Annotated in this window: 48 protein-coding genes, 6 tRNA genes and 3 rRNA genes (2 of these 57 running past the window's edge); 45 read left to right on the forward strand and 12 right to left on the reverse strand. The window is 57.7% G+C overall.

What is annotated here, in order from left to right; translation table 11 throughout:
• A protein-coding gene (locus tag JFT85_RS18695; RefSeq protein ID WP_201230257.1) for an LPS-assembly protein LptD crosses the window boundary here: on the reverse strand, positions 1-402 show its start. 2,424 nt of this gene lie to the left of the window's left edge; the window shows 402 of its 2,826 coding nt (coding positions 1-402); its start codon is at positions 400-402; its stop codon lies beyond the left edge, outside the window.
• Between the two features lie 130 nt (positions 403-532).
• On the opposite strand from JFT85_RS18695, the gene JFT85_RS18700 reads away from it, so the two are divergent.
• Genes JFT85_RS18700 through JFT85_RS18710 form a run of 3 tightly spaced genes read left to right on the forward strand, consistent with a single transcriptional unit; the run spans position 533 to position 3,001 of the window.
• Positions 533-1,558, forward strand: a complete 1,026-nt coding sequence (locus JFT85_RS18700) for an aminoglycoside phosphotransferase family protein (RefSeq protein ID WP_201230258.1) — start codon at positions 533-535, stop codon at positions 1,556-1,558.
• Entirely contained in the window at positions 1,555-2,232 is a 678-nt protein-coding gene (gene murU / locus JFT85_RS18705) for an N-acetylmuramate alpha-1-phosphate uridylyltransferase MurU (RefSeq protein ID WP_201230260.1), read from the forward strand. Before JFT85_RS18700 ends, murU begins: the two co-directional genes overlap by 4 nt.
• Position 2,233: 1 nt before the next feature.
• The gene (locus JFT85_RS18710; protein ID WP_201230262.1) at positions 2,234-3,001 is read left to right on the forward strand and encodes a TerB family tellurite resistance protein; all 768 of its coding nucleotides are present in this window, start codon (positions 2,234-2,236) and stop codon (positions 2,999-3,001) included.
• Between the two features lie 150 nt (positions 3,002-3,151).
• Here the strand turns inward: JFT85_RS18710 and JFT85_RS18715 are convergent, their stop codons facing one another.
• Positions 3,152-4,120: an alpha/beta hydrolase family protein gene (locus tag JFT85_RS18715; protein WP_053258311.1), complete on the reverse strand. Its 969-nt coding sequence runs from the start codon at positions 4,118-4,120 to the stop codon at positions 3,152-3,154.
• A gap of 77 nt (positions 4,121-4,197) precedes the next feature.
• On the opposite strand from JFT85_RS18715, the gene JFT85_RS18720 reads away from it, so the two are divergent.
• The 10 genes from JFT85_RS18720 (at position 4,198) to trpE (ending at position 15,940) form a co-directional block, all read left to right on the forward strand.
• Positions 4,198-6,192 (forward strand): sensor histidine kinase, encoded by a 1,995-nt coding sequence (locus JFT85_RS18720; RefSeq protein WP_201230264.1) that lies wholly within the window; start codon positions 4,198-4,200, stop codon positions 6,190-6,192.
• A gap of 18 nt (positions 6,193-6,210) precedes the next feature.
• The gene (locus JFT85_RS18725; protein WP_053258309.1) at positions 6,211-6,840 is read left to right on the forward strand and encodes a response regulator; all 630 of its coding nucleotides are present in this window, start codon (positions 6,211-6,213) and stop codon (positions 6,838-6,840) included.
• Between the two features lie 214 nt (positions 6,841-7,054).
• The gene (locus JFT85_RS18730) at positions 7,055-8,167 is read left to right on the forward strand and encodes an ABC transporter ATP-binding protein (RefSeq protein ID WP_053258308.1); all 1,113 of its coding nucleotides are present in this window, start codon (positions 7,055-7,057) and stop codon (positions 8,165-8,167) included.
• Positions 8,168-8,210: 43 nt separating this feature from the next.
• Positions 8,211-9,251, forward strand: coding sequence for an ABC transporter substrate-binding protein (locus JFT85_RS18735; protein WP_053258307.1), 1,041 nt, complete (start codon positions 8,211-8,213; stop codon positions 9,249-9,251).
• A 197-nt stretch (positions 9,252-9,448) separates the two neighbouring features.
• A complete protein-coding gene (locus JFT85_RS18740) occupies positions 9,449-10,681 on the forward strand; it encodes an ABC transporter permease (RefSeq protein WP_053258306.1) in 1,233 nt (410 codons plus the stop codon).
• A gap of 12 nt (positions 10,682-10,693) precedes the next feature.
• Positions 10,694-11,518 carry an ABC transporter permease gene (locus JFT85_RS18745; protein WP_017739612.1) on the forward strand — a complete coding sequence of 275 codons (825 nt, stop codon included), beginning with the start codon at positions 10,694-10,696 and terminating at the stop codon, positions 11,516-11,518.
• A gap of 150 nt (positions 11,519-11,668) precedes the next feature.
• Positions 11,669-12,817: an iron-containing alcohol dehydrogenase gene (locus tag JFT85_RS18750; protein ID WP_053258305.1), complete on the forward strand. Its 1,149-nt coding sequence runs from the start codon at positions 11,669-11,671 to the stop codon at positions 12,815-12,817.
• 83 nt (positions 12,818-12,900) lie between these two features.
• Complete coding sequence (gene rpe, locus JFT85_RS18755; RefSeq protein WP_046035020.1) at positions 12,901-13,575, forward strand: ribulose-phosphate 3-epimerase; 675 nt, start codon at positions 12,901-12,903, stop codon at positions 13,573-13,575.
• Positions 13,572-14,390: a phosphoglycolate phosphatase gene (locus JFT85_RS18760; protein ID WP_053258304.1), complete on the forward strand. Its 819-nt coding sequence runs from the start codon at positions 13,572-13,574 to the stop codon at positions 14,388-14,390. The genes rpe and JFT85_RS18760 overlap by 4 nt, the downstream gene beginning before the upstream one ends.
• Positions 14,391-14,458: 68 nt before the next feature.
• Positions 14,459-15,940: an anthranilate synthase component I gene (gene trpE / locus JFT85_RS18765; protein WP_053258303.1), complete on the forward strand. Its 1,482-nt coding sequence runs from the start codon at positions 14,459-14,461 to the stop codon at positions 15,938-15,940.
• A gap of 135 nt (positions 15,941-16,075) precedes the next feature.
• Here the strand turns inward: trpE and estP are convergent, their stop codons facing one another.
• Positions 16,076-17,998: an esterase EstP gene (gene estP / locus JFT85_RS18770; protein ID WP_069551965.1), complete on the reverse strand. Its 1,923-nt coding sequence runs from the start codon at positions 17,996-17,998 to the stop codon at positions 16,076-16,078.
• Between the two features lie 423 nt (positions 17,999-18,421).
• On the opposite strand from estP, the gene JFT85_RS18775 reads away from it, so the two are divergent.
• Genes JFT85_RS18775 through JFT85_RS18790 form a run of 4 tightly spaced genes read left to right on the forward strand, consistent with a single transcriptional unit; the run spans position 18,422 to position 21,645 of the window.
• Positions 18,422-19,015 (forward strand): aminodeoxychorismate/anthranilate synthase component II, encoded by a 594-nt coding sequence (locus tag JFT85_RS18775; protein ID WP_053258301.1) that lies wholly within the window; start codon positions 18,422-18,424, stop codon positions 19,013-19,015.
• A gap of 9 nt (positions 19,016-19,024) precedes the next feature.
• Positions 19,025-20,074 (forward strand): anthranilate phosphoribosyltransferase, encoded by a 1,050-nt coding sequence (gene trpD / locus JFT85_RS18780; RefSeq protein ID WP_053258300.1) that lies wholly within the window; start codon positions 19,025-19,027, stop codon positions 20,072-20,074.
• A complete protein-coding gene (gene trpC / locus JFT85_RS18785; protein WP_053258299.1) occupies positions 20,071-20,907 on the forward strand; it encodes an indole-3-glycerol phosphate synthase TrpC in 837 nt (278 codons plus the stop codon). Before trpD ends, trpC begins: the two co-directional genes overlap by 4 nt.
• Positions 20,908-20,949: 42 nt before the next feature.
• Positions 20,950-21,645 (forward strand): lipoate--protein ligase family protein, encoded by a 696-nt coding sequence (locus JFT85_RS18790; RefSeq protein ID WP_201230266.1) that lies wholly within the window; start codon positions 20,950-20,952, stop codon positions 21,643-21,645.
• Here JFT85_RS18790 and crp read toward each other — a convergent pair.
• Complete coding sequence (gene crp / locus JFT85_RS18795; protein ID WP_053258297.1) at positions 21,642-22,286, reverse strand: cAMP-activated global transcriptional regulator CRP; 645 nt, start codon at positions 22,284-22,286, stop codon at positions 21,642-21,644. The genes JFT85_RS18790 and crp overlap by 4 nt on opposite strands.
• Positions 22,287-22,535: 249 nt before the next feature.
• On the opposite strand from crp, the gene JFT85_RS18800 reads away from it, so the two are divergent.
• Positions 22,536-22,958 carry an OsmC family protein gene (locus JFT85_RS18800; RefSeq protein ID WP_017138086.1) on the forward strand — a complete coding sequence of 141 codons (423 nt, stop codon included), beginning with the start codon at positions 22,536-22,538 and terminating at the stop codon, positions 22,956-22,958.
• Positions 22,959-23,022: 64 nt separating this feature from the next.
• Here JFT85_RS18800 and coq7 read toward each other — a convergent pair whose 3' ends face one another.
• From coq7 to hemJ, 6 genes are all read right to left on the reverse strand, one after another.
• The gene (gene coq7, locus JFT85_RS18805; protein WP_053258296.1) at positions 23,023-23,670 is read right to left on the reverse strand and encodes a 2-polyprenyl-3-methyl-6-methoxy-1,4-benzoquinone monooxygenase; all 648 of its coding nucleotides are present in this window, start codon (positions 23,668-23,670) and stop codon (positions 23,023-23,025) included.
• Between the two features lie 115 nt (positions 23,671-23,785).
• A complete protein-coding gene (locus JFT85_RS18810) occupies positions 23,786-24,124 on the reverse strand; it encodes a histidine triad nucleotide-binding protein (protein WP_003210943.1) in 339 nt (112 codons plus the stop codon).
• Between the two features lie 45 nt (positions 24,125-24,169).
• Entirely contained in the window at positions 24,170-24,958 is a 789-nt protein-coding gene (locus tag JFT85_RS18815) for an SDR family NAD(P)-dependent oxidoreductase (protein ID WP_069551963.1), read from the reverse strand.
• A 63-nt stretch (positions 24,959-25,021) separates the two neighbouring features.
• Complete coding sequence (locus JFT85_RS18820) at positions 25,022-25,987, reverse strand: DUF805 domain-containing protein (RefSeq protein ID WP_053258294.1); 966 nt, start codon at positions 25,985-25,987, stop codon at positions 25,022-25,024.
• A gap of 65 nt (positions 25,988-26,052) precedes the next feature.
• A complete protein-coding gene (locus JFT85_RS18825; protein WP_053258293.1) occupies positions 26,053-27,015 on the reverse strand; it encodes an NAD(P)H-dependent flavin oxidoreductase in 963 nt (320 codons plus the stop codon).
• Positions 27,016-27,039: 24 nt separating this feature from the next.
• Positions 27,040-27,468: a protoporphyrinogen oxidase HemJ gene (gene hemJ, locus JFT85_RS18830; RefSeq protein WP_069551961.1), complete on the reverse strand. Its 429-nt coding sequence runs from the start codon at positions 27,466-27,468 to the stop codon at positions 27,040-27,042.
• A 136-nt stretch (positions 27,469-27,604) separates the two neighbouring features.
• Here hemJ and argC point away from each other — a divergent pair, with 136 nt between their 5' ends.
• Together argC and erpA are read left to right on the forward strand one after the other, a co-directional pair.
• The gene (gene argC, locus JFT85_RS18835) at positions 27,605-28,639 is read left to right on the forward strand and encodes an N-acetyl-gamma-glutamyl-phosphate reductase (RefSeq protein ID WP_053258291.1); all 1,035 of its coding nucleotides are present in this window, start codon (positions 27,605-27,607) and stop codon (positions 28,637-28,639) included.
• A 164-nt stretch (positions 28,640-28,803) separates the two neighbouring features.
• A complete protein-coding gene (erpA, locus tag JFT85_RS18840) occupies positions 28,804-29,154 on the forward strand; it encodes an iron-sulfur cluster insertion protein ErpA (protein WP_003176443.1) in 351 nt (116 codons plus the stop codon).
• Between the two features lie 77 nt (positions 29,155-29,231).
• Here erpA and JFT85_RS18845 read toward each other — a convergent pair whose 3' ends face one another.
• Positions 29,232-30,323, reverse strand: coding sequence for an anhydro-N-acetylmuramic acid kinase (locus tag JFT85_RS18845; protein WP_053258290.1), 1,092 nt, complete (start codon positions 30,321-30,323; stop codon positions 29,232-29,234).
• 3 nt (positions 30,324-30,326) lie between these two features.
• The gene (locus tag JFT85_RS18850; RefSeq protein WP_169876356.1) at positions 30,327-31,739 is read right to left on the reverse strand and encodes a peptidoglycan DD-metalloendopeptidase family protein; all 1,413 of its coding nucleotides are present in this window, start codon (positions 31,737-31,739) and stop codon (positions 30,327-30,329) included.
• A 209-nt stretch (positions 31,740-31,948) separates the two neighbouring features.
• Here JFT85_RS18850 and tyrS point away from each other — a divergent pair, with 209 nt between their 5' ends.
• From tyrS to tuf, 25 genes are all read left to right on the forward strand, one after another.
• On the forward strand, positions 31,949-33,148 hold the full coding sequence (tyrS, locus tag JFT85_RS18855) for a tyrosine--tRNA ligase (protein ID WP_069551959.1): 1,200 nt from the start codon (positions 31,949-31,951) through the stop codon (positions 33,146-33,148).
• A 552-nt stretch (positions 33,149-33,700) separates the two neighbouring features.
• Positions 33,701-35,237 (forward strand): 16S ribosomal RNA (locus tag JFT85_RS18860).
• Positions 35,238-35,319: 82 nt separating this feature from the next.
• Positions 35,320-35,396, forward strand: a tRNA-Ile gene (locus tag JFT85_RS18865).
• Between the two features lie 30 nt (positions 35,397-35,426).
• Positions 35,427-35,502 (forward strand) — tRNA-Ala (locus JFT85_RS18870).
• Positions 35,503-35,752: 250 nt separating this feature from the next.
• A 23S ribosomal RNA gene (locus tag JFT85_RS18875) occupies positions 35,753-38,644 on the forward strand.
• 171 nt (positions 38,645-38,815) lie between these two features.
• Positions 38,816-38,931: ribosomal RNA gene (gene rrf / locus JFT85_RS18880) — 5S ribosomal RNA — on the forward strand.
• Together the 16S, 23S and 5S rRNA genes with 2 tRNA genes alongside form the textbook arrangement of a ribosomal RNA operon.
• A gap of 167 nt (positions 38,932-39,098) precedes the next feature.
• Positions 39,099-40,058 carry a bifunctional biotin--[acetyl-CoA-carboxylase] ligase/biotin operon repressor BirA gene (gene birA / locus JFT85_RS18885; RefSeq protein WP_069553227.1) on the forward strand — a complete coding sequence of 320 codons (960 nt, stop codon included), beginning with the start codon at positions 39,099-39,101 and terminating at the stop codon, positions 40,056-40,058.
• The gene (locus tag JFT85_RS18890; RefSeq protein ID WP_053258277.1) at positions 40,048-40,797 is read left to right on the forward strand and encodes a pantothenate kinase; all 750 of its coding nucleotides are present in this window, start codon (positions 40,048-40,050) and stop codon (positions 40,795-40,797) included. The genes birA and JFT85_RS18890 overlap by 11 nt, the downstream gene beginning before the upstream one ends.
• 7 nt (positions 40,798-40,804) lie before the next feature.
• On the forward strand, positions 40,805-41,251 hold the full coding sequence (locus tag JFT85_RS18895; RefSeq protein ID WP_053258276.1) for a hypothetical protein: 447 nt from the start codon (positions 40,805-40,807) through the stop codon (positions 41,249-41,251).
• 142 nt (positions 41,252-41,393) lie between these two features.
• A tRNA-Tyr gene (locus tag JFT85_RS18900) sits at positions 41,394-41,478 on the forward strand.
• Positions 41,479-41,502: 24 nt separating this feature from the next.
• Positions 41,503-41,576 (forward strand) — tRNA-Gly (locus JFT85_RS18905).
• Between the two features lie 26 nt (positions 41,577-41,602).
• Positions 41,603-41,678 (forward strand) — tRNA-Thr (locus tag JFT85_RS18910).
• 161 nt (positions 41,679-41,839) lie between these two features.
• Positions 41,840-41,915, forward strand: a tRNA-Trp gene (locus tag JFT85_RS18915).
• A gap of 45 nt (positions 41,916-41,960) precedes the next feature.
• Positions 41,961-42,329, forward strand: coding sequence for a preprotein translocase subunit SecE (secE, locus tag JFT85_RS18920; RefSeq protein WP_003194658.1), 369 nt, complete (start codon positions 41,961-41,963; stop codon positions 42,327-42,329).
• Positions 42,330-42,338: 9 nt separating this feature from the next.
• Positions 42,339-42,872: a transcription termination/antitermination protein NusG gene (gene nusG, locus JFT85_RS18925; RefSeq protein WP_003176436.1), complete on the forward strand. Its 534-nt coding sequence runs from the start codon at positions 42,339-42,341 to the stop codon at positions 42,870-42,872.
• 117 nt (positions 42,873-42,989) lie between these two features.
• Entirely contained in the window at positions 42,990-43,421 is a 432-nt protein-coding gene (gene rplK / locus JFT85_RS18930) for a 50S ribosomal protein L11 (RefSeq protein ID WP_003176435.1), read from the forward strand.
• On the forward strand, positions 43,421-44,116 hold the full coding sequence (gene rplA, locus JFT85_RS18935) for a 50S ribosomal protein L1 (protein ID WP_003232403.1): 696 nt from the start codon (positions 43,421-43,423) through the stop codon (positions 44,114-44,116). Before rplK ends, rplA begins: the two co-directional genes overlap by 1 nt.
• Positions 44,117-44,315: 199 nt before the next feature.
• The gene (rplJ, locus tag JFT85_RS18940) at positions 44,316-44,816 is read left to right on the forward strand and encodes a 50S ribosomal protein L10 (protein WP_010174464.1); all 501 of its coding nucleotides are present in this window, start codon (positions 44,316-44,318) and stop codon (positions 44,814-44,816) included.
• 78 nt (positions 44,817-44,894) lie between these two features.
• The gene (gene rplL / locus JFT85_RS18945) at positions 44,895-45,260 is read left to right on the forward strand and encodes a 50S ribosomal protein L7/L12 (RefSeq protein ID WP_010566858.1); all 366 of its coding nucleotides are present in this window, start codon (positions 44,895-44,897) and stop codon (positions 45,258-45,260) included.
• A 220-nt stretch (positions 45,261-45,480) separates the two neighbouring features.
• A complete protein-coding gene (gene rpoB / locus JFT85_RS18950; protein WP_053258275.1) occupies positions 45,481-49,554 on the forward strand; it encodes a DNA-directed RNA polymerase subunit beta in 4,074 nt (1,357 codons plus the stop codon).
• 64 nt (positions 49,555-49,618) lie between these two features.
• Entirely contained in the window at positions 49,619-53,818 is a 4,200-nt protein-coding gene (rpoC, locus tag JFT85_RS18955) for a DNA-directed RNA polymerase subunit beta' (RefSeq protein ID WP_053258274.1), read from the forward strand.
• A 217-nt stretch (positions 53,819-54,035) separates the two neighbouring features.
• Positions 54,036-54,407 (forward strand): 30S ribosomal protein S12, encoded by a 372-nt coding sequence (gene rpsL, locus JFT85_RS18960; protein WP_002555494.1) that lies wholly within the window; start codon positions 54,036-54,038, stop codon positions 54,405-54,407.
• A gap of 118 nt (positions 54,408-54,525) precedes the next feature.
• The gene (gene rpsG / locus JFT85_RS18965; protein ID WP_002555493.1) at positions 54,526-54,996 is read left to right on the forward strand and encodes a 30S ribosomal protein S7; all 471 of its coding nucleotides are present in this window, start codon (positions 54,526-54,528) and stop codon (positions 54,994-54,996) included.
• A 30-nt stretch (positions 54,997-55,026) separates the two neighbouring features.
• Positions 55,027-57,132, forward strand: coding sequence for an elongation factor G (fusA, locus tag JFT85_RS18970; protein WP_010206921.1), 2,106 nt, complete (start codon positions 55,027-55,029; stop codon positions 57,130-57,132).
• A 30-nt stretch (positions 57,133-57,162) separates the two neighbouring features.
• Positions 57,163-57,671, forward strand: the 5' end (the start) of a protein-coding gene (gene tuf, locus JFT85_RS18975; RefSeq protein WP_003176426.1) for an elongation factor Tu. 685 nt of this gene lie beyond the right edge of the window; the window shows 509 of its 1,194 coding nt (coding positions 1-509); it begins with the start codon at positions 57,163-57,165; its stop codon lies off the right edge, out of view.

A 57,671-nucleotide genomic window follows, 5' to 3' on the forward strand; every position in this document is an offset into this window, starting at 1 on the left:
CGCGCCGGAGCAATACGGACCGGTTTCGGCCAGTTGGGCTGCGGTCAGCTTCTCGCGAGGCACCCAGTCCAGGTGGCTGTAGTCGGCGCTGCGCGAACGCAGGCCACGGCCCTTGGCTTCGGTGACCAGCGCGGTCTTCGGTTCAGCGTCGCCGCTGCCGCCAGCGTCGGCTTGCGCCGTGCTGCCAGCCGGGCTGACGGCTGCGCCGTCATGCACCGGGCGCGGTGGCAATGGGGCTGCGGCGGTTTTCGGCGCGCAATCCCAGGCACCCGAAGCAGAGACTGAGCAGTCATACTGTTCCGCGGCGACCACGAATGAGGTGGCGAAAGGTTGCATGGCCAGCAGACTGCCGGTTACCAGCAACGGAAATTTTCTACGAAACGCGGGGGATTTCAATGCCATCTTATTAGTCCGGGCTTCCTGCGTGCCATCTGCCCGCGGTTTGGGCCGCACGCCTCTCGATGGTCTGAAAAAGATGCGTGATAATAAAGCATGACCCGCTTGACGGCTAGCGCCGTCGGAGACCCTTGTAATGCCCGAGCAAGATCTACGTTTACAACAGCTGAAAGTATGGCTGGATGAGCAGTTGCCAATCCTTTTCAACGCTCAGGATTGGGGGGTCGTACCTCCGGCCACATTGACCGCGGCCAGCAGCGACGCGAGTTTCAGGCGTTACTTTCGTTGGGAAGGCGGCGGTCGAACATTCGTCGTTATGGACGCGCCACCCCCCCAGGAAAACTGCAAACCTTTCGTCGATATCGCTGATTTACTCGCGAAATCGGGAATTAATGTGCCAAAAATTTATGCAGAAGATCTGCTGCGCGGCTTTCTTTTGCTCAATGACCTGGGCAGAAAAACCTATCTGGACGTGATTGACGAGCAAAACGCCGATCAATTGTTTGCCGATGCCATCGACGCGCTGCTGGCTTTTCAGCAGTTGCCGATGGACGCGCCGCTGCCCAGCTATGACGTCGCCTTGTTGCGCCGCGAGCTGGAATTGTTTCCGGAGTGGTACGTTCGTCGGCATTTGGGTATCGAATTCGACGCCCGGCAGCAAGCCTTGTGGCAGCGCGTCAGCGCTCACTTGATCGACAGCGCCCTGGCCCAGCCCAAAGTGCTGGTGCATCGCGACTATATGCCACGCAACCTGATGATCAGCACGCCGAACCCAGGTGTGCTGGATTTCCAGGACGCGGTCTACGGCCCGGTGACCTACGACATCACCTGCCTGTTCAAGGATGCGTTCCTCAGCTGGCCCAAGGCGCGCGTGCGCGAATGGCAGCGTGGTTACTGGGAGCGTGCCAGGCAGCTGGGCATCCCGGTGCAGGGCGATTTTCAGGCGTTCCTGCGGGCCAGTGACCTGATGGGGGTGCAGCGCCACCTCAAGGTGATCGGCATCTTCGCGCGCATCTGCCATCGCGACGGCAAGCCGCGCTACCTGGCGGACGTGCCGCGCTTCTTTGCTTATATAGAAGCGGTACTGGCCGACCGGACTGAACTGGATGAGCTGGGTGAGTTGCTGGCCAGCCTGCGCGAACCGGCCGAGGCGGGTGTATGAAGGCGATGATCCTGGCGGCGGGCAAAGGCGAGCGCATGCGTCCGCTCACGCTGCACACGCCCAAGCCTTTGGTGCAGGCGGGCGGCAAGCGGTTGATCGAGTATCACCTTGAAGCGCTGGCCAAGGCCGGCTTCACCGATATCGTCATTAACCATGCCTGGCTCGGGCAGCAGATCGAAAGCTACCTGGGCGACGGCGCGCAATTTGGTCTGCGCATTCAATACTCGTCCGAAGGCGAGCCGCTGGAAACCGGCGGCGGTATTTTCAAGGCACTGCCACTGCTGGGCGATGAGCCTTTCCTTCTGGTCAACGGTGACATCTGGACCGACTTCGACTTCGCCAGCCTGCGCAAGAAGCCGCTGCAAGGGCTTGCCCACTTGGTGATGGTCGACAGGCCTGACCATGCCCCTGCGGGCGGCGACTTCTATTTGAGCGACGGCGTGCTTCATGATGCCGCGCCCGGTGCCGATAACCTGACCTTCAGTGGCATTTCAGTGCTCGACCCTCAGCTGTTCGCGGGTTGCAGCGCCGGGGCCTTCAAACTGGCGCCGCTGTTGCGGGAGGCCATGGCCAAAGGACGGGTTACGGGGGAACACATGACGGGACGCTGGATTGATGTCGGCACGCTGGAACGCCTGGCGCAGGTCGAGACCTTGCTGACTGCGGAGCAATAAGATGTTGTGGCCAGGGACACTGATCGGTGCCGGGGCTGGCTTTGCCATTGCCAGTATTCCGGGGGCCTTGTTGGGCGCATTGCTGGGGCAGGCACTGGACCGCCGCCTGCAGTTGCACAGTTGGGCGCAATTGCGCGAACGCCTGGGCGGGCGCCCGGCGTTGCGCAACGACGAGCTGCTGTTTGTGTTGTTGGGGCGCCTGGCCAAAAGCAATGGCCGGGTCGTGGATGGGCATATCCAGCAGGCGCGCCTGGAAATGCGCGCGCTGGACATGAGCGAACACGCCCGGCGCCGGGCAATTACCGCGTTCAATCGCGGCAAGTCCGGTTCCGACCGGGTGCGCACGTATCTGCGCGTACTCAAGGCGCAGCCGCATGCGGCGGAAGGCGTGTTGCGTGCGTGCTGGCGAATGGCCTGGGCGGATGGCAGGGCAGATGAGGCCGAGCGCGACCTGATCGATCAATGGGGCAGGTGGCTGGGCTGGACCCCGCAACAGTTGCACGCGCTGGCCTGCGACTACGCGCCGGAACGCAAGCCCTTGGTCAGCCGCAGCGGCGCCTATCAGGAGGCGTTGCGGATTCTTGGCGTAACCGCCACCAGCGAACCGTCGGCGATCAAGCGTGCCTATCGTCGCCTGCTCAGTCGCCACCACCCGGACAAGATCGCCGGCACCGGCGCCAGCCCCGCGCAAGTGCGCGAGGCGACCGAGCGAACCCGCGAGCTGCATAACGCCTACGCGCTGATTCGCGAGCGGCGGGATTTCAGATAGCCAGCATTTTTTGGAAGTGTGCACCCAATCCATTGTGGGAGCGGGTTTGCTCGCGAGTCAGCCGATGCATCTGTTGACTGACATAGCCTATTCGCGAGCAAGCCCGCTCCCACATCAGGCCTACGGTGCTTTCGAGATAGGCGGTCAGCGCTATTTCGGCTCCGGGCTCAGCCACCCGCGCACCCGCCGATACAACTGCTCTTGCTCGGCCGAGCTATTGCCGGGCAGGGTTTTCAGTGACACCTGTTTGTAGCCGTCATTCTTCGTGCGCTTGGCGGCTTGCACGCGCTCCAGCGCATTTTTGCGTTCTTGGGCGCTGTCCTGGTAGAAAACGTCCGCTGTAGGCACTTTCAGCGTTGGGGCCAGTTGTTGCAGATTCGGTTGCCGACCCGTAGGTGTCTTGCCAGCCACCATCACCAACTTTTGCACTTGGGACGGCTGCTTCTCGCTCAGGTAACGCGCGGCCCACCAGGCGCCGGTGCCATGGCCAAGCAACACCACGCTGCGCGCGCTCTGGGTTTGGGCGAAGGCGACGGCGGCGTCGATACGATCAAAGATGCGCTTGGCGTCGGTTTTTTCCTGCTGCTCCGCACCGGGCACCACCGCCGGGTCCGTCCCTTCAGCTTCGGCGCTGGCGGCTTGTTCGATGGGTTTGGCGGCGGTGCTGCCTTCTTTGCTGCTGGTGTCGACCGCTGCCTTGGGGGCTTCCATGACCCGCGGTGGCAAGGTGTCCAGGTTCACGTCCGGTAATGAAAGGCTGAGGGTGCCCCAATCGGCGTCCGGTAATTTACTGCGCAAAGGCGCAATTGCTTGCGGCCAGTCAGCACTTTCCCCGGCGCCAGGCACGATAATCACCACGCCTTGGGGTTCGGCGCTGTTGGCCGGTTTCCACAGGGCCAGGAATGAATCGCTGCCGGCCTGCAACTGTTGCTGCTCTTGTTGCGGAAGTTGCCGCTCAAGGGCGTTGGCCTCTTCCTGGCTGCGCTCGGGCAGAGGTTGGCGTTCAACCGGTTTTTCGGCAGCGGGCGCAGGTGCGTCGGCGGCCTGAACAGAAAAGGCGCTGGTAAATAGCAGCGACAGGCACAATGCTGGTAGTGCCGAACGGTGGAGAAAGAGCATCGTTAATTCCCGGCCAGAAGTCATTCCAGCAGCCTAATGGGTTGGTCAGTGTTTGTCAGTGATGTGAGACGTGGATCATGGGTTTTCGCTGTCTGCTGGTTATCGGCTGTTGGTGCTTTGCCTTGATGGCAAGTGCCGCGCCTGCGCCTGCTGCACCACAGGCGCAACTGAATGCACAACAGCGGGAGTGGCTCGCCCAGCATCCGGAGTTGCGCGTGGGCCTGGTATTGCAGGCGCCTTACGCGCAATACGACCGGCGCTTGCAGCGGTTGTCCGGGGCCAATGTCGAGTTGATGCATTGGTTGGCCAAGGCGCTGAACATTGAGCTGACCTGGCGCAATTTCCCCACCCAAGAGCAATTGGAAGCCGCCGTGCGTGACGGCGAAGTGGATATCGCCCCCGGCCTGCAGCAAACCCCTGCGAGCCTGCGCCTGTGGTTATTCACCGACCCGTATATGCGCGTGCCCCAGCATATCGTCGGTGTCCGCGAGGGCGGCGGCGCCGTGGAGCTGGAAAAACTCGATGAGCAATCCCGCGTTGCCGTGCGCATGCCCAGCGCCGTGGCGGACTACCTGCGCAGCAATTATCCCAACCTGAATCTGCAAGGCGTGCCCATGGAACGTCAGGCCTTGCAGTTGCTGGTCAGCCAGCAGGCGCGTTATGCCGTGGTGGATGAGGCACAGTTGAGCCGGTTGTCCGGCGAGGCGGAGTTTGCCGGGTTGGCCGTGGTGGGGGATATCGGCTTGCCGCAATTGCTGCGTGTGGCCACCCGCCGTGAATGGCCGGAACTGGCGACCATCATGCAAAGCGCCTTGCGCGCGATACCCGCCCGCGATCTGGATCAACTGCATAGCCGCTGGTTGCAACCCAAGTACCCACAGTTGTCGGAGTCACCCGCCTTCTGGAAAAACCTCAGCCTGCTCTTGGGGTTGTTCCTGATCGCCAGTCTTGCCGTGGTGGTCTGGCAGCGTCGCCAGCAACGTGGGCTGGAACAGCACCTGCTGGCGGCTCGGGAAGAAAGTGCCGCGCGCGCCGCCAGTGCCGAAGCCTTGCGGTTGACGCAGTTTTCCATCGATCAAAGTACGGTCGGTATCCTGTGGGTCAATTGGGACAGCCATGTGCGCTACGCCAACCTCGCCGCCGAAAACATGCTCGGTTATGGCGCCGGTGCATTGATCGAGCGACCGCTGATCGATTTTGACCCGACGTTGAACATGGACCGCTGGCTCAACCTGTGGAAACGCGCCCGCGCCAGCGAAGAAGGCCCGCAAAACTTTGCAGCCGATTGTGTGCGCGCAGACGGCACGATCCTGCCCGCTGATGTGTCCTTGAGCTTTCTGCGCTTTGCCGATGGCGAATACCTGGTCGTGTATCTCAGTGACGTGACCGAGCGCCGCCGTTATGTGGCCGCCTTGCTGCAAAGCGAGGCACAGTTGCGCGAATTGTCCGCCCACCTGGAAACCGTGCGCGAAGAAGAAAAGGCCCGTATCGCCCGCGAAGTGCACGACGAACTCGGGCAGATGCTCACGGTGCTCAAGCTGGAAACCTCGATGTGCGAGCTGGCCTATGCGCAATTGGATCCGGGCTTGAACGAGCGCCTCAACAGCATGAAGCGCCTGATCGCCCAGCTGTTCCAGCTGGTGCGCGACGTGGCGACCGCATTGCGCCCGCCGATTCTCGACGCGGGCATCGCCTCGGCCATCGAGTGGCAAGCCCGCCGCTTTGAAGCCCGTACGCAAATCCCCTGCCTGGTACAAGTCCCGGACAACCTGCCCGCCCTGAGCGACGCCAAGGCCATCGGCCTGTTCCGCATCCTGCAGGAGGCGTTGACCAATGTGATGCGCCATGCCCAGGCGCATACTGTCGAGCTGACCCTGGTGGTTGAGGGCGGCGACTTGCAGTTGACCATCAGCGATGACGGCGTCGGCTTCGTTGAGTCCCAGGGCCGGCCCGTGTCCTTTGGCGTAGTGGGTATGCGCGAGCGGGTGTTGATGATGGGCGGGCAACTGAGCCTGCACAGCGAGCCGGGGGAGGGCACCACCTTGAGTGTCAGGGTGCCGTTGGATGCATAACGCTAAGAGGAAACCCCTGTGATTCGTGTATTGGTAGCCGAAGACCACACCATCGTCCGTGAAGGCATCAAGCAATTGATCGGCCTGGCCAAAGACCTGCAAGTAGTGGGCGAGGCGAGTAACGGCGAGCAGTTGCTGGAGACTTTGCGCCACGTGGCGTGCGAGGTTGTGTTGCTGGATATCTCGATGCCCGGTGTTAATGGGCTGGAGGCCATTGCGCGCATCCGTGCACTGAATAACCCGCCGGCGATCCTGGTGTTGTCCATGCACGATGAAGCGCAAATGGCCGCCCGCGCCTTGAAAGTCGGGGCGGCGGGGTATGCGACCAAAGACAGCGACCCGGCCCTGTTGCTGACGGCGATTCGCAAAGTCGCGGCGGGCGGGCGCTATATCGACCCGGACCTGGCTGACCGCATGGTGTTTGAAGTCGGCTTGACGGACGCGCGGCCGCTGCATTCGCTGCTCTCGGAGCGCGAGTTTTCGGTGTTCGAGCGCCTCGCCCAGGGCGCCAACGTCAATGACATCGCCCAGCAACTGGCGCTGAGCAGCAAGACCATCAGCACCCACAAGGCGCGCCTGATGCAAAAGCTGAATATCACGTCCCTGGCCGAATTGGTGAAGTACGCCATGGAACATAAGCTGTTGTGACGACATGCCTGTTTACGACCTCCCGCGCGTCCTGCCAGGGCCATTCCCGGCGCGCGGGGCGCTGACACTGTTCCATCCCCGCCATCGTTGTAGGGCGATCCTTACCCCCAGCCTTCCATCCGGCTGATGCAATTCTCTCCTGGCCCCCGATTTCCGCGGCCTCGCGCCTGGACTACGCTTGTGCCACAGCAGTCCAAAATACAAAGGTGCGGGTATGAGCGAGGTGGATTCAAATGATGTGCTGGTCAGCTTTCGTGGCGTGCAGAAGAGCTACGACGGCGAGAACCTGATCGTCAAAGACCTCAACCTGGAGATTCGCAAGGGCGAGTTCCTCACCCTGCTCGGGCCATCGGGCTCGGGCAAGACCACCAGCCTGATGATGCTTGCCGGTTTCGAGACGCCGACCGCCGGTGAAATCCTGCTGGCCGGGCGCGCGATCAACAACGTGCCGCCGCACAAGCGCGACATCGGCATGGTGTTCCAGAACTATGCATTGTTCCCGCACATGACCGTCGCCGAAAACCTGGCGTTTCCCTTGTCGGTGCGCGGCTTGAGCAAGACCGATATCAGCGAGCGGGTCAAACGTGTGTTGAGCATGGTCCAGCTCGATGCCTTCGCCCAGCGCTATCCGGCGCAACTCTCCGGGGGGCAGCAACAGCGTGTGGCCCTGGCCCGGGCGCTGGTGTTCGAACCGCAGCTGGTGCTGATGGACGAACCCCTCGGCGCACTCGACAAACAACTGCGCGAACACATGCAGATGGAGATCAAACACCTGCACCAGCGTCTGGGTGTGACGGTGGTGTACGTGACCCACGACCAGGGCGAAGCCTTGACCATGTCCGACCGCGTGGCGGTGTTCCACCAAGGCGAAATCCAGCAGATCGCCGCGCCGCGCACCTTGTACGAAGAGCCTAAAAACACCTTCGTCGCCAACTTCATCGGTGAGAACAACCGCCTCAACGGGCGCCTGCACAGCCACAGCGGCGAGCGTTGCGTGGTGGAGCTGGCGCGGGGCGAAAAGGTCGAGGCGCTCGCGGTGAATGTCGGCCAGATCGGCGGCCCGGTGACCCTGTCGGTGCGCCCGGAGCGCGTGAGCCTCAACGGCTCCAGCGAAAGCTGCGTCAACCGTTTCTCTGGTCGTGTGGCGGAGTTTATCTACCTGGGCGACCACGTGCGTGTGCGCCTGGAGGTTTGCGGCAAGGCCGATTTTTTTGTGAAACAACCGATTGCCGAGCTGGACCCGGCCCTGGCGGTCGGCGACGTGGTACCGATTGGCTGGCAAGTCGAGCACGTTCGCGCACTCGACCCACTTCTAGAGGCGAATTAATCGCCCCATGGCTTCACCAACCCTGCACGTGGAGAGAACAACAATGTTGAGATCCCTTAAATATTCCGCCCTGGTTTTAGGCCTGATGGGCGCGACACAGGCCATGGCAGGCCCGGACCTGACGGTCGTGTCCTTTGGTGGCGCGAACAAGGCGGCCCAGGTCAAGGCTTTCTACGCGCCGTGGGAAAGCGCGGGCAACGGCAAGATCGTCGCGGGTGAGTACAACGGTGAAATGGCCAAGGTCAAAGCCATGGTCGACACCAAGAGCGTGTCCTGGGACCTGGTGGAAGTGGAGTCGCCGGAACTGTCCCGTGGCTGTGACGAAGACATGTTCGAGCCGCTCGACCCCAAACTGTTCGGCAATACGGCGGACTACGTGAAGGGCGCGATTCAGCCCTGCGGCGTGGGCTTCTTTGTGTGGTCCACCGTGCTGGCCTACAACGCCGACAAGCTGGCCAGCGCACCGACCAGTTGGGCGGATTTCTGGGACACCAAGAAATTCCCTGGAAAGCGCGGCTTGCGTAAGGGCGCCAAGTACACCCTGGAATTCGCCTTGATGGCTGACGGCGTGGCCCCCAAGGACGTGTACAAAGTGCTGGCCGGCAAAGATGGCCAGGACCGTGCATTCAAGAAGCTGGATGAACTCAAACCGTCGATCCAATGGTGGGAAGCTGGCGCACAACCGCCACAGTACCTCGCTTCTGGCGACGTGGTGATGAGCTCTGCCTACAACGGGCGCATCGCCGCCGTGCAAAAAGAGAGCAACCTGAAAGTGGTCTGGAACGGCGGCATCTACGACTTCGATGCGTGGGCCATCCCTAAAGGCTTGGCCAAGGACCGCGCGGAAGCCGCGAAGAAGTTCATCGCCTTCTCGGTGCAGCCGCAACAGCAGAAGACCTATTCGGAAAACATCGCCTACGGCCCGGCCAACACCCAGGCTGTGCCGTTGCTGGCCAAGGATGTGTTGAAGGATATGCCGACCACTCCGGAAAACATTGCCAACCAGGTGCAGATCGACGTGAGTTTCTGGGCGGATAACGGCGAGCAATTGGAGCAGCGCTTCAATTCGTGGGCGGCTAAGTAATCCGCAATACCGCTAAATCCTTGTGCGAACCGGTAAGTGTGGGAGCGGGCTTGCTCGCGAATGCGATGTGACAGTCAGCGCGTGAAGAGACTGATCCACCGTATTCGCGAGCAAGCCCGCTCCCACACAGCCCGGCTCCCATTTGGGGCCTGTTGTGTTGGGCAGAGCGCATTCATTTTTAAGTTCCGGAGTTTGCCATGGTTATCGCCATTCCCAGCCCCACCCTCAAGCAGCGCCTGGCGCGTGCCGAGCGGCTCAACCGCTGGAAGGCCCAAGCGTTGATTGCGCCATTGGTGCTGTTTTTGCTGCTGGTGTTCCTGGTGCCGATCGTTGCGCTGCTTTACAAAAGCGTCGGCAACCCGGAAGTGGTGGGTGGTTTACCGCGCACCGTGGTGGCGGTAAAGACCTGGGATGGTCGTGGTCTGCCGGGTGAGCCGGTGTATCAGGCCCTCAGCGAAGACCTGGGCGAAGCGCGTAAAAACCAGACACTGGGCGACCTGTCCAAACGCTTGAACATGGAACTGGCCGGCTATCGCAGCCTGCTGACCAAAACCGCGCGGGCGCTGCCGTTTACCGAAGCGCCCGCCTCTTATAAACAGGCGCTGGAAACCCTCGACGAGCGCTGGGGCGATCCGGCGTACTGGCAGGCAATCCGGCGCAATACCAGCAGCCTTACGCCTTACTACCTGCTGGCGGCCGTCGATCACCGCATCGATGACCTCGGCGAAGTGGCCCCGGCAACGCCGGACCAGGCGATCTACCTGGACATCTTCGCCCGCACGTTCTGGATGGGCCTGGTGATTACCTTCATCTGCCTGCTGCTGGCGTACCCATTGGCCTACTTGCTGGCCAACCTGCCGGCACGCAAAAGCAACCTGTTGATGATCCTGGTGTTGCTGCCGTTCTGGACCTCGATCCTGGTGCGCGTGGCAGCGTGGATTGTGTTGCTGCAATCCGGTGGGCTGATCAACAGCGCGCTGATGAGTGTGGGCCTGATCGATAAACCGTTGGAATTGGTCTTCAACCGCACCGGCGTGTACATCTCCATGGTGCATATCCTGCTGCCGTTCATGATCCTGCCGATCTACAGCGTGATGAAAGGCATCTCGCCCACGTATATGCGGGCGGCGATCTCGCTGGGATGCCACCCGTTCGCCAGCTTCTGGCGCGTGTACTTCCCGCAGACCTATGCCGGTGTCGGCGCCGGTTGCCTGCTGGTGTTCATCCTGGCGATTGGTTACTACATCACGCCGGCGCTGCTGGGCAGCCCGAACGACCAGATGGTCAGCTACTTTGTGGCCTTCTACACCAACACCAGCATCAACTGGGGCATGGCCACGGCGTTGGGCGGCTTACTGCTGCTGGCGACCGTGCTGCTGTACCTGATCTACAACCGGCTGGTGGGCGCCAGTCGCCTGCGCCTGAGCTGAGGAGACCTTGCGATGCTGAGCCCTTATATGTCACCGGTGGAACGGGTGTGGTTCTACAGCTTGCGGATCTTGTGCGGCTTGATCCTGCTGTTCCTGATATTGCCGGTGCTGGTGATTATTCCGCTGTCGTTCAACAGTGGCAGTTTCCTGGTGTACCCGCTGCAAGGTTTCTCGCTGCATTGGTACCAGGACTTCTTCGCCTCGGCCGAATGGATGCGCGCACTGAAGAACAGCATCATCGTTGCCCCGGCGGCCACGGTGCTGGCAATGGTGTTCGGCACCCTGGCGGCGATTGGCCTGACGCGCGGCAACTTCCCCGGCAAGGCGTTGGTGATGGCGCTGGTCATTTCGCCGATGGTGGTGCCGGTGGTGATTATCGGCGTGGCCAGTTACCTGTTCTTCGCGCCGTTGGGGCTGGGCAACAGTTTCTTCTCGCTGATCGTGGTGCATGCGGTGCTGGGCGTGCCGTTTGTGATTATCACGGTGTCGGCGACCTTGCAGGGTTTCAACCATAACCTGGTGCGAGCTGCCGCCAGCCTGGGCGCCTCGCCGTTGACCGCGTTTCGTCGGGTGACCTTGCCGCTGATTGCGCCGGGGGTGATTTCCGGGGCGCTGTTTGCGTTCGCTACGTCATTCGATGAAGTGGTCGTGACGCTGTTCCTTGCCGGCCCTGAGCAAGCGACCTTGCCGCGGCAGATGTTCAGCGGCATCCGTGAAAACCTCAGCCCGACGATTGCTGCCGCGGCGACCTTGCTGATTGCCTTCTCGGTGTTGCTGTTGCTGACCCTGGAATGGCTGCGAGGCCGCAGCGAAAAACTGCGCACCGCGCAGGTCTGAAGCCAAACCGAGATCAACCTGTGGGAGCGGGCGTGCTCCCACATGGGGGTGTGTTTATTCAGATAATGACCATTCAGCCGCTGAATGGCAGACAACCCATGTGCCTCAGCTACTCTTGTGCAAGCCCATTAATAACAAGAGGCCGCGCACATGAGCACTTCCTCATTCAAGATCGCCCACAAACTGCTGACCGGCGCCGGTGCCATCGAGCAGTTGGCCGCCGAGCTCACGCGTTTGGATGTGGATAACCCACTGATCGTGACGGACGCCGCGCTGGTCAAGTCCGGCACCGTGGCGCTGGCGCTTGAGCATTTGGGCGAGCGCACCTACGAGATTTTTGATCGTGTGCTGCCCGACCCGGAAATCGCCATCGTCGAAGACTGCATGCGTGCGTACCGCGAAGGCGGGCATGACGGCCTGATCGGGGTGGGCGGCGGCAGCGCTATCGACATTGCCAAAAGTGTCGCGGCCTATGCCGGTTACCACGGCGCCCTGGCGGATTTGTTCGGCATCGACCAGGTGCCGCGCAAGGGGCCACCGTTGATCGCGATCCCGACCACGGCCGGCACCGGTTCGGAGGTGACCAATGTGGCGATCCTCTCGGACAAAGTGGCGCAACTGAAAAAAGGCATCGTCAGCGATTACCTGCTGCCGGATGTCGCGTTGATCAGCCCGCAAATGACGCTCACGTGCCCGCGCAGTGTCACCGCCGCCAGTGGCGTGGATGCATTGGTGCATGCCATCGAGTCCTACCTGTCACTGAATGCCTCGCCGATTACCGATGCGTTGGCCATTGGCGCGATCAAGCTGATTGCCAATGCGCTGCCCAAGGCCTACGCCAACCCGGCCAACCTGCAGGCCCGCGACGACATGGCCACCGCCAGCCTGATGGCCGGTATGGCGTTCGGCAACGCTGGAGTGGGCGCGGTGCATGCGTTGGCCTACCCGCTGGGCGGGCGATTCAATATTGCCCACGGCGTGAGCAATGCGCTGTTGCTGCCCTACGTGATGCACTGGAATAAGCTGGCGTGTGTCGAGCGCATGCAGGACATTGCCCAGGCGATGGGCGTCAATGTCACCGGGCTCAGCATCAACGACGCAGCCGACCAGGCGGTTGAGGCGATGACGCGACTGTGTGCCGCAGTCGAGATCCCGGCGGGCCTGCGCAGCTTCGGGATACCCGAGGATGCAATCCCGGCCATGGCCACGGAGGCGGCGGGTATCGAGCGGCTGATGCGCAACAACCCGCGCCAGCTCAGCGCAGCGGATATCGAGAAAATCTACCGGGCAGCTTACTAACTGTTGAGTGAGGTCACGGTGCGCGCGGCAAAGCATGAGGTATACAATGCGCGCCATCGTGATTTAGCTCAAAAAGGTGCGTCATGCAGCCCTTCGTCATTGCTCCATCGATTCTCTCCGCCGATTTCGCCCGCCTGGGTGAGGAAGTGGACAAGGTATTGGCCGCCGGTGCCGATTTCGTGCACTTCGATGTCATGGACAACCACTACGTGCCGAACCTGACCATCGGCCCGATGGTGTGCGCGGCACTGCGCAAGTACGGCATCACCGCGCCGATTGATGCGCACCTGATGGTCAGCCCGGTGGATCGCATCATCGGCGACTTCGTTGACGCTGGTGCGACCTACATCACCTTCCACCCGGAAGCCTCGCTGCACGTCGACCGCACCCTGCAACTGATCCGCGAAGGCGGCTGCAAGGCGGGCCTGGTATTCAACCCGGCGACCCCGTTGAGCGTGCTTGAGTACGTGATGGACAAGGTCGACATGATCCTGCTGATGAGCGTCAACCCAGGCTTCGGTGGCCAGAAGTTCATCCCCGGCACCCTGAACAAGCTGCGCGAAGCCCGCGCGCTGATCGATGCGTCGGGCCGTGATATCCGCCTGGAAATCGACGGTGGGGTCAACGTCAACAATATCCGCGAGATCGCCGCTGCCGGGGCCGACACCTTCGTGGCCGGCTCGGCGATCTTCAACGCCCCGGACTACCAGGAAGTCATCGACAAGATGCGTGCCGAACTCGCGCTGGCGCGTCCATGAGCGGTTTTGAGCGGCTGTTCCCCGGCAAACTGCCACGGCTGGTGATGTTCGATCTGGACGGTACGTTGATCGACTCGGTGCCAGACCTGGCGGCGGCGGTGGACGAGATGCTGCTCAAGCTGGGGCGCAAGCCGGCGGGTATCGAGTCGGTACGCGAGTGGGTCGGCAATGGCGCGCAGATGCTGGTGCGCCGGGCCCTGGCCAACCATATCGAGGCTGAAGGCGTCGATGATGTCGAGGCCGAACATGCCCTGGAATTGTTCAATGCAGCCTATGAAAGCAGTCACGAACTGACCGTGGTTTACCCCGGCGTGCGCGATACGCTCAAGTGGCTGCACAAGCAGGGCGTGGAAATGGCCCTGATCACCAACAAGCCGGAGCGCTTTGTCGCGCCGCTGTTGGACCAGATGAAAATTGGCCGTTATTTCCGCTGGATCATCGGTGGCGATACCTTGCCGCAGAAGAAACCCGACCCGGCGGCGCTGTTTTTCGTGATGAAAATGGCCAACATTCCGGCATCCCAATCGTTGTTTGTCGGCGATTCGCGCAGTGACGTGCTGGCCGCAAAAGCCGCCGGTGTGCAGTGCGTGGCCCTGAGTTACGGCTACAACCATGGTCGGCCGATTGCCGAAGAATCGCCGGCACTGGTGATAGATGACCTGCGACTGCTAATCCCCGGTTGCTTGGGAGCGGGCGCTGAGATAACGTTGCCCGATACCGAACCGTCCCCTTCTGGAAATCCCATCGTGGTGGTCACTCGCAAACTCTGGATGAAAGTCATCAAGGCCCTGGCCCGCTGGCGTTGGCGCGCCTGACTGATCCTGGCCGCGCTGCGGCATGTTTGCACACCTGACCGTTTGACCCTCAAGCCACGAGGCACCTCATGATCCGCGAAGAATTCCTGCGTTTGGCCGCTGCCGGCTATAACCGTATCCCCTTGGCCTGCGAAACCTTGGCCGACTTCGATACGCCGCTGTCGATCTACCTGAAACTGGCCGACGAGCCCAATTCCTACCTGCTGGAATCGGTACAGGGCGGCGAGAAATGGGGCCGTTACTCGATCATTGGCCTGCCGTGCCGCACCGTGCTGCGCGTGCATGACCACCATGTGAGCATTACCCAGGACGGCGTCGAGATCGAAAGCCACGACGTCGAAGACCCGCTGGCCTTCGTCGAAGCGTTCAAGGCGCGCTACAACGTGCCGACCATTGCCGGCCTGCCGCGCTTTAACGGCGGACTGGTGGGGTATTTCGGCTACGACTGCGTGCGTTATGTGGAAAAACGCCTGGGCAAATGCCCGAATCCAGACCCGCTGGGCGTGCCGGACATTCTGCTGATGGTCTCTGACGCGGTGGTGGTGTTCGACAACCTCGCCGGTAAGATGCACGCGATTGTCCTCGCTGACCCTTCCCAGGCCGATGCCTTCGAGCAAGGCCAGGCCAGCCTGGAAGCCTTGCTGGAAAAACTGCGCCAGCCGATCACCCCGCGTCGTGGCCTGGACCTCAGCCGGCCGCCGGCTGCCGACCCGATCTTTCGTTCAAGCTTTACTCAGGATGACTACGAGCGCGCGGTCGACACGATCAAGGAATACATCCTGGCCGGTGACTGCATGCAGGTGGTGCCGTCGCAACGCATGTCCATCGACTTCAAGGCTGCGCCGATCGATCTGTATCGCGCGCTGCGTTGCTTCAACCCGACGCCGTACATGTATTTCTTCAACTTCGGTGACTTCCACGTGGTGGGCAGTTCGCCGGAAGTGCTGGTGCGCGTCGAAGACAATCTGATAACCGTGCGCCCGATCGCCGGCACTCGCCCGCGTGGCGCGACCGAAGAGGCTGATCTGGCGCTGGAAGAGGACTTGCTCAGCGACGACAAGGAAATTGCCGAGCACTTGATGCTGATCGACCTGGGGCGTAACGACACCGGGCGCGTTTCGGAAATCGGTTCGGTGAAGCTGACCGAGAAGATGGTGATCGAGCGCTATTCCAACGTGATGCACATTGTGTCCAACGTCACCGGCGAGCTGAAAGCCGGGTTAACCGCCATGGACGCGTTGCGCGCGATTCTGCCGGCGGGCACGTTGTCGGGTGCACCAAAGATTCGCGCGATGGAAATCATCGACGAACTGGAACCGGTCAAGCGTGGTGTATACGGCGGCGCTGTGGGGTATTTCGCCTGGAACGGCAACATGGACACCGCGATTGCGATCCGTACCGCCGTGATCAAGGATGGCGAGCTGCATGTACAGGCCGGTGGCGGGATTGTTGCTGACTCGGTGCCGGCGCTCGAATGGGAAGAAACACTGAACAAACGCCGCGCGATGTTTCGGGCTGTGGCGTTGGCCGAGCAGACTCCTCAGGGTTAACGGTCGACCCAGATCCAAATGTGGGAGCGGGCTTGCCCGCGAATGCGCAGTGTCAGTCACTGAATAAGTAGCTGATCCACCGTATTCGCGAGCAAGCCCGCTCCCACATTGGTATCTACTGTCCTTAAGACTTCATCAGAAATCCAGACTCACCCCGACACTCACTCCTTGCTGGGTCAGGCTGTCATCCTTCCTCACGTTATACACCGCCCGCAACGCCAGTTCCTGAGTCAGCTTGTGACTGATGCCGAGGTTCAGGCGATCCGAATTGCTGCGAGGTGTGTAGCCGTCCAGCTTGAAGTCGATTCCCTGCACGCTGTTGAGTGAAATGTTTACCTTCTGAGCATCGTTTTCGAACTCGTGCTCGTGGGCCACTTCACCAAACACCTGGGTTTGCGGGGTGACGCGGTAGCTGCCCTGCAGGCCGACGCCGAGACGCTTGGAGTCGCGTTGCTGGTCATCAAACGTCAGTGCCGTGGAGCGGTTGTCCTTTTCCGAGTAACCGTTCACTTCGACCCGCGCATAGTCGGCGCTGATAAACGGTGACAGGTGCCAATCGCTGCCGGCTCCAGCAATGTCGTAGCCCACTCGGCCGCTCAAGGCCCAGAGCCAGCCATCGGTGTCGCCTTTTTCGGAGCCTTCACTGACGCCCAGGGCGAACTTGCGCTTGAGGCTGTCGAAGTCCAGCTTGCCGCCGGTCAGCGCCGCATCGGCCCACCAGTGATTTTGCTGGTATTGAGCGAAGGCGGTGCCCATGTAGCTGTTGAGCGTGTAGTCCGAGTCGCGTGCGCCGACTTCGAGTGTCTGGCGATACAGCCCGGCGGCCACACCGACGCGCCAGTTGTCGTCGAGCCGGTAGCTGCCGCCGACATTCACGTTGTAGCCACTGCCGTCGCCACTGGCCGAGCTGCGTTGATCATCGAAGTCCAGGTGCTGGCCACCACCGGCCACGATCGCGCGCCATTGGCCGACGGCTTGCCAGTTGCCGTTGTCGGCCTGCCATTGGTTGCGCAGTTCATCCTGGTGGGCGCGCAAGGTGCCTTGGGCCATCTCCGGCAGCAAGGTGATTTCCCAAGGGGCTGCAAGCAGGGAATAGGCGTAGTCGGCGATCAGTTGTTGGCCGGCAATGGTGGGGTGGACCGAGTCGTTGTAGATCAGCTTGGTTGGGTCCGGCTGGGTGCCGCCGATGCCGTAGATCGGGTTGGCGGTGCAGCTGTTGCCGCTGAAGCAGGTGCCCGTGAGGTTTTGCCCGGTGGCCAAGCCAAAGCGGGCCGGGTCAGCGAAGGTTTCGTTTAACAGCAGCGGAATATTCAGCGGGATGATCTGGGCATCGATCTGCGACAGGCGTTGCACCAGTGACTGGTTGAAGATCCCGCTCAGGGCCGAGCTTGCTGCCTGCGCTGGCGTGCCGTTGATGGCGGGGGTCAAGCCCAGGTCGGGCAGCATCCACACCATGATGTACCGCGCCCCGGCCTGTTGCAGGGTTTGGGCACTGTCGGCCAGGCGCCCACCTGCGGCAACCGCTTGACCGGGGCTGAGCACACGCCCTTGCAGGAAGTCATTGCCGCCACCGGACAGAAAATACAGCGCGTTCGGGTCGGCCCGCCCGCCGTTTGCCGGCAGATAACCCTGGCGACTGCGCAAAACGGTACCGCCGCCGGGGTTTCCAGGTGGAATCGCTGCATTGGAGACTGAGGTGATGGAGTCCAGGATGTTGTCGGTACGGTAGCCGCCGACCGCCCAGTTGTTCCCGTCAGGCAGGCCTTGTGCCGCGCGAACCGGCGAGGTGGAGGCATTCAGGTCGTTGGGTGCGACACCCAGTTTCGAACCCAGGAGGGTCGATGAGACAAGGCCATAGTTGCCCTGAAAGGTCGGCCCGGTGCGGTTGGTGAAGCGCAAAGTGGCGCCGGCCGAGCCATCGGGGAACTGGCCGGCGTCTGCCAGGCTGTCGCCAAAAACGACCATGGTTGAATAGGGTGAAGGGGCTGCAAACGCCTGCGCGCAGGCCAGGGACAAGAGGGCGCCGGCGAGGGGTGCGAACAACGGTGGTCTGAGCATGCGAAATTCCATTTAGTTGTTTTTGTATCGGATGCGAAACACTAGCAATGTAGTGAGGGTTTTCGTCGAAGAAAACTGTTTTTTCCTATAAAGACACCGTAGTGATTCCCCCGTATTCGCTGCTCCATATTGCACCGCTGGCGAGGCTACGTTACTGTGCCTGAACGTATGAATGAGACCCTTCCCGTGTTGATCATCAGCAAACTCTTGATGCGAGTAGTCAAGGCACACGCCCGTTGGCGTTGGCGCGCCTGACATTTTTCTCTGCCGGCCCGGCCGGACCTGTACCGATTTGCCTTCTTCACCCGTTGTTCGACGCCCCTTGCCGGCTAACCCTGGCAACCGGAACGTGCGTCTGGCAGCGGGACACTCTCTTGGAAGGCGGTCATTCGAAATCAGTGAATTCAAGAGGTTTGAACCCACATGTTGCTGATGATTGATAACTACGATTCCTTTACCTACAACGTTGTGCAGTACCTGGGCGAACTCGGTGCCGAGGTCAAGGTGGTGCGTAACGATGAACTGACGGTTGCCGAAATCGCTGCCCTGAACCCGGAGCGTATTGTGGTTTCGCCTGGCCCTTGCACGCCGACCGAAGCGGGCATTTCGCTCGAAGCCATCCAGTATTTCGCCGGCAAATTGCCGATTCTGGGCGTGTGCCTGGGCCACCAGTCCATCGGCCAGGCCTTTGGCGGTGATGTGGTGCGCGCCCGCCAGGTGATGCACGGCAAGACCAGCCCGGTGTTCCATAAAGACCTCGGTGTATTCCACGGGTTGAACCTGCCGGTGACGGTAACCCGTTACCACTCGCTGGTGGTCAAGCGTGAAACCCTGCCCGAGTGCCTGGAACTGACAGCCTGGACCCAATTGGAAGACGGCTCCGTCGACGAGATCATGGGCCTGCGCCACAAGACACTGAATATCGAAGGGGTGCAGTTTCACCCCGAGTCAATCCTGACCGAGCAGGGCTACGAGCTGTTCGCCAACTTTCTCAAGCAAAGCGGCGGCACGCGCTAAGGACTTTCCATGGATATCAAGACTGCCCTGAGCCGTATCGTCGGCCACCTGGACCTGAGCACCGCTGAAATGAGCGATGTGATGCGTGAGATCATGACCGGTCAATGCACCGATGCGCAGATTGGCGCGTTCATGATGGCGATGCGCATGAAGAGCGAAAGCATCGACGAAATCGTCGGTGCCGTATCGGTCATGCGGGAGCTGGCGGACAAGGTCGAACTCAAGACCCTCGACGGTGTGGTCGATGTGGTCGGCACCGGCGGTGACGGCGCGAATATTTTCAACGTGTCCACGGCGGCGTCCTTTGTGGTCGCAGCGGCCGGCTGCACCGTGGCCAAACACGGTAACCGTGCGGTCTCCGGCAAAAGCGGCAGTGCCGACTTGTTGGAAGCCGCCGGGATCTACCTGAACCTCACGCCCGTACAAGTGGCTCGCTGCATCGACAGCGTCGGCATTGGCTTCATGTTTGCCCAATCCCATCACGGCGCGATGAAACACGCCGCCGGCCCGCGCAAGGACCTTGGCCTGCGTACCCTGTTCAACATGCTTGGCCCGCTTACGAATCCGGCCGGTGTGAAACATCAGGTGGTAGGCGTGTTCAGCCAGGCCCTGTGCCGGCCATTGGCTGAAGTGCTGCAGCGCCTGGGCAGCAAGCATGTATTGGTGGTGCATTCCAAAGATGGCCTGGACGAGTTCAGCCTGGCGGCACCGACCTTTGTGGCGGAGCTGAAGAACGATCAGGTCACTGAATATTGGGTCGAACCTGAAGACCTCGGCATGAAAAGCCAGAGTTTGCATGGCCTCTCAGTAGAGAGCCCGGCAGCGTCCCTGGAGCTGATTCGTGATGCTTTGGGGCGCCGCAAGACTGAAAATGGCCAGAAAGCGGCAGAAATGATTGTGCTCAATGCCGGCGCGGCGCTGTATGCCGCGGATCATGCCTACAGTCTTAAAGAGGGCGTGGCCCTCGCTCATGATGCTTTGCATACCGGGCTCGCTCGCGAGAAACTCGAAGAACTGGGTGCCTTTACTGCGGTGTTCAAAATGGAGAATGAAGGATGAGTGTTCCGACCGTTCTGGAAAAGATCCTGGCCCGCAAGGCTGAAGAAGTCGCCGAGCGTCGCGCCCGTGTCAGCCTGGCCGAGCTGGAAAGCCTGGCGAAAAGCGCCGATGCTCCGCGTGGCTTTGCCAATGCGATGATCAAGCAGGCGAAGGAAAAGCAGCCCGCCGTCATTGCTGAGATCAAAAAAGCTTCACCCAGCAAGGGCGTGATTCGCGAGATCTTCATTCCTGAAGACATTGCCAAGAGCTACGAGAAGGGCGGCGCCACGTGTTTGTCGGTGCTGACCGATATCGATTTCTTCCAGGGTTCCGATCTGTTCCTGCAGCAGGCCCGCGCTGCGTGCAAGTTGCCGGTGATCCGCAAGGACTTCATGGTCGACCCTTACCAGATCGTCGAAGCCCGTGCCTTGGGCGCCGACTGTGTGTTGCTGATCGTCTCGGCGCTGGATGACGTGAAAATGGCAGAGTTGGCGGCAGTCGCCAAAAGCGTCGGCCTGGATGTGCTGGTCGAAGTGCACGACGGCGACGAACTTGAGCGAGCGCTGAAAACCCTCGACACACCGTTGGTGGGGGTCAACAACCGTAACCTGCATACATTTGAGGTCAGCCTGGAAAACACGCTCGACCTGCTGCCACGTATTCCGCGCGACCGCTTGGTGATTACCGAAAGTGGCATCGTCAACCGCGCCGACGTTGAACTGATGGAAATCAGCGGTGTGTACTCGTTCCTGGTGGGCGAGACCTTCATGCGCGCCGAGAACCCGGGCGCGGAACTGCAACGTCTGTTCTTCCCTGAGCGTGGCGTGGCCGTCAGCGGTTCGACCCTGGATTGATTGAAGTGCGGTTGTGTGTCTATTTATGGCGATAGGTGTTCGATGCTCAAGCCAGTGCCGATGACAGTTGAAGCAGGCCTTGCCGCCGAGCAAGACCTGCTGGCGGCCGTTTGCGCGGGCGAGCAAGCATTTGGCCTGCTGTTTTGGCAGCCCAGTGATCAGGCCTTGGTCATGCCGCGCCGGTTGAGCCGCTTGCCGGCGTTTGATGCGGCCAGCCAGATCTCGGCCGAGGCCGGTTGGCCGGTATTGCTGCGCGAAACCGGCGGTGAGCCGGTGCCGCAGTCCGCCGCGACCGTTAATATCGCGCTGGTTTACGCGCCACCGCGCAGTGAAGGCGATCAAGGGCGGATCGAAACCGGCTACCAGCGTTTGTGCCAGCCGATCTGTGACTTTCTGATTGAGTTGGGGGGCGATGCCAGTGTCGGTGAGATTGACGGCGCCTTCTGCGACGGCCGTTACAACGTCAACCTCAATGGTCGCAAGATGGTGGGCACCGCCCAGCGCTGGCGGCAGAGCGGCGGGCGGCCGGTGGGGTTGGTGCACGGTGCTTTATTGCTGGATAACGATCGCGAGGCGTTGATTGCGGCGGTCAATCGCTTCAATGAAGCGTGTGGCCTCGACCAGCGGGTGCGTGCCGACAGCCATATTGCCTTGCACGAAGCGTTTCCCGCGCCGGATGCGATCACCCGGCTGGATGCGTTGTACCGTCAGATGCTGGTCGGGTTCCTGCCGGTTTAACGCGTACCGAACACCACCATCGTCTTGCCTTTGACGTGCACAAGGTTGCGTTCTTCCAGGTCCTTGAGCACGCGACCGACCATTTCCCGTGAGCAGCCGACAATGCGCCCGATTTCCTGGCGCGTGACTTTGATCTGCATGCCGTCAGGATGGGTCATGGCGTCTGGTTGCTTACACAGTTCCAGCAGGCAACGGGCCACGCGGCCGGTAACATCAAAGAACGCCAGGTCGCCGACTTTGCGGGTGGTGTCGCGCAGCCGTTGGGCGATCTGACCGCTCAGGGCGTACAGGATGTCGGGATCATGCTGGGCCAGTTCGCGGAACTTCGTGTAACTGATCTCAGCCACTTCGCACTCGATCTTGGCCCGCACCCAGGCGCTGCGTTCCTGCTCTTTGCCCGCCTGTTCAAACAGGCCCAGTTCCCCAAAGAAATCGCCGGTATTGAGGTAGGCGATGATCATTTCGCGGCCATCTTCATCCTCAATCAGGATGGTGACCGAGCCCTTGATAATGAAGAACAGTGTTTCCGAACGTTCGCCCGCACAGATGATGTTGTGCTTGGCCGGATAGCGCCGGCGCTGGCAATGCATCAACAGTTTGTCGAGGTTCTTGATCTTGGGTGTGGGAGTAAGAGCAACCATGGTTGTATCCCGGAAAGACTGCACGGTGTGGTTGGATTTATTTTTCTATCCAGCGGCGTCGGCATTGATACACGCTGTACAAAGGATGGCAATGCGCCATTGAATTGGCGCCAGCTTAACAGACACATTCTGCCTCGATTAAGGAATTTGCTCGGCAGAGACTGCTATTTATCACTTTCATGCTGGACGCTGCGGTTTCAAAGCCCTGTGCTAAGCTGGCGACCCTTTTTTAGCAGTGGAGTCTGGGCGATGAAGGCACGCATCCAATGGGCGGGCGAGGCCATGTTCCTCGGTGAGTCGGGCAGTGGCCATGTAGTGGTCATGGATGGCCCGCCGGACGCCGGTGGCCGTAACCTGGGCGTACGCCCCATGGAAATGCTCCTGCTGGGTGTCGGCGGTTGCAGCAATTTCGACGTGGTCAGCATCCTGAAGAAATCCCGTCAGGCCGTGGAAAGCTGCGAAGCCTTCCTGGAAGCCGAGCGCGCCACTGAAGATCCCAAGGTATTCACCAAGATCCACATGCATTTCGTGGTGAAGGGCCGGGCGCTGAAAGAGGCTCAGGTCAAGCGTGCCATCGAGCTGTCTGCCGAGAAGTATTGCTCGGCGTCGATCATGCTCGGTGCGGCTGGTGTAGCGATCACTCATGATTACGAGATCATCGAGTTGGGTTGAGACACACGGCAAAAGAAAAGGGCGCTTCGATAGCGCCCTTTTTTGTGGATCAGTTTTGAGGCACTTAGATTCGATAGGTGCTTTTGGTCATGACCTTGGCCAGCAGGCTCATGCCAAACCGCACCGGTGCCGGGAAGCGGAAGCCGCCGGCATCCAGTGCGCTATCGGCGTGATGTTCTTCATCAATGCGCATTTGTTCAAGAATGGCGCGGGACTTTTCGTCTTCGGCCGGCAGTTGCTCCAGGTGTTCATCCAGGTGTTTGCAGACCTGATGTTCCGTGGCGGCGACAAAACCGAGGCTGACCTTGTCGCTGATCAACCCGGCAGCCGCGCCGATACCGAACGACAAACCGTAAAACAGTGGGTTGAGCACGCTGGGGTGGCTGCCGAGCTGGCGAATACGTTGCTCGCACCAGGCCAGGTGGTCGATCTCTTCTTCGGCCGCATGTTCCATCGCTGCGCGTACTTGCGGCAGCTTGGCGGTCAGCGCCTGGCCTTGGTACAACGCCTGGGCACAGACTTCGCCGGTATGGTTGATGCGCATCAGGCCGGCAACATGACGGGTGTCGGTTTCGCTCATCTGCGCGTCCGGCTGCACGATGGCCGGCGATGGGCGGTACGGTTGGCCGCTGAACGGCAACAGCGTGCGCATGGCCGTGTCGGCTTGCAGCAACAGACGGTCAATCGGCGAGTAGTGACGTTGGGTAGTCATGCTGACCTCCGGAAAGAATCTCGGCGGCCAGTTTACCGCAAGACAGGGTGATGCGTTTGCGCTGAGTCAGGGCATAGGGTCGCAGCCCCGGGCTGCGACCGTTGTTGCAGGTCGATCAGCCCGGTGGCCAGTTCATCTGGCGCTGACCCAGCACGTGCATATGAATGTGATAAACGGTCTGGCCGCCATCCTCATTGCAGTTCATGACCACGCGAAAGCCTTTCTCGCAGCCTTGCTCCACCGCCAATCGCTGAGCGGTGAACAAAATGTGGCCAGCGAGGGCTTTGTCTTCTTCGGTAAGGTCGTTGAGCGTACGAATCGGCTTTTTCGGAATTACCAGAAAATGCACGGGCGCCATTGGGGCAATATCGTGGAAGGCGAGGACCTGGTCATCTTCATAGATGATCTTCGCGGGTATTTCCCTGTTGATGATCTTGGTGAACAGAGTATCCACAGCTGTTTCTCCATTGTGAAAGTGCAGGGGAGTGTACCCAGCCAGTCAGCGTGGGCAATAGGCCTTGTTGATCGCGCCGGCAATCTTGCGCGTCAGCCAGCGTGGGCTGAACCGCGGGCTGAAGGCCAGCCAACGGTTGCGCCGCCCGGGAATGATGATGGCTTTGTTTTTTTCCAGTGCGCGCACGGTGTAGAGCGCGACTTCTTCCGGGCTCATCAGCTGTTGGCTGCGGTCGAGCTTGGCGGTGTCCATTTGCGCAGTGCCGAAGAACGCAGTGCGTGTCGGGCCGGGGCAGAGGACCGAGACCTTGATGCCACAGGTCTTGAGCTCTTCGCGCAGGCCTTCGGAGAAGTGCAGCACATAAGCCTTGCTGGCGTAGTAACTGCTCATCCATGGGCCCGGTTGAAAGGCCGCGACCGAGGCAACGTTGAGAATCTGGCCTCCACCATTCAGGGCCATGGCGTTACCCAGGGCATGACACATACGCGTGAGGGCCAGGATGTTGACTTCGATCAGGTCTTGCTCGGTCATCCAGTCCTGGGCCAGGAACGGCCCGCTGGTGCCCATACCGGCGCAATTGACCAGCAGGTCTATCTGGCGCTCACCTTCTTCAAGCTCCAGCAGAAACCCGGACAAGCGCAACGGCTCGCCCAGGTCGCAGGCACGAAACAGCACCTCGACGCCAAAGCGTTGAGTCAATTCGATTGCAATGCTTTCCAACTGATCACGCTGGCGGGCCACCAGAATCAAGCTGCGGCCGCGACGAGCCAGTGCTTCGGCCAAAGCCAGGCCGATGCCGCTGGAGGCGCCGGTGATCAGAGCGTAACGGGTCATGCCTTTCTCCATCGCAACGCCGCCGGGCCTGTGACAGAGGCATCACAGGCGGCGGGCGTTTCTTCACTGTTCTGGAGAGTCTACAGGTTCGGCCGTGTCCTCAGCACTTTGCGCGCTGTCTTCTTCATCAACGGTGACGCTTTGATCGGTGGCGTCATCGGAGGTGATGGAGCTGCTTTCGTAGCTGCTGTCCATATTGGCTTCGAGTTGGTTCAAGTAGCCGTTCATACCCAGCGTCACCAGAATGGCGAACATCACCGGAATGAATGCCAGCCACAGGGCCGCCAACACTTTCACTGCAGTGGAGTTGCGCGGAGGCGGTGCGCCGTATTGGTTGGCGCCGGCGTTACCCGGCAACACCAGCAACAGGATCGGGAAGACGCTGTTCACCAGGGGCACCAGGTGCAGGAACCACAGCCAGCCCGACCAACCCAGGTCGTGCAGGCGTTGCACACCGATTTGCACACTGACCCAGACAATCGCAACAACCAGCGCGAAGCCCAGCAGCGAGCCGAGAATGATGCCGGCGGTCGGCGAGGCGGTCGCCACGGCAAAGCTCGCGGTGCTGATGATGCCGCCAGCGACCAGCATTGCCAGGGTCAACACCAGCGTCCAGGCGAGATACCGCAGACGCCCGATACGCCCGTTGATAGTGAAGACCTTGAGTGTCGAGTATTCCTCGGTGTGGTCACCCACTGCGGCGCGCGGTGGAGCGTAGGGCGAAGTAGCGGAGCGTGAGAAGTCAGACGCGCTGCTATCCGTCTCGTGAGCTTCGGCCAGGCTGAATGCCACAGGTTGCTCAGGTTCGATACGTGCATCGACCCCGGCGTTTTTCAGTGCTGTGAGGTAAGTTTCGGCATCGGAACGGGACAGGTCACGCTTGAGCGCAACCGGGCGGCCGGTAAAAAGCTTTTCGATGGCTGCCACGTCGCTTTTGAACAGTTCGGCGAGGTTGAGCTTGGCAGTGGTGCTTTCGACACCCGGGAGCAAGGCCCCGTCAAACACAATCTTGAAACGGTTGTCGCTCATGCGGGCATCCTTGTCTCTTAATCAGGGAGGTTATCCAGGCCTGCAGTAGACAGGCCTGACGGTGGTCAGCGTGGCCAGCGAAGTTGTGCTGCCTGCTCGCGAGCCTTGCGGTATTCGGCATCCAGGCGGGCAATCAGTTCATCGACGCTGGGCAAATCATTAATCTCACCGACGCCCTGGCCGGCGGACCATACGGTTTTCCAGGCTTTGGCCTCGTCGCTCAACGGTTTGAGCTTGGAGCCGAAGTTTACTTCACCTTTGCCTTGTAAGGCAGCGAGGTCGAAACCGGCGTTTTCCAGGCTCTGGCGCATAAAGCTCGCGGGTACGCCAGAGACTGCGGGAGTGTGCACGATGTCGGCGGCGCGCGATGTGAGCAGCATCTCTTTATAGGCATCCGGGGCGTGGCTTTCAGTCGTGCCGATAAAGCGCGTGCCGAAGTACGCCAGGTCAGCGCCCAGCACCTGGGCGGCGAGAATCTCGTGCCCATGGTTGAGGCAACCGGCCAGCAGCAGGGTCTTGTCGAAGAATTGGCGAATCTCGGCAATCAGCGAAAATGGGCTCCACGTGCCCGCATGGCCGCCGGCACCTGCAGCCACGGCAATCAGGCCGTCAACACCGGCTTCTGCGGCTTTCTCGGCATGGCGCCGAGTGGTGACATCGTGAAACACCAGGCCGCCGTAGCTGTGCACGGCGTCGACCAATTCCTTTACTGCGCCCAGGCTGGTGATGACGATCGGTACTTTGTGCTCGACGCAGATCGCCAGGTCGGCTTCCAGCCGTGGGTTGCTGTTGTGCACGATCAGGTTCACGGCATACGGCGCAGGGTTGTCCAGTGGTGCCAGGCCCGCTTCGATTTCTTCCAGCCAGGCCTTGAAGCCGCTGCTTTCGCGCTGGTTGAGCGCCGGGAAGCTCCCGACCACCCCATTGCGACAGCAAGCCAGGACCAGTTGCGGGTTGGAAATCAGAAACATCGGCGCAGCCACGACGGGCAAGCGCAGACGTTGTTCGAGCAAAGCAGGCAATGACATTGGAGGTACCCCGAGTAATTGGAATTAGAACGGTTTGACCACGACCAAAATTACGATAGCCAGCAATATCAGAACGGGCACTTCGTTGAACCAGCGATAAAAGACGTGGCTGCGGGTGTTTTCGCCACGGGCGAAGCGTTTTACCTGTGCGCCGCACATATGGTGGTAGCCGATCAGCAGTACCACCAGCGTCAGCTTGGCGTGGATCCACGCGCCGGATTGAAAGATGGCGGGGTTGAGGTAGATCAGCCAAGCCCCGAACACCAGGCTGGCAATCATCGCCGGGCCCATGATGCCGCGGTACAGCTTGCGCTCCATGACGCTGAAGCGTTCTTTGCTGACGGTGTCTTCACTTTGTGCGTGGTAGACGAACAGGCGTGGCAGGTAGAACAGCGCGGCAAACCAGCAGACGATGCTGACGATGTGGAAGGCTTTGACCCATAGATAGAGCATTTCTAGTTATTCCCAGGTTCACGGTAACTGAAGATAGTAGTGGCTCATGCGCCCTTACGTCACGTTGACGGTTGTCGCAGGACGATACGGCCCCTATTATCGACGGCTTTCCAGTGGGTTCGTTGAGGGCAGGTTTATGGTCAAGGTCGGTATCGTCGGCGGCACGGGTTACACCGGTGTCGAATTGCTGCGTCTGTTGGCTCAGCATCCGCAAGCTGAGGTGGTGGTCATCACCTCCCGATCCGAGGCCGGGCTGGCCGTTGCCGACATGTACCCGAACCTGCGAGGTCACTATGACGGCCTGGCATTCAGCGTTCCGGACATCAAGACCCTCGGCGCGTGTGATGTGGTGTTCTTTGCTACCCCGCACGGAGTGGCCCATGCACTGGCTGGCGAACTGCTGGCTGCCGGGACCAAAGTCATTGATCTGTCGGCTGACTTCCGTCTACAGGACGCCGATGAGTGGGCCAAGTGGTACGGCCAGCCGCACGGCGCGCCTGAGTTGTTGGAGGAAGCGGTGTATGGCCTGCCGGAAGTCAATCGCGAGCACATCAAGCAGGCGCGCCTGATTGCGGTGCCGGGTTGCTATCCCACCGCGACGCAGTTGGGGTTCCTGCCATTGCTGGAAGCTGGGTTGGCGGACACTTCGCGCCTGATTGCGGACTGCAAGTCGGGCGTCAGCGGCGCCGGTCGTGGTGCTGCCGTGGGTTCGTTGTACTCCGAGACGTCGGAAAGCATGAAGGCCTATGCAGTAAAAGGGCATCGTCATTTGCCGGAAATCCGCCAGGGGCTGCGTCGTGCTGCCGGTAAGGATGTGGGCCTGACCTTCGTTCCGCACCTGACGCCGATGATCCGTGGCATTCACTCCACGCTGTACGCAACCGTTGTCGATCGCTCGGTAGACCTGCAGGCGCTGTTTGAAAAGCGTTATGCCAACGAACCGTTCGTCGATGTAATGCCTGCCGGCAGCCATCCGGAAACCCGCAGCGTGCGCGGCGCCAACGTGTGCCGTATCGCGATTCACCGGCCGCAGGATGGCGACTTGGTGGTGGTGTTGTCGGTGATCGATAACCTGGTCAAAGGCGCGTCGGGCCAGGCGGTGCAGAACATGAACATCCTGTTCGGCCTGGACGAGAAGCTGGGCTTGTCCCATGCGGGCATGTTGCCTTAAGGCTTCGCGGTTGATTTCAAAAGGCCCGTTGATCGGGCCTTTTGTGTTTTTAATGGCGGCAGCGCAGATTGATATACCGTAACAATAGTTGACCGCTTTTCTAGGAGAAGCGGATAATGCCCGTCATTACGCATATGGCGGCGGTACGCCGGGAGATTATCAGCATGAGCGTTGAGTCCTTCACCCCCACGGCTTTGCAATTCACCCACGGTGCTGCGCACAAGGTGAAGAGCCTGGTCGATGAAGAGGGTAATGATCGCTTGAAGCTGCGCGTATTTGTTACGGGCGGCGGTTGTTCAGGGTTTCAGTACGGTTTTACCTTCGATGAAGATGTAGCCGATGATGACACCATCGTCGAGCGCGAGGGCGTCAGCCTGGTCGTGGACCCGATGAGCTTCCAATACCTGGCAGGTGCCGAGGTGGATTACCAGGAAGGGCTTGAAGGTTCGCGTTTCGTGATCAAGAACCCAAACGCCACCACCACCTGTGGTTGCGGGTCTTCGTTCTCGATCTGATCGGCAGCGGATACAAAAACGCCGCATGGCTTAATGGGCCACGCGGCGTTTTGCTGTCTGCAGATTTTGCAGGGTGGTCAGGCGGGGTAGATCGCGCCCAGCACCCGCAGCCCGTGTGCGCCGGTGACGCTCGGGCGGTTGGCGGCGATGCCTTCCAGGCAGCAATGGGCCAGCCAGGCGAAGGCCATGGCTTCAACCCAGTCGGGGTCCACGCCGTAAGTGGCGGTGCTGCTCACTTGGGTGGACGGCAACAGCGCCGCCAGACGGCTCATCAGTGCGGCGTTATGCGCGCCGCCACCACAGACCAGCAAGGTTTCGGTGTCGGCTTGTGCGGCTTGCAGGGACTCGACGATGGTCGATGCGGTCAGCTCAAGCAGGGTTGCTTGTACATCCTCGGGTTGAAACGCCGGCAATCGGCCGAGGTGATGTTGCAGCCATCCCAGGTTGAAGACTTCACGGCCGGTACTTTTCGGGCCCCTGGTCAGGAAGAAGGGGTCGCTGAGCAGCGCGTTGAGCAGCTGAGTCTCGACTTTGCCACTGGCGGCCCATTGGCCGTCGCGATCAAACTGTTCGCCACGTTGATGGTTAATCCAGGCGTCAAGCAACACGTTGCCTGGGCCGCAGTCGAAGCCGGCTACAGGTTTGCCGGTCTCGATCAGGCTGAGGTTGCTGAACCCGCCGATATTTAACACCGCGCGGTTGCCGGTACGTTCCCCGAATAATGCTTCATGAAAGGCCGGCACTAATGGTGCACCCTGGCCTCCGGCGGCAACGTCGCGACTGCGAAAATCACTGACGACGGTAATGCCCGTCAGCTCGGTCAGCAGGGCCGGGTTGCCGATCTGTACGGTAAAGCCCCGTGCAGGTTCGTGGCGAATGGTCTGGCCGTGGCTGCCAATTGCGCGAATGTCCTGAGGCGTGAGGTTCTGCTGGGCCAGCAAGGCGTGGATGCCTTGGGCTGCAAGTGTCACCCAGTGTTGCTGGGCAATCGCCGAGCGGGCGATTTCGTCCGGGCCGCTGGCGCACAGGCCTAGCAGTTCGGCGCGCAGGGTTTCAGGCATAGGAATGTAGTGAGTGGCGATCAAGTTGATCGCCGGGGCTTGCTCGATCAGAGCGATGTCCAGGCCATCGAGGCTGGTCCCGGACATCACGCCTATATAGAGCGGCATACCTTAACGCTTCGCCGAGGCCAGCAGGGTAGAGCGCTCCTGGTCCATGCGTGCCATCAATGGCTGGCTTTGTTGCAGGAAGCGCGCGCGCTCGGCTTTGGCGATAGGGTCGGCCATCGGCAGCTTCTGGCCCAATGGGTCGACGTGGACGCCGTTGACCTGGAACTCATAGTGCAAATGCGGGCCGGTGGACAGGCCGGTAGTGCCGATGTAGCCGATCACCTGGCCTTGCTTCACGTTGCTGCCCGTGGAGACGCCTTTGGCAAACCCTTGCATATGGCCGTACAGCGTGCGGTAGGTGTTGCCGTGCTGGATGATCACGGTATTGCCGTAGCCACCGCGACGTCCGGCCAGCAGGACCTTGCCATCACCGGCCGCTTTGATTGGCGTGCCACGTGGAGCGGCATAGTCGACGCCTTTGTGGGCGCGGATTTTGTTGAGGATTGGATGCTTGCGACCCATGGAGAAACGCGAACTGATGCGAGCGAAGTCCACTGGCGTGCGGATGAAGGCTTTGCGCATGCTATTGCCATCAGCGGTGTAGTAGCTGCTATTGCCTTGTTTGTTGGTGTAGCGAACAGCGGTGTAGGTCTTGCCACGGTTGGTGAAGCGCGCGGAAAGAATGGCGCCGGTGCCGACCACCTTACCGTTGGCGACTTTCTGTTCGTAGATCACGTCGAATTCGTCACCCTGGCGAATGTCCTGGGCGAAATCGATGTCGTAGCCAAATACGCTGGCCATGTCCATGGTCATGCTGTGTGACAAGCCGGCGCGGGCGGCCGATTGTGACAATGAACTGTTGATCACACCGTGCACGTAAGCTGAGCGCATTACCGGTTTGGTGGTGATGCGGTTGAAGGCAAAGCCTTTGGCGCCCTTGGTGAGGGTAATGCTTTCGAGGTCGCTGACATTGCTGTGCAGGTTCTTCAGTTGGCCATTGGGCGCCAATTCGAACTCAAGCTTCTGGCCGTGTTTGAGCTGGGTAAATTGCTTGGCTTGTTTATCGCTGGCCAGCACCTCATTAACAGCAGAGGTGGGCAGGCCGACCTTTTCGAACAGCGTTGAAAGCGTATCGCCTTTGGCGACGATGACTTCGCGGTGCAGGGGATTCTTTGGGGGGACCGCTGCAGCCGGCTCTTGAGCGGCGTGTTGAGTGTCTTCGGGTGTGCTTTCTATCTGTGCAAACGGTGAATCGGCTGGCGCGTTTGTGGCTTGTTGCGCGTCAGAAGCGTCTTGATCTTGTGTCAGTTGTTCAACTGGACTTTCCAGGTCAAGGCTCAGGGATGTTCGTTTGGCTTCTACGTCACTGGAAGGGAATACCAGGAGTGCCAGGCTGAGAAGGGCGGCGATACCACTTGCGGCGAGCAGGTGGGTCTTCGGGTAAAGCGGCGGCGCTTTAGACGGTTCTGTGGTCATAAGTAATTTTGACTTTGAAGATGAAATGGAAAAGATGAATGACATGATGAAGATGAAATAACTGTATAAAATATAACCAAATCATCTGTGGCGCAAGCTCGCGAACGCTGGGCTTGCTGAACGGTGTCCGTGCGCAGGGCAAAACTTGTAATTAGTCCCTGATCTTGTATGGTTGGTTCCCTTTTGAATCTGAGCCTTGCGGGTCTGTTATGAAGTCGGTTGAAGAGCAGCTAGCGCTGATAAAACGTGGTGCGGAAGAACTGTTGGTCGAGGCCGAGCTGATCGAAAAGCTCAAGCGTGGCCAGCCCCTGCGTATTAAGGCTGGCTTCGATCCAACGGCGCCAGACCTGCACTTGGGTCATACGGTGCTTATTAACAAGCTGCGCCAGTTCCAGGAACTGGGGCACCAGGTCATCTTCCTTATAGGTGACTTCACCGGGATGATCGGTGATCCGAGCGGCAAGAGCGCCACGCGCCCGCCGTTGACGCGTGAGCAGGTTCTCGACAATGCCGAGACCTACAAGACTCAGGTGTTCAAGATTCTCGATCCGGCCAAGACCGAGGTGGCATTCAACTCCACCTGGATGGACCAGATGGGGCCGGCAGATTTCATTCGCCTCACCTCCCAGTACACTGTGGCGCGCATGCTTGAGCGTGATGATTTCGACAAGCGCTACTCCACCAATCAGCCTATCGCGATTCATGAGTTTCTTTACCCGCTGGTACAAGGGTATGACTCGGTGGCACTGCGCGCGGACGTTGAGCTTGGCGGCACCGATCAGAAGTTCAACCTGCTGATGGGGCGTGAGTTGCAGCGCGCATACGGCCAAGAGGCTCAGTGCATTCTGACCATGCCGTTGCTGGAGGGGTTGGATGGCGTCAAGAAGATGTCCAAGTCCTTGGGTAACTATGTGGGTATCCAGGAAGCGCCGGGTGTTATGTATGGCAAGCTGGTTTCGATTCCAGATGCGCTGATGTGGCGTTACTTCGAGCTGCTGAGCTTCCGTTCGATGGATGAGATTAATGCGCTGCGCGCTGAAGTCGAGGCGGGCGCCAATCCGCGTGATGTGAAGATCAAGTTGGCGGAGGAGATTGTTGCGCGCTTCCACGGTGAGGAGGCTGCGGCGAGTGCTCATCGTGCGGCGGGTAACCGTATGAAGGATGGCGAGCTGCCGGATGATCTGCCGGAGATCGAATTGACTGCTGCTGAAGCGATGCCGATCGCTGCCGTCCTTAATAAGGCGGGCCTGGTGAAGAACTCTGCGGTTGCTCGCGACCTTTTGGGTTCCGGTGGTGTGCGTATAGATGGTGAGGTTGTCGATCGCACCTTTATATACGAGCTGGGCGCTACCCATGTTTGCCAGGCTGGCAAGAAGGCATTTGCGCGTATTACGCTCAAATCCGAATAAAGCTGGAATTAGGTGTTGACGGCGAATTATATCTGTCTATAATTCGCCCCACTTCCGGCGCAGTCGAAACGGAAAACTCCTTGGTAAACAAGAAGTTATGCGGGATTCGACAGCGAGTTGCTTCAGGTCATCGAAGCCCAGAAGGAGTTGGTAGGGCAGTGTTGTTTGGCTCTATTAACGTTTCGATCCTCTCGGTCGAAAGCGGGAAAAAGAGGTGTTGACAGCAGCGTGTAACGCTGTAGAATTCGCCTCCCGCTAACGAGAGATCGGAAGCGCAAGTGGTTGAAGTTGTTGAGGAATTCCTCGAAAACTTCTGAAAATAATCACTTGACAGCAAATGAGGCTGCTGTAGAATGCGCGCCTCGGTTGAGACGAAAGATCTTAACCAACCGCTCTTTAACAACTGAATCAAGCAATTCGTGTGGGTGCTTGTGGAGTCAGACTGATAGTCAACAAGATTATCAGCATCACAAGTTACTCCGCGAGAAATCAAAGATGTAACCAACGATTGCTGAGCCAAGTTTAGGGTTTCTTAAAAACCCAAAGATGTTTGAACTGAAGAGTTTGATCATGGCTCAGATTGAACGCTGGCGGCAGGCCTAACACATGCAAGTCGAGCGGTAGAGAGAAGCTTGCTTCTCTTGAGAGCGGCGGACGGGTGAGTAAAGCCTAGGAATCTGCCTGGTAGTGGGGGATAACGTTCGGAAACGGACGCTAATACCGCATACGTCCTACGGGAGAAAGCAGGGGACCTTCGGGCCTTGCGCTATCAGATGAGCCTAGGTCGGATTAGCTAGTTGGTGAGGTAATGGCTCACCAAGGCGACGATCCGTAACTGGTCTGAGAGGATGATCAGTCACACTGGAACTGAGACACGGTCCAGACTCCTACGGGAGGCAGCAGTGGGGAATATTGGACAATGGGCGAAAGCCTGATCCAGCCATGCCGCGTGTGTGAAGAAGGTCTTCGGATTGTAAAGCACTTTAAGTTGGGAGGAAGGGCATTAACCTAATACGTTAGTGTTTTGACGTTACCGACAGAATAAGCACCGGCTAACTCTGTGCCAGCAGCCGCGGTAATACAGAGGGTGCAAGCGTTAATCGGAATTACTGGGCGTAAAGCGCGCGTAGGTGGTTTGTTAAGTTGGATGTGAAATCCCCGGGCTCAACCTGGGAACTGCATTCAAAACTGACTGACTAGAGTATGGTAGAGGGTGGTGGAATTTCCTGTGTAGCGGTGAAATGCGTAGATATAGGAAGGAACACCAGTGGCGAAGGCGACCACCTGGACTAATACTGACACTGAGGTGCGAAAGCGTGGGGAGCAAACAGGATTAGATACCCTGGTAGTCCACGCCGTAAACGATGTCAACTAGCCGTTGGGAGCCTTGAGCTCTTAGTGGCGCAGCTAACGCATTAAGTTGACCGCCTGGGGAGTACGGCCGCAAGGTTAAAACTCAAATGAATTGACGGGGGCCCGCACAAGCGGTGGAGCATGTGGTTTAATTCGAAGCAACGCGAAGAACCTTACCAGGCCTTGACATCCAATGAACTTTCTAGAGATAGATTGGTGCCTTCGGGAACATTGAGACAGGTGCTGCATGGCTGTCGTCAGCTCGTGTCGTGAGATGTTGGGTTAAGTCCCGTAACGAGCGCAACCCTTGTCCTTAGTTACCAGCACGTAATGGTGGGCACTCTAAGGAGACTGCCGGTGACAAACCGGAGGAAGGTGGGGATGACGTCAAGTCATCATGGCCCTTACGGCCTGGGCTACACACGTGCTACAATGGTCGGTACAGAGGGTTGCCAAGCCGCGAGGTGGAGCTAATCCCACAAAACCGATCGTAGTCCGGATCGCAGTCTGCAACTCGACTGCGTGAAGTCGGAATCGCTAGTAATCGCGAATCAGAATGTCGCGGTGAATACGTTCCCGGGCCTTGTACACACCGCCCGTCACACCATGGGAGTGGGTTGCACCAGAAGTAGCTAGTCTAACCTTCGGGAGGACGGTTACCACGGTGTGATTCATGACTGGGGTGAAGTCGTAACAAGGTAGCCGTAGGGGAACCTGCGGCTGGATCACCTCCTTAATCGACGACATCAGCTGCTCCATAAGTTCCCACACGAATTGCTTGATTCATTGAAGAAGACGATAAGAAGCAGCCCGAAATTGGGTCTGTAGCTCAGTTGGTTAGAGCGCACCCCTGATAAGGGTGAGGTCGGCAGTTCGAATCTGCCCAGACCCACCAATTTTGTGTGGGAAACGCCTGTAGAAATACGGGGCCATAGCTCAGCTGGGAGAGCGCCTGCCTTGCACGCAGGAGGTCAACGGTTCGATCCCGTTTGGCTCCACCACTACTGCTTCTGAAGTTTCGAAAGCTTAGAAATGAGCATTCCATTGTGATGATGGTGAATGTTGATTTCTAGTCTTTGATTAGATCGTTCTTTAAAAATTTGGGTATGTGATAGAAAGATAGACTGAACGTTACTTTCACTGGTAACGGATCAGGCTAAGGTAAAATTTGTGAGTTACTCGTAATTGAGTATTATCGAATTTTCGGCGAATGTTGTCTTCACAGTATAACCAGATTGCTTGGGGTTATATGGTCAAGTGAAGAAGCGCATACGGTGGATGCCTTGGCAGTCAGAGGCGATGAAAGACGTGGTAGCCTGCGAAAAGCTTCGGGGAGTCGGCAAACAGACTTTGATCCGGAGATGTCTGAATGGGGGAACCCAGCCATCATAAGATGGTTATCTTACGCTGAATACATAGGCGTAAGAGGCGAACCAGGGGAACTGAAACATCTAAGTACCCTGAGGAAAAGAAATCAACCGAGATTCCCTTAGTAGTGGCGAGCGAACGGGGACTAGCCCTTAAGTGGCTTTGAGATTAGCGGAACGCTCTGGAAAGTGCGGCCATAGTGGGTGATAGCCCTGTACGCGAAAATCTCTTAGTCATGAAATCGAGTAGGACGGAGCACGAGAAACTTTGTCTGAATATGGGGGGACCATCCTCCAAGGCTAAATACTACTGACTGACCGATAGTGAACTAGTACCGTGAGGGAAAGGCGAAAAGAACCCCGGAGAGGGGAGTGAAATAGATCCTGAAACCGTATGCGTACAAGCAGTGGGAGCAGACTTTGTTCTGTGACTGCGTACCTTTTGTATAATGGGTCAGCGACTTATTTTCAGTGGCGAGCTTAACCGAATAGGGGAGGCGTAGCGAAAGCGAGTCTTAATAGGGCGTCTAGTCGCTGGGAATAGACCCGAAACCGGGCGATCTATCCATGGGCAGGTTGAAGGTTGGGTAACACTAACTGGAGGACCGAACCGACTACCGTTGAAAAGTTAGCGGATGACCTGTGGATCGGAGTGAAAGGCTAATCAAGCTCGGAGATAGCTGGTTCTCCTCGAAAGCTATTTAGGTAGCGCCTCATGTATCACTGTAGGGGGTAGAGCACTGTTTCGGCTAGGGGGTCATCCCGACTTACCAAACCGATGCAAACTCCGAATACCTACAAGTGCCGAGCATGGGAGACACACGGCGGGTGCTAACGTCCGTCGTGAAAAGGGAAACAACCCAGACCGTCAGCTAAGGTCCCAAAGTTATGGTTAAGTGGGAAACGATGTGGGAAGGCTTAGACAGCTAGGAGGTTGGCTTAGAAGCAGCCACCCTTTAAAGAAAGCGTAATAGCTCACTAGTCGAGTCGGCCTGCGCGGAAGATGTAACGGGGCTCAAACCATACACCGAAGCTACGGGTATCACGTAAGTGATGCGGTAGAGGAGCGTTCTGTAAGCCTGTGAAGGTGAGTTGAGAAGCTTGCTGGAGGTATCAGAAGTGCGAATGCTGACATGAGTAACGACAATGGGTGTGAAAAACACCCACGCCGAAAGACCAAGGTTTCCTGCGCAACGTTAATCGACGCAGGGTTAGTCGGTCCCTAAGGCGAGGCTGAAAAGCGTAGTCGATGGAAAACAGGTTAATATTCCTGTACTTCTGGTTATTGCGATGGAGGGACGGAGAAGGCTAGGCCAGCTTGGCGTTGGTTGTCCAAGTTTAAGGTGGTAGGCTGGAATCTTAGGTAAATCCGGGATTCTAAGGCCGAGAGCTGATGACGAGTTAACTTTTAGTTAACGAAGTGGTTGATGCCATGCTTCCAAGAAAAGCTTCTAAGCTTCAGGTAACCAGGAACCGTACCCCAAACCGACACAGGTGGTTGGGTAGAGAATACCAAGGCGCTTGAGAGAACTCGGGTGAAGGAACTAGGCAAAATGGCACCGTAACTTCGGGAGAAGGTGCGCCGGTGAGGGTGAAGGACTTGCTCCGTAAGCTCATGCCGGTCGAAGATACCAGGCCGCTGCGACTGTTTATTAAAAACACAGCACTCTGCAAACACGAAAGTGGACGTATAGGGTGTGACGCCTGCCCGGTGCCGGAAGGTTAATTGATGGGGTTAGCTAACGCGAAGCTCTTGATCGAAGCCCCGGTAAACGGCGGCCGTAACTATAACGGTCCTAAGGTAGCGAAATTCCTTGTCGGGTAAGTTCCGACCTGCACGAATGGCGTAACGATGGCGGCGCTGTCTCCACCCGAGACTCAGTGAAATTGAAATCGCTGTGAAGATGCAGTGTATCCGCGGCTAGACGGAAAGACCCCGTGAACCTTTACTATAGCTTTGCACTGGACTTTGAATTTGCTTGTGTAGGATAGGTGGGAGGCTTTGAAGCGTGGACGCCAGTTCGCGTGGAGCCAACCTTGAAATACCACCCTGGCAACTTTGAGGTTCTAACTCAGGTCCGTTATCCGGATCGAGGACAGTGTATGGTGGGTAGTTTGACTGGGGCGGTCTCCTCCTAAAGAGTAACGGAGGAGTACGAAGGTGCGCTCAGACCGGTCGGAAATCGGTCGTAGAGTATAAAGGCAAAAGCGCGCTTGACTGCGAGACAGACACGTCGAGCAGGTACGAAAGTAGGTCTTAGTGATCCGGTGGTTCTGTATGGAAGGGCCATCGCTCAACGGATAAAAGGTACTCCGGGGATAACAGGCTGATACCGCCCAAGAGTTCATATCGACGGCGGTGTTTGGCACCTCGATGTCGGCTCATCACATCCTGGGGCTGAAGCCGGTCCCAAGGGTATGGCTGTTCGCCATTTAAAGTGGTACGCGAGCTGGGTTTAGAACGTCGTGAGACAGTTCGGTCCCTATCTGCCGTGGACGTTTGAGATTTGAGAGGGGCTGCTCCTAGTACGAGAGGACCGGAGTGGACGAACCTCTGGTGTTCCGGTTGTCACGCCAGTGGCATTGCCGGGTAGCTATGTTCGGAATAGATAACCGCTGAAAGCATCTAAGCGGGAAACTAGCCTCAAGATGAGATCTCACTGGGACCTTGAGTCCCCTGAAGGGCCGTCGAAGACTACGACGTTGATAGGTTGGGTGTGTAAGCGCTGTGAGGCGTTGAGCTAACCAATACTAATTGCCCGTGAGGCTTGACCATATAACACCCAAGCAATTTGACTACTCCTGACTTGGAAACAAGCAGAAGCATCAGATTGCGGTGTGTGAAGACGATAGAACCGAAAGTTCGAATTTCACAAAACACCGAAAGCTATCACATACCCAATTTGCTGAAGCGAGGCCAACTGGCCACGACTCAGTACCCGAATTTCTTGACGACCATAGAGCATTGGAACCACCTGATCCCATCCCGAACTCAGTAGTGAAACGATGCATCGCCGATGGTAGTGTGGGGTTTCCCCATGTGAGAGTAGGTCATCGTCAAGATTAAATTCCAGAACCCCTGTTTGCTAACGCGAACAGGGGTTTTGTTTTGGCGGTCGAAAAGTGCAAAGGGGCTTATTGCAGCCGCTGACAGTGCTTAATCCCGTCCTTTCTATGCAATGGCCTTATGCATGGCTATCATGCGTGCCTCATTGTGAGGCGATACTTGCATGCTGACGTTGTTAGAACTTCTGAAAGATGGCCGATTCCACTCTGGAGAGGCGCTGGGGGCTGCCCTGGGCGTCAGTCGCAGTGCTGTTTGGAAGCAGCTCCAGCATCTTGAGTCTGAATTGAACCTGCCCATTCATAAAGTCCGTGGCAGGGGGTATCAGCTTGCGTCGCCGTTGGTTTTTCTGAACGCTAAAGAAATTGAAGCGAATGCTGCTTCTTTGGTGTGGCCCGTTTACATCTCGGATTCCATTGACTCCACCAATGCCGAAGCTTTGCGTCTTGTCGACGCTGGCCGTACCGCGCCATTTCTGGTGCTTGCTGAGCAGCAAACCGCAGGAAGGGGTAGGCGAGGCCGTAAGTGGGTTAGCCCGTTTGCTCAGAATGTCTATTACAGCCTTGTCTTGCGCATTGACGGGGGCTTGCGACAGTTAGAGGGGCTTAGTCTTGTTGTCGGCTTGGCGGTCATGCGGTGCCTTCGCGAACTAGGTGTCCAGGGGGCGGCCTTGAAGTGGCCAAATGACGTCCTGGTTGGGCACAAGAAAATTGCCGGTATCTTGCTGGAGTTGGTGGGAGATCCCGCAGATATTTGCCACGTTGTGCTTGGTATAGGTATCAACGTAAACATGCAAAAGGCTGCAGAGGTCGATCAGGAGTGGACGTCAGTACAGCTGGAAACAGGATCTACTGTCGATCGCAATTACCTGGTTGCACGCCTGGGGCTTCAATTGCAAAGTCATCTGCAGCGACATGCAGCTTTCGGCTTTACTGCGCTCCAGGAGGAGTGGGAGCACAATCATTTGTGGCAGGGGCGGGCCGTATCGCTGATTGCGGGCGTTAACCAAATTGATGGGGTTGTGCTAGGGATCGACCACCAAGGCGCGTTGCGCTTGGATGTCGATGGTGTTGAGAAAATATACAGCGGTGGTGAGTTAAGCCTGAGGTTGCGTGATGATTCTTGAGCTCGACTGTGGGAATAGCTTTATCAAATGGCGTGTACTTGATTCGCACATGGCCCGGGTATCTGCCGAAGGTATTGTCGGTTCGGATCTCGCATTGATTGAGAGTCTGGTAGCAATACCCGAGCTTTCTCTGACGCGCTGCCGTTTGGTGAGTGTTCGTGCTTCGCAGGAAACTGGGCAGCTAGTTGAGGCGTTGCAGGGGGCTTTTGGTGTCGTAGTGTCCTGTGCGGCTCCAGCGCGAGAAATGGCGGGTGTTCGTAATGGCTACGAAGAGTATGAGCGCCTCGGGCTTGATCGTTGGTTGGCAATGCTGGGGGGGTTCAAATTAGCGGCAGGCGCTTGTCTGGTGCTCGATTTCGGTACGGCGGCGACTGCAGACTTTATTGCTGCTGACGGCGAGCACCTCGGCGGCTTCATATGTCCTGGGATGCCCCTTATGCGCAGTCAGCTGCGAACCCACACGCGTAAGATTCGCTACGACGACGTGGCGGCCGAGCAAGCTGTGGAGCGTCTCTCGCCGGGCCGGACGACTGTGGAGGCCGTTGAGCGGGGTTGTACGCTGATGCTCAGGGGGTTTGTATTGACCCAGCTCGAGTTGGCTCAGAGCTATTGGGGCGATAATTTTACGGTTTTTCTAACCGGAGGGGATGCTGACCTGGTCTCGGATGCTGTGCCGCAGGCTCGCCTGGTTCCTGATCTGGTTTTTGTTGGTCTGGCGATGGCGTGCCCCTTGTCCTGAGGTATTTATGCGTTGGCTGTTTTTGCTTTTGCTCGTTCTCAATGCCTTCTATTACATTTGGCATCAACAAGAAGCGCCGTTGCGCGCTAAGGATGTAACGCCCCTGAGTCTCTATAAGGGGTCTCAGCAGGATATTCGCCTGTTGAGTGAGTCTTCTGATCCTATGGTTCGGCGTGATCGAGCAAAAGCCCCTGACGCACAAAATACCTGCTTATACATAGGTGGCTTTGCTGATCAGAGGCAGGCCCAGTCAATGGAGCAGCGCCTCACCAGCCTGGATATAAAGGTCAAGGTGCAGTTGCTCAATACGGCTGAGGCCTCCGGCTATTGGCTTCGCGTAGCCCCGGAAAGCAGGCGCTTGGCTGACGATCTGCCGTTTGAAAACCTTGCTAAGGAATTCAATGAGTTAAAACATAAAATAATGTTGTGCGAAGGCGTTGCAACTGTCGAATAGTTTGCATAGAATGGCGCCCGCTTCGCAGTGAAGACCTTTACGGTCTACAGCGTGAAGCGAAGGTCAACGCAGCTAACCTCATATTTTTAATGAGAAAATGCTTGACAGAAGGCCGGCGTGATGTAGAATGCCGGCTCGCTTAGGAGGGGTTCCCGAGCGGCCAAAGGGATCAGACTGTAAATCTGACGTCTACGACTTCGAAGGTTCGAATCCTTCCCCCTCCACCATTTTTAGCGTGAGCTGCAAGCTCCGCGGGTATAGTTTAGTGGTAGAACCTCAGCCTTCCAAGCTGATGATGCGGGTTCGATTCCCGCTACCCGCTCCAAGTTTGCAGGTTGTGCACGGTGTTTTGCTCTTGTAGCTCAGTTGGTAGAGCACACCCTTGGTAAGGGTGAGGTCAGCGGTTCAAATCCGCTCAAGAGCTCCATATAACAAGGCAGATATGAAAATATCTGCCTTTGTTTTAACAGCTGCCTCGGCTTGATGGTGTTGTATCTGGTTTTGTCGCCAGGTGATTTCAAGTCTGTTGGGGTTGGTTGTTGTAATGTCTTTTTCAGGCCTGCATAATGGTCGGCCTGATTTTGTTTTAGGTCAGTAGCTCAATTGGCAGAGCGACGGTCTCCAAAACCGTAGGTTGGGGGTTCGATTCCCTCCTGACCTGCCAGATTCACGTGGTGTATCTGGCTTTCTTTTCACAGGATCTTCATAGATGACTCCTAAGGCTGAAGCTCAAAGCTCTCGTTTCGATCTCGTCAAGTGGCTCGCCGTAGTCGCGTTGGTGGTCGTAGGCGTTGTCGGCAATCAGTATTATTCTGCTTCGCCGATCCTGTACCGTGTCCTCGCTTTGCTGGCCCTTGCTGCTGTAGCTGCCTTTGTAGGCCTGCAGACTGCCAAAGGCAAGTCTTTCGCGGTCCTGGTAAAGGAAGCTCGCACCGAAATCCGTAAAGTCGTTTGGCCGACTCGCCAAGAAACCACGCAGACCACGTTGATCGTTGTGGCTGTTGTTCTGGTTATGGCGTTGCTGTTGTGGGGGCTTGATTCCCTGCTCGGCTGGCTTGTTTCCTTGATTGTTGGCTAAGGGTGTCCCGTGGCTAAGCGTTGGTACGTTGTGCATGCTTACTCGGGTTACGAGAAGCATGTTATGCGCTCTTTGCTGGAGCGCGTAAAGCTGGCAGGCATGGAAGATGGCTTCGGCGAAATTCTGGTTCCCACTGAAGAAGTGGTTGAAATGCGGAATGGTCAGAAGCGCAAGAGCGAACGCAAGTTCTTCCCTGGCTACGTGCTGGTTCAGATGGACATGAATGAAGGTACTTGGCACTTAGTCAAGGATACCCCTCGTGTCATGGGCTTCATTGGCGGTACTGCCGATAAGCCTGCTCCTATCACTGACAAAGAGGCGGAAGCAATTCTGCGTCGTGTTGCTGATGGTAGCGACAAGCCTAAGCCGAAGACGTTGTTCGAGCCAGGTGAGGTTGTTCGTGTCACAGATGGTCCGTTTGCTGATTTCAACGGTACCGTCGAAGAAGTTAACTACGAAAAGAGCCGGATCCAAGTGGCAGTGCTCATTTTCGGTCGCTCTACTCCGGTAGAGTTGGAGTTCAGCCAGGTCGAGAAGGTCTAGCTGAGCAAGCATCCCAACCCCGCAGCCTTAGGCTGTGGGGTTTTGTCGTCACTGGGATAAACGCGCAAGTAACCGGGGAGCCTTTCGAGGCGTTTGAACCCGTAATTGGAGTGCCTCATGGCCAAGAAGATTACCGCTTACATCAAGCTGCAAGTGAAGGCCGCTCAGGCCAACCCAAGTCCACCTGTCGGCCCGGCTCTGGGTCAGCACGGCGTGAACATCATGGAATTCTGCAAGGCCTTCAACGCCCGTACTCAGGGTCTTGAGCCAGGTCTGCCGACTCCAGTGATCATCACTGTATACAGCGACCGTAGCTTCACTTTCGAAACCAAGTCGACCCCGGCTTCGGTTTTGCTGAAGAAGGCTGCAGGTCTGACTAGCGGTTCCGCTCGTCCTAACACCGTTAAGGTTGGCACCGTAACTCGTGCTCAGCTGGAAGAAATCGCGAAAACCAAAAACGCGGATCTGACTGCAGCTGATATGGATGCAGCCGTGCGTACCATCGCCGGTTCTGCTCGTAGCATGGGCCTTAACGTGGAGGGTGTGTAATGGCTAAGCTGACCAAGCGCCAAAAGGCTATCGCTGGCAAAATCGAAGCAGGCAAGGCCTACAACTTTGTAGACGCTGCTGCCCTGCTGACCGAGCTGTCGACTGTCAAGTTCAGCGAGTCCGTTGACGTTGCTGTAAACCTGGGTGTTGACCCACGTAAATCCGACCAGGTCGTTCGTAGCGCTACTGTGCTGCCACACGGTACTGGCAAGACTGTACGTGTTGCTGTCTTCACCCAAGGCCCAGCAGCTGAAGCTGCTCTGGCCGCCGGCGCCGACCGCGTTGGTATGGACGACCTGGCTGCCGAAATGAAAGGCGGCGACCTGAACTATGACGTAGTTATTGCTTCCCCGGATGCAATGCGCGTTGTAGGTCAGTTGGGTCAGATCCTCGGTCCACGTGGTCTGATGCCTAACCCTAAAGTCGGCACCGTAACGCCAGACGTAGCTACCGCGGTTAAAAACGCCAAGGCTGGTCAGGTTCGTTATCGCACCGACAAAAACGGCATCATTCACACTTCCGTTGGCAAAGTCGGCTTCGACGCCGTCAAGCTGAAGGAAAACGTTGAAGCCCTGATCGCTGATCTGAAGCGTATCAAGCCAGCTTCCTCGAAAGGTATCTACGTCAAGCGCGTTACCCTGAGCACCACTATGGGCCCAGGTCTGGTCATCGACCAAGGCTCGCTGGACGTATAAGACACAAGTTGTCGCGAGAGATCGCGACAATTGAAAAAATTGGGGTCCCTGCCTGGCGGGGGCTATCCAAGACCGTAGGCGGCGCAAGTCTTAAACCACAAGCCTACGCAGATGGTGCTCCCGGTTCCTTACCGAATCAGACACCAAAACGACATCCGGCTTCGGCCAGATGAAACGGTAACAAGCAGGAGTTAAACCCGTGGCAATTAATCTCGAAGACAAGAAGGCCATCGTCGCTGAAGTCAACGAGGCTGCCAAAGCTGCTCTGTCCGCTGTCGTGGCTGATGCCCGTGGTGTGACAGTAGGCGCTATGACCGGACTCCGTAAAGAGGCTCGTGAAGCTGGCGTATACGTACGTGTAGTACGTAACACCCTGCTCAAGCGCGCTGTTGCTGACACTGAATACAGTGTCCTCAACGACGTGTTCACCGGCCCGACTCTGATCGCGTTCTCCAAAGAACATCCAGGCGCTGCTGCCCGTTTGTTCAAAGAATTCGCCAAGAGTCAGGATAAGTTCGAGATCAAGGCAGCTGCGTTCGAGGGCAAGTTCCTCGCAGCTAACCAAATCGACGTACTGGCAACACTGCCGACCCGTAACGAAGCTATTTCTCAGCTGATGAGCGTGATTCAAGGCGCTACCAGCAAGTTGGCTCGTACTCTGGCTGCAGTTCGCGAGCAAAAAGAAGCTGCCGCAGCCTAAGGCTGAGCATCTCCTTTCGCGTATTTTTGTTTATTTCGATGGCCGCGTAGGCCGTCCCCCAATTCAGGAAATACAGTAATGTCTATCTCCCAAGAAGATATCCTCAACGCCGTAGCTGAAATGTCGGTTCTGCAGGTTGTTGAGCTGATCAAAGCTTTCGAAGAAAAATTCGGCGTTTCCGCTGCTGCTGCTTCCGCTGGCCCAGCTGTTGCTGCTGTTGCTGCTGAAGAGCAAACCGAATTCAACGTCATGCTGCTGGAAGCTGGCGAGAAGAAAGTAAACGTGATCAAGGCAGTTCGTGAACTGACCGGTCTGGGCCTGAAAGAGGCCAAGGCTGTAGTTGACGGCGCTCCTGCCCAGGTTCTGGAAGCAGTGTCGAAAGACGCAGCTGACAAAGCCAAAGCAGTGCTGGAAGAAGCAGGCGCTAAAGTCGAGCTGAAGTAAGCATCGACCTTGCGTCTCCAGCCCAAGCGTTAAGCTGAAGGCTGATGGCTGGTGGCTCATGCCACCGGCCTTTTTCCGTTCTTGGCTGTCGACTCGGTCGCCGCCATTAACGCGCTGTAGCCACCCGATGCGGTGGTGCAAACCATGGGGTTTGCGAGATTTTCTGGCTGCTCCCGTCGGGAGGGGCCAAACAAGCAGGTGACCAAGCTGGGGAACGCTGATGGCTTACTCATATACTGAGAAAAAACGTATCCGCAAGGACTTTAGCAAGTTGCCGGACGTCATGGATGTCCCGTACCTTCTGGCTATCCAGCTGGATTCGTATCGTGAATTCTTGCAAGCGGGAGCGACTAAAGATCAGTTCCGCGACGTGGGCCTGCATGCGGCCTTCAAATCCGTTTTCCCGATCATCAGCTACTCCGGCAATGCTGCGCTGGAGTACGTGGGTTATCGCCTGGGCGAACCGGCATTTGATGTCAAAGAATGCGTGTTGCGCGGTGTTACGTACGCCGTACCTTTGCGGGTAAAAGTCCGTCTGATCATTTTCGACAAAGAATCGTCGAACAAAGCGATCAAGGACATCAAAGAGCAAGAAGTCTACATGGGCGAAATCCCATTGATGACTGAAAACGGTACCTTCGTTATCAACGGTACCGAGCGCGTTATCGTTTCCCAGCTGCACCGTTCCCCGGGCGTGTTCTTCGACCACGACCGCGGCAAGACGCACAGCTCCGGTAAGCTCCTGTACTCCGCGCGGATCATTCCGTACCGCGGCTCGTGGTTGGACTTCGAGTTCGACCCGAAAGACTGCGTGTTCGTGCGTATCGACCGTCGTCGTAAGCTGCCGGCCTCGGTACTGCTGCGCGCGCTCGGCTATACCACTGAGCAAGTGCTTGATGCTTTCTACACCACCAACGTATTCAGCCTGAAGGATGAAACCCTCAGCCTGGAACTGATTGCTTCGCGTCTGCGTGGTGAAATTGCCGTCCTGGATATCCAGGATGAAAACGGCAAGGTCATCGTTGAAGCTGGCCGCCGTATTACCGCGCGCCACATCAACCAGATCGAAAAAGCCGGTATCAAGTCGCTGGACGTGCCGCTGGACTACGTCCTGGGTCGCACCACTGCCAAGGTCATCGTTCACCCGGCTACAGGCGAAATCCTGGCTGAGTGCAACACCGAGCTGAACACCGAGATCCTGGCAAAAATCGCCAAGGCCCAGGTTGTTCGCATCGAGACCCTGTACACCAACGACATCGACTGCGGTCCGTTCATCTCCGACACGCTGAAGATCGACTCCACCAGCAACCAATTGGAAGCGCTGGTTGAGATCTATCGCATGATGCGTCCTGGTGAGCCACCGACCAAAGACGCTGCCGAGACCCTGTTCAACAACCTGTTCTTCAGCCCTGAGCGCTATGACCTGTCTGCGGTCGGCCGGATGAAGTTCAACCGTCGTATCGGTCGTACCGAGATCGAAGGTTCGGGCGTGCTGTGCAAGGAAGACATCGTCGCGGTACTGAAGACCTTGGTCGACATCCGTAACGGTAAAGGCATCGTCGATGACATCGACCACTTGGGTAACCGTCGTGTTCGCTGCGTAGGCGAAATGGCCGAGAACCAGTTCCGCGTTGGCCTGGTACGTGTTGAGCGTGCGGTCAAAGAGCGTCTGTCGATGGCTGAAAGCGAAGGCCTGATGCCGCAAGATCTGATCAACGCCAAGCCAGTGGCTGCGGCGGTGAAAGAGTTCTTCGGTTCCAGCCAGCTCTCGCAGTTCATGGACCAGAACAACCCGCTCTCCGAGATCACCCACAAGCGCCGTGTTTCCGCACTGGGCCCGGGCGGTCTGACCCGTGAGCGTGCAGGCTTTGAAGTTCGTGACGTACACCCAACGCACTACGGTCGTGTTTGCCCGATCGAAACGCCGGAAGGTCCGAACATCGGTCTGATCAACTCCCTGGCCGCTTATGCACGCACTAACCAGTACGGCTTCCTCGAGAGCCCGTACCGTGTAGTGAAAGATGCACTGGTCACCGACGAGATCGTGTTCCTGTCCGCCATCGAAGAAGCCGATCACGTGATCGCTCAGGCTTCGGCCACGATGAACGACAAGAAAGTCCTGATCGACGAGCTGGTAGCTGTTCGTCACTTGAACGAGTTCACCGTTAAGGCGCCGGAAGACGTCACCTTGATGGACGTTTCGCCGAAGCAGGTAGTTTCGGTTGCAGCGTCGCTGATCCCGTTCCTGGAGCACGATGACGCCAACCGTGCGTTGATGGGTTCCAACATGCAGCGTCAAGCTGTACCCACCCTGCGTGCCGACAAGCCGCTGGTAGGTACCGGCATGGAGCGTAACGTAGCCCGTGACTCCGGCGTTTGCGTCGTGGCTCGTCGTGGCGGCGTGATCGACTCTGTTGATGCCAGCCGTATCGTGGTTCGTGTTGCCGATGACGAAGTTGAGACTGGCGAAGCCGGTGTCGACATCTACAACCTGACCAAATACACCCGCTCGAACCAGAACACCTGCATCAACCAGCGCCCGCTGGTGAGCAAGGGTGATCGCGTTCAGCGTAGCGACATCATGGCCGACGGCCCGTCCACCGATATGGGTGAGCTGGCACTGGGTCAGAACATGCGCATCGCGTTCATGGCATGGAACGGCTTCAACTTCGAAGACTCCATCTGCCTGTCCGAGCGTGTTGTTCAAGAAGACCGCTTCACCACGATCCACATTCAGGAACTGACCTGTGTGGCGCGTGACACCAAGCTTGGGCCAGAGGAAATCACTGCAGACATCCCGAACGTGGGTGAAGCTGCACTGAACAAACTGGACGAAGCCGGTATCGTTTACGTAGGTGCTGAAGTTGGCGCAGGCGACATCCTGGTTGGTAAGGTCACTCCGAAAGGCGAGACCCAACTGACTCCGGAAGAGAAGCTGTTGCGTGCCATCTTCGGTGAGAAAGCCAGCGACGTTAAAGACACTTCCCTGCGCGTACCTACCGGTACCAAGGGTACTGTCATCGACGTACAGGTCTTCACCCGTGACGGCGTTGAGCGTGATGCTCGTGCACTGTCCATCGAGAAGACTCAACTCGACGAGATCCGCAAGGACCTGAACGAAGAGTTCCGTATCGTTGAAGGCGCGACCTTCGAACGTCTGCGTTCCGCTCTGGTAGGCCACAAGGCTGAAGGCGGCGCAGGTCTGAAGAAAGGTCAGGACATCACCGACGAAATCCTCGACGGTCTTGAGCACGGCCAGTGGTTCAAACTGCGCATGGCTGAAGACGCTCTGAACGAGCAGCTCGAGAAGGCCCAGGCCTATATCGTTGATCGCCGCCGTCTGCTGGACGACAAGTTCGAAGACAAGAAGCGCAAACTGCAGCAGGGCGATGACCTGGCTCCAGGCGTGCTGAAAATCGTCAAGGTTTACCTGGCAATCCGTCGCCGCATTCAGCCGGGCGACAAGATGGCCGGTCGTCACGGTAACAAGGGTGTGGTCTCTGTGATCATGCCGGTTGAAGACATGCCGCACGATGCCAATGGCACCCCGGTCGACGTCGTCCTCAACCCGTTGGGCGTACCTTCGCGTATGAACGTTGGTCAGATCCTTGAAACCCACCTGGGCCTCGCGGCCAAAGGTCTGGGCGAGAAGATCAACCGTATGATCGAAGAGCAGCGCAAGGTCGCAGACCTGCGTAAGTTCCTGCACGAGATCTACAACGAGATCGGCGGTCGCAACGAAGAGCTGGACACCTTCTCCGACCAGGAAATCCTGGATCTGGCGAAGAACCTGCGCGGCGGCGTTCCAATGGCTACCCCGGTATTCGACGGTGCCAAGGAAAGCGAAATCAAGGCCATGCTGAAACTGGCAGACCTGCCGGAAAGTGGCCAGATGCAGCTGTTCGACGGCCGTACCGGCAACAAGTTTGAGCGCCCGGTTACTGTTGGCTACATGTACATGCTGAAGCTGAACCACTTGGTAGACGACAAGATGCACGCTCGTTCTACCGGTTCGTACAGCCTGGTTACCCAGCAGCCGCTGGGTGGTAAGGCTCAGTTCGGTGGTCAGCGTTTCGGGGAGATGGAGGTCTGGGCACTGGAAGCATACGGTGCTGCTTACACTCTGCAAGAAATGCTCACAGTGAAGTCGGACGATGTGAACGGTCGGACCAAGATGTACAAAAACATCGTGGACGGCGATCACCGTATGGAGCCGGGCATGCCCGAGTCCTTCAACGTGTTGATCAAAGAAATTCGTTCCCTCGGCATCGATATCGATCTGGAAACCGAATAACACGTGACGCGAATCGAGAGCGGGGCTGTTTAGCCCGCTCTCTGCTCCGCCAGGAGGAAAGGCCTTGAAAGACCTACTGAATTTGCTGAAAAACCAGGGTCAAGTCGAAGAGTTCGACGCCATCCGTATTGGACTGGCATCGCCTGAGATGATCCGTTCGTGGTCGTTCGGTGAAGTTAAAAAGCCGGAAACCATCAACTACCGTACGTTCAAACCTGAGCGTGACGGCCTGTTCTGCGCCAAGATCTTTGGCCCTGTTAAGGATTACGAGTGCCTGTGCGGTAAGTACAAGCGCTTGAAGCACCGCGGTGTGATCTGCGAGAAGTGCGGCGTTGAAGTTGCACTGGCTAAAGTTCGTCGTGAGCGCATGGCGCACATCGAACTGGCTTCGCCGGTTGCCCACATCTGGTTCCTGAAATCGCTGCCGTCCCGTATCGGCTTGCTGATGGACATGACCCTGCGTGATATCGAACGCGTTCTCTACTTCGAGAGCTATGTCGTTATCGATCCAGGCATGACCACCCTTGAGAAAGGTCAGCTGCTGAACGACGAGCAGTACTTCGAAGCGCTGGAAGAGTTCGGCGACGATTTCGATGCCCGCATGGGTGCCGAAGCTGTCCGTGAACTGCTGCACGCTATCGACCTGGAACACGAGATTGGCCGTCTGCGTGAAGAAATTCCGCAAACCAACTCCGAAACCAAGATCAAGAAGCTGTCCAAGCGTCTGAAGTTGATGGAGGCCTTCCAGGGTTCCGGCAACTTGCCAGAGTGGATGGTGCTGACCGTTCTGCCGGTTCTGCCGCCAGATCTGCGTCCGCTGGTACCGTTGGATGGCGGTCGCTTCGCGACTTCCGACCTCAACGACCTGTACCGTCGCGTGATCAACCGTAACAACCGCTTGAAGCGTTTGCTCGATCTGTCCGCTCCGGACATCATCGTGCGCAACGAAAAGCGTATGTTGCAAGAAGCTGTCGATGCCTTGCTCGACAACGGTCGTCGTGGCCGCGCTATCACCGGTTCGAACAAGCGTCCTCTGAAATCCTTGGCTGACATGATCAAGGGTAAGCAAGGTCGTTTCCGTCAGAACTTGCTCGGTAAGCGTGTTGACTACTCCGGTCGTTCGGTAATTACCGTAGGCCCGACCCTGCGTCTGCACCAGTGCGGTCTGCCTAAGAAAATGGCGCTTGAGCTGTTCAAGCCGTTCATCTTCGGCAAGCTGGAAATGCGCGGTCTCGCGACCACCATCAAAGCGGCCAAGAAAATGGTCGAGCGCGAACTGCCAGAGGTTTGGGACGTTCTCGCTGAAGTGATTCGCGAACACCCGGTTCTCCTCAACCGTGCACCGACCCTTCACCGTCTGGGCATCCAGGCGTTTGAACCGGTACTGATCGAAGGTAAGGCTATCCAGCTGCACCCTCTGGTCTGTGCTGCGTACAACGCCGACTTCGACGGCGACCAAATGGCCGTGCACGTACCGCTGACACTGGAAGCCCAGTTGGAAGCGCGTGCGTTGATGATGTCGACCAACAACATTCTGTCGCCAGCCAACGGTGAGCCAATCATCGTTCCGTCGCAGGACGTTGTATTGGGTCTGTACTACATGACTCGTGAAGCGATCAACGCCAAGGGCGAAGGTCGTGTGTTCGCTGACCTGCAAGAAGTTGACCGTGTGTTCCGTGCCGGCGAAGCCGCACTGCATGCCAAGGTCAAAGTGCGGATCAACGAAACCGTCAACGACCGTGACGGCGGCAGCGTGACCGGTACCCGCATCGTCGACACCACTGTCGGCCGTGCGCTGCTGTATCAAGTTGTGCCAAAAGGTCTGTCGTACGATGTCGTCAACCTGCCGATGAAGAAAAAGGCGATCTCCAAGCTGATCAACCAGTGCTACCGCGTGGTTGGTTTGAAAGAGACCGTGATCTTCGCTGACCAGTTGATGTACACCGGTTTTGCTTACTCGACCATTTCTGGCGTTTCCATCGGTGTTAACGACTTCGTTATCCCGGATGAAAAAGCTCAGATCATCGGTGCTGCTACCGATGAAGTGAAAGAAATCGAGAGCCAGTACGCCTCCGGCCTGGTAACCCAGGGCGAGAAGTACAACAAAGTGATCGACCTTTGGTCCAAGGCCAACGACGAAGTGTCGAAGGCGATGATGGCTAACCTCTCGAAAGAGAAGGTTATCGACCGTCACGGCGTAGAAGTCGATCAAGAGTCGTTCAACTCGATGTACATGATGGCCGACTCGGGCGCACGGGGTTCTGCTGCGCAGATCCGTCAGCTCGCCGGTATGCGTGGCCTGATGGCCAAGCCGGACGGTTCCATCATCGAAACGCCGATTACTGCGAACTTCCGTGAAGGTTTGAGCGTACTTCAGTACTTCATCTCCACTCACGGTGCTCGTAAGGGTCTTGCGGATACCGCGTTGAAAACCGCTAACTCCGGTTACCTGACTCGTCGTCTGGTAGACGTTGCGCAAGACTTGGTTGTGACTGAAGTCGACTGCGGCACCGAACACGGTCTGCTGATGACTCCTCACATCGAAGGCGGCGACGTTGTAGAGCCACTGGGTGAGCGCGTACTGGGTCGAGTAATCGCCCGCGACGTATTCAAACCAGGCACTGAGGAAATTATCGTTCCTGCCGGCACGCTGGTAGACGAGAAGTGGGTCGAGTTCATCGAACTCAACAGCATCGACGAAGTGATTGTTCGCTCGCCGATCAGCTGCGAAACCCGCTATGGCATTTGCGCCAAGTGCTACGGCCGTGACTTGGCTCGTGGTCACCAGGTGAACATCGGTGAAGCGGTTGGCGTTATCGCTGCCCAGTCCATCGGTGAGCCGGGTACCCAGCTGACCATGCGTACGTTCCACATTGGTGGTGCGGCAAGCCGGACCTCCGCAGCTGACAGCGTTCAGGTGAAGAATGGCGGTACCGTCCGTCTGCACAACCTGAAGCACGTTGAGCGAGTGGATGGTTGCCTGGTTGCTGTGTCCCGTTCCGGTGAGCTGGCAATCGCTGACGACTACGGTCGTGAGCGTGAGCGTTACAAGCTGCCGTACGGTGCTGTGATTTCGGTTAAAGAGGGTGACAAGGTCGACGCTGGCGCAATCGTGGCCAAGTGGGATCCGCACACTCACCCAATCGTTACTGAAATGAAAGGTACCGTGACCTACGTGGGCATGGAAGAAGGCATCACGATCAAGCGTCAGACTGACGAATTGACCGGTATGACCAACATTGAAGTACTCGACGCGAAAGATCGTCCAGCTGCCGGTAAAGACATCCGTCCTGCCGTTAAGATGGTCGATGACAACGGCAAGGACTTGTTGCTGCCAGGCACTGACGTAATCGCTCAGTACTTCCTGCCAGCCAACGCCCTGGTCGGTGTAGCGGATGGTGCGAAGATCGCGATCGGTGATGTTATCGCTCGTATCCCGCAAGAAACTTCGAAGACCCGCGACATCACCGGTGGTCTGCCGCGTGTTGCCGACTTGTTCGAAGCTCGTCGTCCGAAAGAAGCGTCGATTCTGGCTGAAGTCAGCGGCACCATCGCGTTCGGTAAAGAAACCAAAGGCAAGCGCCGTCTGGTCATTACCCCGAACGACGGTAGCGATCCGTACGAAGAGCTGATTCCGAAGTGGCGCCACCTGAACGTCTTCGAAGGCGAACAGGTAAATCGCGGCGAAGTTATCTCTGACGGTCCGAGCGATCCACACGACATCCTGCGTCTGCTGGGTGTGAGTGCGCTGGCCAAGTACATCGTTAACGAGATCCAGGACGTTTACCGTCTGCAAGGCGTGAAGATCAACGATAAGCACATCGAGACCATCCTGCGTCAGATGCTGCGTAAAGTTGAAATCGCTGAATCCGGCGATTCCAGTTTCATCAAGGGCGACCAGATGGAACTGACTCACGTACTGGTAGAAAACGAACGTCTGAGCGCGGATGACAAATTTGTCTCCAAGTTCACTCGTGTGTTGCTGGGTATCACCAAGGCGTCGTTGTCCACTGAGTCGTTCATCTCGGCGGCCTCCTTCCAGGAGACCACTCGCGTACTGACCGAAGCAGCGGTAACCGGCAAGCGCGATTACCTGCGCGGCCTGAAAGAAAACGTGGTCGTGGGTCGTCTGATCCCGGCTGGTACCGGTTTGGCTTACCACAGCGAGCGCAAGCGCCGCCGTGATGCTGACAAGCCGCTGCGCGTAAGCGCCAGTGAAGTGGAAGCTGCACTGACCGAAGCGCTGAACTCAAGCGGTAACTGAGTTCTGCGATAAATAAGTCTGGGCCCTGGCAGCCCCCATTCGTCGGATCGAGGCAAATTTGCCCCGGTTCGATGAGAGGGGAGGTCGGGGCCTTGCCTTGACTGGGGGCAAGATCCTCTTTAGACTCTTGTACCCCTAAATTTGGCGGGAATTCGTTCCTGCCATTTTGCTTTTCTTGCAAGACAATAGCGTCGCAAGACAACAGTGGAGCTAGTAGATGGCAACTATCAACCAGCTGGTACGTCAGCCGCGTAAGCGTATCGTCGAGAAATCCGACGTGCCTGCGCTGCAGAACTGCCCGCAACGTCGTGGCGTATGCACTCGCGTGTATACCACTACGCCGAAAAAACCTAACTCGGCACTGCGTAAAGTATGCCGTGTGCGTCTGACCAACGGTTTCGAGGTTTCCTCGTACATCGGCGGTGAAGGCCACAACCTGCAAGAGCACAGCGTGGTACTGATCCGCGGCGGTCGTGTAAAAGACTTGCCAGGTGTTCGTTACCACACCGTACGCGGCTCCTTGGATACTTCCGGCGTTAAAGGTCGTAACCAGGGTCGTTCGAAGTACGGTACCAAGAAGCCTAAGTAGTAGCGGCTTTTTGTAAAACTGAATCATCTTATTTTCTGAGTCGATAAGAGTAAGGTCGGAGGCGTCCCGAAAGGGCACTGATTCCGAGCGAACCTGAAGACCGTTTGAGGGCTTATCCATGCCAAGAAGACGCGTAGCAGCCAAGCGCGAAGTGCTTGACGATCCAAAATACGGAAGCCAAATTCTGGCCAAGTTCATGAACCACGTGATGGAAAGCGGCAAAAAAGCCGTTGCCGAGCGTATCGTTTATGGCGCGCTGGAAAAGGTTAAAGAACGCAAGAACAGCGACCCCCTGGAAATCTTCGAGAAAGCTCTCGACGCCATCGCTCCGCTGGTCGAAGTGAAGTCGCGCCGTGTAGGCGGTGCTACTTACCAGGTTCCGGTTGAAGTTCGTCCGTCCCGTCGTAACGCCCTGGCAATGCGCTGGTTGGTAGACTTCGCCCGTAAGCGTGGCGAGAAGTCTATGGCTCTGCGTTTGGCTGGCGAACTGTTGGACGCTGCTGAAGGTAAAGGTGCTGCTGTTAAGAAGCGTGAAGACGTGCACCGTATGGCTGAAGCTAACAAAGCTTTCTCGCACTACCGCTTCTAATCTTAGCTTCACTAATTTTGCGAGGGCTTTATGGCTCGTACTACTCCGATTAGCCGCTACCGTAACATCGGTATCGTTGCTCACGTGGATGCTGGTAAAACCACCACCACCGAGCGCGTACTGTTTTACACCGGCAAAAGTCACAAAATGGGCGAGGTGCATGATGGCGCCGCGACCACAGACTGGATGGTTCAGGAGCAGGAGCGTGGTATTACCATTACTTCTGCTGCTATTACCGCCTTCTGGAAAGGTTCCGAGAAGCAGTACAAAGACGAGCATCGCTTCAACGTAATCGATACCCCGGGCCACGTAGACTTCACCATTGAAGTTGAACGTTCCCTGCGCGTACTCGACGGCGCTGTCGTTGTGTTCTGCGGTACTTCGGGTGTTGAGCCTCAGTCGGAAACCGTATGGCGTCAAGCCAACAAATACGGCGTTCCACGTCTTGTTTACGTAAACAAGATGGACCGTGCTGGTGCCAACTTCCTGCGCGTGATCGGTCAGATCAAGCAGCGTCTGGGTCACACTCCGGTGCCAATCCAATTGGCTATCGGTTCCGAAGACAACTTCCAGGGTCAGATCGATCTGATCAACATGGAAGCGGTCTACTGGAATGATTCCGACAAAGGTATGGTTCCTGTTCGTAAGCCTATCCCTGCTGAACTGCAGGAACTGGCTGACGAATGGCGCAACAACATGGTTGAGGCTGCTGCCGAAGCCAGCGAAGAGCTGATGAACAAGTACCTCGAAGGTGAAGAACTCACCAACGTGGAAATCAAGGCCGCTCTGCGTCAGCGTACTATCGCTGGTGAGATCGTCTTGGCTGTTTGCGGTTCCTCGTTCAAGAACAAGGGTGTTCCCCTGGTTCTCGATGCTGTGATCGACTACCTGCCTGCTCCAACCGACATTCCTGCTATCAAGGGTACCAACCCTGATAACGAGGAAGAGGAAATGGAGCGTCATGCAGACGACAGCGAGCCGTTCTCGGCCCTGGCGTTCAAGATCGCTACCGACCCATTCGTGGGTACCTTGACTTTCGTCCGCGTTTACTCGGGCGTGTTGGCATCCGGCGACGGCGTGATCAACTCGGTTAAAGGTAAGAAAGAGCGCGTGGGTCGTATGGTGCAAATGCACGCAAACGCCCGTGAAGAGATCAAGGAAGTACGCGCTGGTGACATCGCGGCCCTGATCGGCATGAAGGACGTCACCACTGGTGAGACTTTGTGCGACGCTGCTAAGCCAATCATCCTGGTTCGCATGGACTTCCCGGAGCCGGTTATTTCGGTTGCCGTAGAGCCTAAGACCAAGGATGACCAGGAAAAAATGGGTATCGCTCTGGGCAAACTTGCTCAGGAAGATCCATCTTTCCGCGTTAAGACTGATGAAGAGACTGGTCAAACGATCATCTCTGGCATGGGCGAGCTGCACCTGGACATCCTGGTTGACCGGATGCGCCGTGAGTTCAACGTCGAAGCCAACATCGGTAAGCCTCAGGTTTCCTATCGTGAGCGCATCACGAAGAACTGTGAAATCGAAGGCAAGTTCGTTCGTCAGTCCGGCGGTCGTGGTCAGTTCGGTCACTGCTGGATCCGTTTTGCTCCTGCTGACGAAGGTCAGGAAGGTCTGCAATTCGTGAACGAAGTAGTGGGTGGTGTTGTTCCTAAGGAATACATCCCTGCTATCCAGAAGGGTATCGAAGAGCAGATGAAGAACGGTGTTGTTGCCGGCTATCCGCTGATCGGCCTGAAAGCAACCGTTTTTGACGGTTCTTACCACGACGTCGACTCCAACGAGATGGCGTTTAAGGTGGCTGCTTCCATGGCAACCAAGCAACTGGCCCAAAAGGGCGGTGGTGAGTTGCTTGAGCCAATCATGGCGGTAGAAGTTGTTACACCTGAAGACTATATGGGTGATGTCATGGGCGACCTTAACCGTCGTCGCGGCATGATCTTGGGCATGGAAGACACGGTTTCCGGCAAAGTGATTCGCGCCGAGGTTCCGTTGGGTGAGATGTTCGGTTATGCGACCGACGTTCGCTCCATGTCTCAGGGTCGCGCAAGCTACTCTATGGAATTCAAAAAATACAACACAGCTCCGGCGCACATCGCTGAAACTGTATCCAAAAAACAAGGCTGATTCAGTCCTTTAGGCAAGGAGTTAATTGTCGTGGCTAAAGAAAAATTTGATCGTTCCCTACCGCACGTCAACGTTGGCACCATCGGTCACGTTGACCACGGTAAAACCACTCTGACTGCTGCTCTGACTCGCGTTTGCTCCGAAGTATTCGGTTCGGCAATCGTTGATTTCGATAAAATCGACAGCGCACCAGAAGAAAAAGCTCGTGGTATCACCATCAACACCGCGCACGTTGAATACAACTCGCTGATCCGTCACTACGCTCACGTTGACTGCCCAGGTCACGCTGACTATGTGAAGAACATGATCACCGGTGCTGCCCAGATGGACGGCGCAATCCTGGTTTGCTCGGCCGCTGATGGTCCGATGCCACAAACCCGTGAGCACATCCTGCTGTCCCGTCAGGTTGGCGTTCCGTACATCGTGGTTTACCTGAACAAGGCTGACCTGGTAGACGACGCTGAGCTGCTGGAACTGGTTGAGATGGAAGTGCGCGATCTGCTGAGCACTTACGACTTCCCAGGTGACGACACTCCGAT

It is taken from the genome of Pseudomonas sp. TH04 (genome assembly GCF_016651355.1).
In the GTDB taxonomy this organism is placed as follows: domain Bacteria; phylum Pseudomonadota; class Gammaproteobacteria; order Pseudomonadales; family Pseudomonadaceae; genus Aquipseudomonas; species Aquipseudomonas fluorescens.

Bases quoted from the DNA above. Each gene is read 5' to 3' on its own strand.
- JFT85_RS18790 (WP_201230266.1), top strand. From the start codon at position 20,950: ATGCTCAAGCCAGTGCCGATGACAGTTGAAGCAGGCCTTGCCGCCGAG.
- JFT85_RS18815 (WP_069551963.1), bottom strand. From the start codon at position 24,958: ATGACCCGTTACGCTCTGATCACCGGCGCCTCCAGCGGCATCGGCCTG.
- JFT85_RS18890 (WP_053258277.1), top strand. From the start codon at position 40,048: ATGATTCTTGAGCTCGACTGTGGGAATAGCTTTATCAAATGGCGTGTA.
- secE (WP_003194658.1), top strand. From the start codon at position 41,961: ATGACTCCTAAGGCTGAAGCTCAAAGCTCTCGTTTCGATCTCGTCAAG.
- tyrS (WP_069551959.1), top strand. From the start codon at position 31,949: ATGAAGTCGGTTGAAGAGCAGCTAGCGCTGATAAAACGTGGTGCGGAA.
- JFT85_RS18730 (WP_053258308.1), top strand. From the start codon at position 7,055: ATGAGCGAGGTGGATTCAAATGATGTGCTGGTCAGCTTTCGTGGCGTG.
- JFT85_RS18895 (WP_053258276.1), top strand. From the start codon at position 40,805: ATGCGTTGGCTGTTTTTGCTTTTGCTCGTTCTCAATGCCTTCTATTAC.
- JFT85_RS18850 (WP_169876356.1), bottom strand. From the start codon at position 31,739: ATGACCACAGAACCGTCTAAAGCGCCGCCGCTTTACCCGAAGACCCAC.
- fusA (WP_010206921.1), top strand. From the start codon at position 55,027: ATGGCTCGTACTACTCCGATTAGCCGCTACCGTAACATCGGTATCGTT.
- rplL (WP_010566858.1), top strand. From the start codon at position 44,895: ATGTCTATCTCCCAAGAAGATATCCTCAACGCCGTAGCTGAAATGTCG.
- JFT85_RS18750 (WP_053258305.1), top strand. From the start codon at position 11,669: ATGAGCACTTCCTCATTCAAGATCGCCCACAAACTGCTGACCGGCGCC.
- rpoB (WP_053258275.1), top strand. From the start codon at position 45,481: ATGGCTTACTCATATACTGAGAAAAAACGTATCCGCAAGGACTTTAGC.
- JFT85_RS18735 (WP_053258307.1), top strand. From the start codon at position 8,211: ATGTTGAGATCCCTTAAATATTCCGCCCTGGTTTTAGGCCTGATGGGC.
- JFT85_RS18700 (WP_201230258.1), top strand. From the start codon at position 533: ATGCCCGAGCAAGATCTACGTTTACAACAGCTGAAAGTATGGCTGGAT.
- rpsG (WP_002555493.1), top strand. From the start codon at position 54,526: ATGCCAAGAAGACGCGTAGCAGCCAAGCGCGAAGTGCTTGACGATCCA.
- rplK (WP_003176435.1), top strand. From the start codon at position 42,990: ATGGCCAAGAAGATTACCGCTTACATCAAGCTGCAAGTGAAGGCCGCT.
- JFT85_RS18760 (WP_053258304.1), top strand. From the start codon at position 13,572: ATGAGCGGTTTTGAGCGGCTGTTCCCCGGCAAACTGCCACGGCTGGTG.
- JFT85_RS18720 (WP_201230264.1), top strand. From the start codon at position 4,198: ATGGGTTTTCGCTGTCTGCTGGTTATCGGCTGTTGGTGCTTTGCCTTG.
- JFT85_RS18820 (WP_053258294.1), bottom strand. From the start codon at position 25,987: ATGAGCGACAACCGTTTCAAGATTGTGTTTGACGGGGCCTTGCTCCCG.
- JFT85_RS18740 (WP_053258306.1), top strand. From the start codon at position 9,449: ATGGTTATCGCCATTCCCAGCCCCACCCTCAAGCAGCGCCTGGCGCGT.
- estP (WP_069551965.1), bottom strand. From the start codon at position 17,998: ATGCTCAGACCACCGTTGTTCGCACCCCTCGCCGGCGCCCTCTTGTCC.
- hemJ (WP_069551961.1), bottom strand. From the start codon at position 27,468: ATGCTCTATCTATGGGTCAAAGCCTTCCACATCGTCAGCATCGTCTGC.
- rpsL (WP_002555494.1), top strand. From the start codon at position 54,036: ATGGCAACTATCAACCAGCTGGTACGTCAGCCGCGTAAGCGTATCGTC.
- trpD (WP_053258300.1), top strand. From the start codon at position 19,025: ATGGATATCAAGACTGCCCTGAGCCGTATCGTCGGCCACCTGGACCTG.
- JFT85_RS18715 (WP_053258311.1), bottom strand. From the start codon at position 4,120: ATGCTCTTTCTCCACCGTTCGGCACTACCAGCATTGTGCCTGTCGCTG.
- coq7 (WP_053258296.1), bottom strand. From the start codon at position 23,670: ATGACTACCCAACGTCACTACTCGCCGATTGACCGTCTGTTGCTGCAA.
- JFT85_RS18800 (WP_017138086.1), top strand. From the start codon at position 22,536: ATGAAGGCACGCATCCAATGGGCGGGCGAGGCCATGTTCCTCGGTGAG.
- birA (WP_069553227.1), top strand. From the start codon at position 39,099: ATGCTGACGTTGTTAGAACTTCTGAAAGATGGCCGATTCCACTCTGGA.
- erpA (WP_003176443.1), top strand. From the start codon at position 28,804: ATGAGCGTTGAGTCCTTCACCCCCACGGCTTTGCAATTCACCCACGGT.
- trpE (WP_053258303.1), top strand. From the start codon at position 14,459: ATGATCCGCGAAGAATTCCTGCGTTTGGCCGCTGCCGGCTATAACCGT.
- trpC (WP_053258299.1), top strand. From the start codon at position 20,071: ATGAGTGTTCCGACCGTTCTGGAAAAGATCCTGGCCCGCAAGGCTGAA.
- JFT85_RS18745 (WP_017739612.1), top strand. From the start codon at position 10,694: ATGCTGAGCCCTTATATGTCACCGGTGGAACGGGTGTGGTTCTACAGC.
- JFT85_RS18845 (WP_053258290.1), bottom strand. From the start codon at position 30,323: ATGCCGCTCTATATAGGCGTGATGTCCGGGACCAGCCTCGATGGCCTG.
- rplA (WP_003232403.1), top strand. From the start codon at position 43,421: ATGGCTAAGCTGACCAAGCGCCAAAAGGCTATCGCTGGCAAAATCGAA.
- murU (WP_201230260.1), top strand. From the start codon at position 1,555: ATGAAGGCGATGATCCTGGCGGCGGGCAAAGGCGAGCGCATGCGTCCG.
- argC (WP_053258291.1), top strand. From the start codon at position 27,605: ATGGTCAAGGTCGGTATCGTCGGCGGCACGGGTTACACCGGTGTCGAA.
- JFT85_RS18710 (WP_201230262.1), top strand. From the start codon at position 2,234: ATGTTGTGGCCAGGGACACTGATCGGTGCCGGGGCTGGCTTTGCCATT.
- JFT85_RS18825 (WP_053258293.1), bottom strand. From the start codon at position 27,015: ATGTCATTGCCTGCTTTGCTCGAACAACGTCTGCGCTTGCCCGTCGTG.
- crp (WP_053258297.1), bottom strand. From the start codon at position 22,286: ATGGTTGCTCTTACTCCCACACCCAAGATCAAGAACCTCGACAAACTG.
- rpe (WP_046035020.1), top strand. From the start codon at position 12,901: ATGCAGCCCTTCGTCATTGCTCCATCGATTCTCTCCGCCGATTTCGCC.
- JFT85_RS18775 (WP_053258301.1), top strand. From the start codon at position 18,422: ATGTTGCTGATGATTGATAACTACGATTCCTTTACCTACAACGTTGTG.